This window comes from Acidovorax sp. LjRoot204 (assembly GCF_056175785.1).
In genome coordinates this window covers 1-46,910 of sequence record NZ_JBGFFF010000016.1, presented here as the reverse complement: position 1 = coordinate 46,910, position 46,910 = coordinate 1, and the positions used below count along the sequence as shown (strand labels likewise).

Genomic DNA, 46,910 nt, shown 5'->3' with positions numbered 1-46,910 from the left:
CTCCATGCCTGGTATGACTTTTCCATCCAGCATCGCGCAATCCTGTGGGCACCCTGGGGCGGGCTCGTATTGTTGGCAGTGGCGCTTCGCCGCACGATGAAACAACGCGACAAGGTCGTTGCACTGATTGCAGGAACATATGCCCTGCAGCTGGCCGCCGTTTTCATTTTTTCGATCGCGGGGGAATACCGGTACCTTCTGGCGTTTTTCACTGCACCGCTGGTTTTGCTCCCCATCATTTGCCGGACATCGGAGCAAGAAAATGCCTAACGTCACCATAGCGCTCACACTGCTCTGCGTGCTGTCCATCAGCGTTGGGCAAATCCTGTTCAAGAAAGCGTCCGGAGCGTTCTCAGCGCCGTTGACATGGCAGGCGTTTGTCTTCAATGGCTGGCTCATCGCGTCGCTGGTTCTATACGGCCTCACAACGCTGGGCTGGGTATGGATTCTGCGCAATGTACCCCTGCATCTTGCCTACCCCTTCATGGGCCTTGCATTCCTCATCGTTCCAACGCTGGCCTGGATGTTCCTTGGCGAGCCTCTGCATTGGCGCACGCTGGCTGGCGGTGCGCTGATCATGGCAGGCGTGGCGTTGGCCTCCACCAGCTGAGAAAACGAAAATGCGCATTGCTGTCGCCATTCCCTGCTACAAGGTATTGCAGCATGTCCTCGGGGTCATCTCCGCCATTGGGCCCGAAGTGAACGTCATCTACGCTGTAGACGACGCTTGTCCTGACGGCAGTGGCCGCTTTATTGAAAAGCACAACTCGGACCCTCGCGTCCGCGTACTTTACAACCCCGAGAACCGGGGCGTGGGCGGTGCCGTAGTAACGGCCTACGAAGCCGCTATCGCCGATGGGATAGACATCGTAGTCAAGATTGACGGTGATGGACAAATGAACCCAGCGCTGCTCCCATTGTTCGTACGACCTCTCATACGCAGGCAAGCCGACTACACAAAGGGCAATCGCTTCTATCGGCCCGAATCCCTGCACGGCATGCCTCCAGTGCGGATGTTTGGCAACGCGGTGCTATCTTTGATGACCAAGTTCAGTTGCGGCTATTGGTCTTCAATGGATCCGACCAATGGCTACACCGCTATTCATACAGCGGTTTTACGCCAACTACCGCTTGCGAAACTGGAGCGCCGGTATTTTTTCGAAACAGATATGCTTTACCACTTGAATACCATTCGAGCGGTCGTACACGACGTTCCCATGGATTCAGTCTATGCATCCGAAGAGTCGAATCTAAAGGTCTCCAAAATACTGCCTGAATTTTTGGGCAAGCATATTTCTCGGCTTATCAAGCGCTACGTGTACCTGTATCTCCTGCGGGATTTCAATATCGGTAGCCTATACAGCGTCCTAGGCGCATTGTTGTGCCTAATAGGCATCACCTTCGGTGGCTTTCATTGGCTCCACGGAATGGCCACCGGAGTTCCCGCTTCCAGCGGAACTGTGATGTTCGCCGCGCTGCCACTCATTATCGGCATTCAGTTTTTGATTGCTTTTTTGCACTATGACGTGAGCAACGTGCCGCGCGAGGCTCTCAGTCCCGAGTTATCCGATGAGGACTGATACCGCTGTCAAAACCGACCTGCACTGGATCCAAGCCCTGCGTGGCATTGCTGCGCTGATGGTGCTCTTCTTCCACATGCACCCTCATTGGGATCTGTCGCCGATATTGTCTGCAACCAGCACGATCACACGGTGGGGCTTCTCAGGGGTAGACATTTTTTTCACACTCAGCGGCTTCGTGGTCTACCGCTCGGCCCTGCGCACCATTCCTGGGAGCGGCATCAAGCCTTTCGCGATGAAGCGGTTGCGACGCATCTATTTGGGTTATTGGCCCGTTCTGCTGCTCATCGCACTGACGACAGTCTGGACATACCAGGAGAGCCTGCCACCACTGCAGAAGATAATTTTCAGCACACTTCTGCTGTACCCCAACATTTGGGACAACTGGCTGCCTCCAGCATGGTCGCTGACGATGGAAATCTACTTCTACCTGTGGATCATTCCCATTGCAGTCGTTCCGACGCGATATCGGATCAAAGCCATCGTTTTGATAATGCTGGTACTCGCGGCTTGGGGCATCGCATGGGTCATCATCGACCCGCAAGGTGTGTTTGAAGGCAACCAACCGCTACGGTATGGACTCACCGGACTGGGGCTGGAGTTCCTGGCAGGAGCACTGGTCGCCCACGCCTATGACAGACGCGCTCCAATCTTTCGAACACGTCAAACCACCATCCCGCTGTGCCTCCTGCTGATAGCCTCGGGCTTTGCGGTAGGTTCCATGTCGCCGTTTTTTGATCGTGTCGAAGTCATGCGGGCGGCGAGCTTCGGGGTGGTGGGCGTTGCCACTCTAGTCATTGCCCTGTGCCTCGAGCAAACCAGGTTTTCACCGCCCACCTGGCTGGTAGCGGTGGGCGATGCTTCGTACAGTTTGTATCTGCTTCACACCTTCCTGCTCGATGCCAGCGGTCGAATGCGCATGTCCCTTGGTATTTCGGAACCGCAGTCATTGCTCTTCTTCCTGCTCGGTCTTCCCGTTGCAATTGTTGGCATCAGCATGCTGTGGTTCCGCTGCATCGAGAGGCCCCTCCTGCAAGCTGCGCGCTGATCATCAGGCCAGAACACTTCCTGCATCTGCCACATGCTGCCCCTGCCTCACTGGAATTTGGCCGCTCGCTCCACCATCGCGGGAATATTCACCGACATCGACGACACSCTGACCACCGAGGGCGCCATCACGCCCGACGCACTGCAGGCGCTGGCTGACCTGAAGGCGGCGGGCCTGGTGGTCATTCCCATCACCGGACGGCCGATTGGCTGGTGCGAGCCTTTCATGGCGGGGCCTGCCGGTTCGACCTGGCCTGTCGATGCCATGGTGGCAGAGAACGGTGCCCTGGCATTTACCCGCAGCTCTGGCGCTCAACCAACGCTGGTCAAGCGCTACCAACAAGACGCCGCCACGCGCAATGCCAACCAGGCGCGCATGCGTGAGATCGCCGCCCAGGTCGCTGCGGAAGTGCCAGGTGTCGCCCTCAGCCGCGACAGCGCCGGGCGTGAGACGGACCTGGCCTTTGACTATGCAGAGTTCGACCGGCACGCGCCCGACATCGTGGAGCAGGTGCTGGCTGTGCTGCAGCGCGCTGGCATGCAGACCACGGTGAGCAGCATCCACATCCATGGCTGCTTTGGGGACTTCAATAAATGGCAGGGTGCCAACTGGATCGTGCGCGAGCTGCTGGGCCGCGACCTTGCGCAGGAGCTGGACCGCTGGGTGTTTGTGGGCGACTCGGGCAATGACCAGGCGATGTTCCAGCACTTCACCCACAGCGTGGGCGTGGCCAACATCGCGCGGTTTGCCCCGCAGCTCACACATCTGCCACGTTATGTGACGCAGGGCGAACGGGGCGCGGGGTTTGCCGAAGTGGCGCAGGCGATCCTGGCGGGCCGCTGACTGTCAGCGAAGCAAGCGCAGCACGCAACAGGGCGCAGTCGCCACAGCCCCTGGCTGATCGACGCAACGGGGTCAGCGCTCCCGGGACGGCACAGTGTACGCAAGACCTCCAGGAAGCAGTTTTGACTGAAAACGCCCGCTTGCGCTAGTGGAATAGGCCGTGATAGCTATTGTTTCAATAGCACGACCATCAAGCCTTGAGGAAGATATCGGTATCCGGCGCAAAACACGCATGCAGCGGCAGCAGCGCTCCGCCCAGCGCACGGGCGTCCGAGCCCATGGTGCCCAGCTCCAGCCGGGGGGGCTGGTGCAGGCCTTCCCAGTTGTAGTCGGCCAGCGCGTGGCGGGCACTTTCGCACAGCGCCTGCAGCAGCTCGGGGGCCGCAGCGCCATCGACCACCACGGCATCCAGGTCCAAAAACGCGGTGGCCGAGACGATGCAGTGCGCCAGGCCCGCCGCAGCGCGCGCGATCCAGCCCCGGCTGTGTTCCAGCCACGGGGCCTGCAGCACACGCTTGTCGTAGGCGGCCATGGGGTCGAGTCCGTGTTCGCGAAAGCGCTGCTCCAGCTCCCACAGCGAAGCCTGGCTGATGAGCTGCGCGGGGGCCTGGCCCGGCTGGGCGGGTGACAGCGGCAGCGAGGCCACCGCACCCGCGTTGCCATGCAGACCGCGATGCAGGTGCGARTTGATGACCAGCCCGCCGCCCACRAAGGTGTCCATGAACAGGTACAAAAAGCTCGGGATGTCGCGCCCGCGCCCCTGCAGCAGCTCGGCCACGCAGGCGGCGGAGGTGTCCTTGGCAAAGCTCACGGGCAGCTCGGTCATCTGCTGCACCTGCTCGGCCAGGTCGATGTTGTTCCAGGCTTCGGACTGGGCCTCGGTCAGCCCCAGCATGCGGTGCCAGCCGCCGAGCTGGAACGGCGCTGCCACGCCCACACCCACCACGCGCGAGCGCAGCGGGCCCAGGCCGTCGAGCAGCTGGTTCAGGTGCGTGCGGATAGCGGGCAACAGCACGTCGATGTCGGGGAAGGCGTAGTCGAGCACGATGCGCTCGCGCACATGGCCGGTGAAGTCGAYCAGCAGCCAKTCGGCGCYGCGSCGGCCSAYCTTGATGCCGATGGCAAAGGCSCCGTCGGGGTTCAGGCCAATCGGCACCGAAGGCTGGCCCACGCGGCCACGCACCGGGGCTTCGCGGCGCAGCAGCTGGTCTTCGTCCAGCCGCGCGGTGATGAGGCCAATGGTCTGCGCCGTGAGGCCCGTGACCCGTGCCATCTCGGCCTTGGCCAGGCTGCCGTGGGTGCGCAGCGCCTGCAGCACAACGCGCTCGTTGAACTGACGCAGCCCCACATGGTTGGAGCCACGCTGGCGCAGCAGCGCGGGGCTGGCGGCAGTGTTGTCAACGGCGGGTAGGGATGCGTCGGTGTCCAGCATGGTGATGAAACGGTCAGGCGTTCAGAGTGTCGCCGATGACGCCCTTGCGCAGCAGGAAATTTCCCCAGGGCTGCAGTTCGCCAGTGACGACGATGGCATAGGCCTTTTTGACGCGCTCGTAGAACGCATACCGCTCCACGCCTTCGGCCTGCGCGCTGGCCACGCCCTCGCGCGCCAGCATGGCCATGGTTTCGCGCTGCAGGGCTGATCGGTACGGCGCCTCGGTGCCGCCCACCTGCATATAGGCCACGGGGTGCGGCACATCCTGCGCCAGGGGCAGCACGCTGGCCACGGCCTGCACAGCGCGCGCCATGCCAATGCCGGGCAGGCGCAGCACAGGCTTGCCAGTGCCCAGGCTCATGGCGGTGAAGTTGGCGTCAGCCAGCACGATGGCGTCGTCATGGCCCATCTCGGCCAGCACCTTGAGCAGGTCGGGGGTCAGCAGGGGGTCGATGTTTTTGAGCATGGCAGCGTCTTCAGGCAAGGCATTCAGCGGGCAGGTCAGACGCGGCCATGGCACCGGTCATCACGGCCACGGTATCGCTCATGCTGATCTTCTTGGGGTTGACGACGGCGGCGCGCTTGCCCAGGCGGGCGATGTGGATGCGGTCGGCAATCTCGAACACATGGGGCATGTTGTGGCTGATGAGGATGACGGGCAGGCCCTTGTCGCGCACGCGGCGGATCAGCTCCAGCACCATGTTGCCCTCCTTCACGCCGAGGGCGGCAGTGGGCTCGTCCATGATGACGACATGGCGTGCAAACGCTGCGGCGCGCGCCACAGCCACGCACTGGCGCTGGCCGCCCGAGAGCGTCTCGACCGCCTGCGTCATGGAGCGGATGCCCACCTTCAGCTCAGCCATGCGGGCCACGCTTTCTTCGAGCATCTTTTTCTTGTCGAGCATGCGCAGCGCGCTGCCCAGCAGTCCGGGGCGGCGCAGTTCGCGGCCGAGGAACAGGTTCTCAGCAATCGTCATGGCCGGGGCCACGGCCAGGTCCTGGTACACGGTTTCGATGCCCGCCTTGCGCGCATCGATGGGGCTTTTGAACTGGATGCGCTGGCCGTCGAGCAGGATCTCGCCTTCGTCGGGCACGGTGGCGCCCGACAGCGCCTTGATCAGGCTCGACTTGCCCGCGCCGTTGTCGCCGATTACGGCCAGGATTTCACCGGCGCGCAGCTCAAAGTCGGCGCCGTCGAGTGCAGTAACTTGGCCGTAGCGCTTGACCAGGCCCTTGGCCTGCATGACCAGCGGGGCGTTCGTGGTGTGTGGGGAGGTGGTCATGATCAACGCACTCCTTTGCGCGAGAGTTGGTCGGTGGCCACGGCCAGGATCACGAGGATGCCGGTCACCAGGATCTGGTACACCGACGACACGCCCATGAGCGTGAGCCCATTGCGGAACACGCCCACAATCAGCGCCCCCACCAGCGTGCCCAAAATCATGCCGCGCCCGCCAAACAGGCTGGTGCCGCCCAGCACCACTGCGCTGATGGCGTCGAGGTTCTCGGTCTGGCCCGCGTTCGGGTCGCCCGCGCCGGTGCGGGCCACCGACAGCACCGACGCGATGCCGTAGAACAGGCCCGCCAGCACGTACACGCCCAGCAGCACCTTGTCGGTGGCAATGCCGGTGAGGCGCGTGGCTTCGGGGCTGTTGCCCACGGCGTACACGTGGCGGCCGGGCGCGGTTTCGCGCAGCGCAAACCAGGTGACGAGGTACAGTGCCAGCATGAGCACGGCCCCCCACACGATGGCGGTCTGCCCCAGCTGGAAGGTGTTGCCCAGTGCGGTCATGCCAGCGGGGATGTCGGTGATGGTCTGCGCGCCCGAGTACAGCTGCGTGGCGGCAAACGCGATGTTGAGCGTGCCCAGCGTAACGATGAAGGGCGGCAGCTTGATCTTGGTGACGAGCAGGCCGTTGATCAACCCGAACAGCATGGTCACCGCCATGCCGCAGGCAATCGCCACAGGGGCAGAGAGGCCGTAGTCCGCCGCCATCTTGGTCATCACGATGCCACCCAGTGCCATGACCATGCCACACGACAAATCGATGCCCGCGGTGAGGATCACCAGCGTCTGACCAATGGCGATGACCGCCACCACCATGACCTGCTGCAGGATGAGTGCGAAGTTCTGCGCCGACAGAAAACGTTCGCTCTGCGTGGCAAAGAAGGCGCACGCCAGGATCAGCGCGATGAACGGCCCCAGCGTGGCCAGCGGCGGTAGTTTGGATGCGGTCGAGGACATGGCGGCTCCGTGCGGGTGGACAAAGGGGGCGCTCAGGCAGGCCCGTTGCGGCTTGCCTGGCGCCAGATCAGCAGAGGCCGCTTATTTAGCGCCCCAGCACAGGTCGGTGCCGGTCTTCACATCCTTGCTGTCCACGCCCGCCATGGGCTTGGCAGCGATCAGCGTCACGCCGGTGTCGGTGTAGCCGCTGACCTTCTTGCCGGTCTTGGCGTATTCCACGCCTGCCGCCACGCCCATCGCGGCCATGCGCAGCGGGTACTGCTGGCTGGTGGCAGCGATCACACCCTTGCCCACGTCGGCGATGCCCGCGCAGCCACCGTCCACCGAGACGATGAGCACGTTCTTCTCCTTGCCTGCGGCCTTGAGCGCGTTGTAGGCACCGGCAGCGGCGGGCTCGTTGATGGTGTAGACGATGTTGATGTCGGGGTTCTTCTGCAGGCAGTTTTCCATGCCGGTCTGGCCCTTGGCGCGGTCACCAAAGCTGTCGGCCATGCACACCACTTCGGCGGGGCGCGACAGCTCATTGCTCTTGGCGTCATTCGCCTGCAGGCCAAAACCCTTCAGAAAGCCGTTGTGCCGCTGCGCACCCACGGGGTGTCCGGGGAACAGGTCCAGCGTGGCGATCACGGGCTTCCTGCCTGCAGCCGCGGCCTTGGCGTATTGGCCGATCAGCTCGCCCGCCTTGTAGTTGTCGGTGGCAAACAGCGCATCCGTCGCATCCATGGGCTCGGTGGGGCTGTCCAGCGCAATCACCATCACGCCGCGTGCCTGCGCCTTCTTGATGGCGGGCACGATGGCCTTGGCGTCGCTGGGGGTGATGAGGATGGTCTTGGCGCCTGCGGCGATCAGGTTCTCCATGGCCGTGACCTGGCCCGCGTTGTCGCCGTCGGTCTTGCCTGCCGCCGACACCAGCTTGGCGCCCAGCTTCTTGGCCTCGGCCGTGGCGCCCTCTTTCATCTTCACGAAGAAGGGGTTGGTCTCGGTCTTGGTGATAAGGCCGATGACGGGTTCGGACGTCTGTGCCTGGGCCAGGCCACAGGCCAGGGCGCCGGTGAGGGCAAGGGCAGAAAGCGCGAAAGCGGGGGTGCGTTGCATGGCGTTGTCTCCGGGTTTTGGGATGGCAGATTCCTGTCGGCCCCGTGCTGCGCGGCTGGCAGGTGAACCACTCTTGTCGGGTGGATGGGATCGAACTATAGTGGCCGACAAGTTAATAAATCAAGTGGATTTAATTATGGTTTTCCCTATCCAGTCCGCCGACTCCAGCCCCGCCCACACCGCACCGCCGCTGCGCGTGGCCACGGCGGGCGAGGCATTGTTTGACCTGATCGAAGAGCCCGATGGCCGCCTCAAGCCCTGCGCGGGCGGCGCGGTGTACAACCTCACGCGAGCGCTGGGTTTGCAAGGGGTGGGCACGCTGTACCTCAACCCGCTGTCGGGCGACATGCTGGGGCGACAACTGGCACGCGGCCTGCACGATGCGGGCGTGGCCCTGGCCTCCCCCACGCCGGTGCGTGCGCCCAGCGCGCTGGCGCTGGCCGCACTGGATGCCGAGGGCAAGGCCAGCTACAGCTTCTACCGCGACGGCGTGGCCGACCGCCAGGTGACGGCCGCCGCGCTGACGGCTGCTTGCGCCGCATTGCCAGAGCTGCAAGTAGTGGCCACGGGCTGCCTGGCGCTGGTGGCGCAAGACGCCACCATCTACCTGCCCTGGCTGGCGGCGCAACGCACAGCGGGCCGCATGGTGGTGGTCGATGCCAACCTGCGCCTGTCGGCCATGGACGATGCGGAGGCCTACCGCGCCAATGTGATGGCCGCCCTGCAGCACGCCCACCTCATCAAGGTGAGCGACGATGACCTGGAGGCGCTGGCCGTTCCGGGCGCCAACGCATTGGAACGCGCCCACTATTTGCAGCAGCAAACACAGGCGCAATGGCTCGCCCTGACCCTGGGGCCGGAAGGTGCCTGGCTGCTGCAGCGCGACGGCTTGGCCGTGCATGCGCGCGAAGAAGCGCCGATCACGGTGGTGGACACCGTGGGTGCAGGCGACTGTTTTCTGGCGGGTTTGATCACCGCCTGGCTGGCAGGGCCTGAGCGGGGCGAAGAAGCGCTGACCTTGCGCCCGGGTGGCCTGACGGCGCCCGTTGCGGAGGCCCGGCTGCGCGCCGTGCTGCACCATGCGCTGGCCAGCGCCAGCCACTGCGTGGAGCGGGCGGGCTGCACGCCGCCCCGCTACGAAGAAGTGCAAGAGCGGCTGGCGTTGCGGCGCTCAGCGACCGCAGCCGGCCAATAACACTTACTCGGCGGGTTTGGCGGCCGGCTTGCGGGCCCGGCTGCGTGGACGGGGAGCGGCCGCCTTGGTGGGATCCGCGTCTTGTGCCTCAGCGGCTGGTGCGTCGGCCACAGAAGCCGATGCCTCGGCAGCTGTAGCACCGCCCGCATCCGCCACGGCACGCGCGCCACGCGCTCGGGGCGCAGCAGCAGCCTTGGGGGCGCTGGCAGCTGGCTTGGCACCGCCTCCACTGCGAGCGCGGCTGCGGCGAGGGGCTGCAGGCTCGGCACCATCGTTCTCAGCAGGCATCTGCGCTGCCGGGGCCTCGGAGCCATCCAACGCTTCGGTGCGCGCATCCTGCTCAGGGCTGCTGTCGATCACCCGCTCCAATGGCCCGGCCTCGTGGGCCACCGGCTGGCTGAAATAGCGGCTGGCCGGGCGCTCTGACGGCACATCCGCCTGCTCGGACGCCTGTGGCTCCTGGTTCGAGTCATTGCGCGGCTCGCTGCGCTGCGTGGAGCGGGTGTCGGGGCGGTCTGCGCCCTCACCGCGACGCCCCCGGCTGCGGCCCGGCGCGCCCTGCCCTTCGCCACTGTCAGAACGCAGATCGGGTGCCGTCGCCACCGCATGAAAGTCATGCCGCGTGGCGCCGCCCTGGCTGGCTCGCTCACCGGCTCCTTCAGGCCGCGCGGGCGCGGCGGCGGCAGTCGGCCCACCGTGGCTGCGGAACACATACGCACCCGATTTTTCATCGCGCCCAAACTCCAGCAGCCCACGCGCCTGCGCTTCCTCCAGCAAGTTGCCAAAGGTGCGAAAGCCGTAGCGGCCTTCGCTGAAATCGGGCTTGCGGCGCTTGATGGCCTCCTTGAGCACCGAGGCCCAGATCTTGCCGGTGTCGCCGCGCTCGGACAGCAGGGCTTCAAACGTTTCGGCCGCCAGCTCCACGCCCTGGGTGCGGCGCGCGTCCTGGCTTTCCTTGCGGCTGCGCTCCTCCTCGGGGCTGCGACGGGGTGCTGGTGGCGGGTTGCTGCCAGGGCTCTGGCGGCGGGCCTGGGCGCGCTGGTTTTCACGCACCAGGTCGTCATAAAAGATGAATTCGTCGCAGTTGGCGATCAGCAGGTCCGAGGTGGACTGCTTCACGCCAACGCCGATCACCTGCTTGTTGTTCTCGCGCAGCTTGGACACCAGCGGCGAAAAGTCCGAGTCGCCGCTGATGATGACGAAGGTGTTGACGTGCGACTTGGTGTAGCAGAGGTCCAGCGCGTCCACCACCAGGCGGATGTCGGCCGAATTCTTGCCCGACTGGCGCACATGGGGGATCTCGATCAGCTCGAAATTCGCCTCGTGCATGGTGGCCTTGAAGCCCTTGTAGCGCTCCCAGTCGCAATAGGCCTTCTTGACCACGATGGAGCCCTTGAGCAGCAGGCGCTCCAGGATGGGCTTGATGTCGAACTTTTCGTACTGCGCATCGCGCACGCCCAGGGCGACGTTTTCAAAGTCGCAAAACAGGGCCATGCTGATGCTGTCGGAGGGGGATGCCATATCGTGTGTGAGTTCCGTTCAATGCTGCGGATCATCACACGGAACGCATTGCACCCTCCGAAGGGAGTGGCCTCAGGTGGGTTTGGCCAAGCCCAGTTTCTCTACCAGCGCCTTCTCGCGCGTGAACGTGTCCTGCGCAAACTTCTTGTACGCCGCCGTGCTCATGTACATCGGCACCATGTCATAGCGCGCCAGGGCCGTGCGATAGCTCTCCTGCTCCATGGCCTGCTTGAAGGCATCGTGCAGGCGCTTGACCACCGCATCGGGTGTGCCCTTGGGTGCGCCAATGCCAAAGGGCGAGTTCTGCACCAGGTTCAGGCCCAGCTCCTTGAGCGTGGGCGCATCGGGGAACTTGGCCAGGCGCTCGGCGCCCCAGGTGTTGAGCACGCGCAGCTTGCCAGCCTCGACCTGCGGTGCAAAACCGGTGGAGTCGGCCGCCGCCATGATCTGCCCGCCCAGGATGGATTGCATCAGGTCGGCGCTGCCCTTGTAGGGCACGTGCAGCAGCTCCAGGCCCAGCTGCTGCGCGATCAGCTCCATGGTCAGGTGCGGGCTGGTCATGGTGCCGGTGGAGCCGTAGCTCAGCTTGCCGGGGTTGGCCTTGGCCCAGGCCACGAAGTGCGTCCAGGTCTTGAGCGGGGAGTCGGCAGGCACCACCAGGCCAAACGCGTAGCCGGTGACGTTGAGCACGTAGCTGATGTCCTTGACCGGGTCCCAGTTGATCTTGGTGGTGTAGGGCAGGCGGAACACGCCCAGCGGAATCTGCGCCACCGTGTAGCCATCGGCCGGAGACGTTTGCAGCTGCTGTGCGGGCAAGGTGCCGCCGGCACCGGGCTTGTTCTCCACGATCACGGGCTGTCCCAGGATCTTGCTGGCGTTGTCGGCCAGCGACCGCATGGTGATGTCGGTGGGGCCACCGGCCGGGAAGGCGATGACCAGCTTGATGGGCTTGCTGGGAAAGCTCTGGGCCTGCGCCAGGAATGCGGGGGCAGCGAGGCTGGCGGCTCCCCATTGGATGATCTGGCGACGTTGCATGGCGAGGCTCCTGAAAATGCAAAAACAAAGACTTCGCCATTGGACTGCAGGCCGCGCTGCGGTGGCATGCGGAAACCCCCTAGCCGCTGTCGCTCAGGTGCCAGCGCGCAGCCCTTGCGCTGGTGCACCGCCAGGGCCGCATCACGCCTTGTAGGTGGACAACAAGATACTGGTTTCGGTGTTGCCAATGCCGGGCGTGAGGCGAATGCGGCCCAGGGCCGCGTCAAACGCCTCCAGGCTCTCGGCACGCACCTCGGCCACGATGTCCCAGCGGCCATTGGTGGTGTGCAGCGTCCCCACAGTGGGCTCGCCGCGCAGCGCCCGGATGACGGCGGGGGCGGCATTGCCTTCGACCGCAATGCTCATCCACGCCCGGATGCGCTGCGGCTCGGAATCAGGGCGCAGGCGCACGGTGTAGCCGGTGATGACGCCGCTCTCTTCCATCTTGTGCAGGCGGTTCTGCACTGTGCCGCGCGACACGCGCAGCTTTTGCGCCAACGTGGCCACAGGGGTGCGCGCGTCGGCGCGCAAGATGCTGATGATTTCGCGGTCGGTGTCGTCGAGCTTGGTCATAGTGGGCTTCAGAACTGGCAGAACGGCAATTTATCAGCCATTTTGACCAGTTGTGAGGCTAGAGGATAGCAGGGGCTGCCAAGAAAATTCTGGGACTTCTTCCCGCTTCTTTCACACCCAGCCCCGCCATGCACGCCTCAGTCCAAGCCCCCAGCGCCGTTGTGATGGTGCGCCCGCACAGCTTTCACCCCAACCCCGAAACCGCCGCCGACAACGCCTTTCAAGTGCGCACCGCGCAGCCGGCGGCCCGTGACACCTCGCGCCGCGCGTTTGCCGAGGTCACTGCTGCGGCAGAGCGCCTGGAGGGCGCAGGGGTGCGCGTGCACCTGTTCGACGCCCCCGGCGAGCACGACACGCCCGACGCAGTGTTCCCCAACAACTGGTTCTCTACCCACGCGGGCGGCCATGTGGCGATCTACCCCATGTACGCCAGGAGCCGGCGGCGAGAGCGGCGCAGCGATGTCATCGAGTTGCTCAAGGCCGAGTACCGCGTGCAGGACGTGATCGACTACTCGGGACTGGAGGCCGATGGCATGTTTCTGGAGGGCACCGGTGCGATGGTCCTGGACCACATCGGCCGCATTGCCTACACCGCGCAATCGAACCGCGCCGACCCCGTGGCTCTGGAGCGCTTTTGCACGCACTTCAACTACGAGCCCATGGTCTTTGCCACGGCCGACGACGAGGGCCAGCCCTGCTACCACACCAACGTGATGCTCTGCATTGGCACCGCGTTTGCGCTGGGTGGCTTTCACATGATCACCGATCCTGCGCGCCGTGCAGCCGTGTGCGAGCGCCTGCGCGAGACGGGCCGCGAGGTCATCGCCCTGAGCCCCCACCAGATCAGGGAATTTGCCGGCAACGCGCTGGAGCTCTCGGGCGCCCAGGGCCGGGTGCTGGCGCTGTCGGCGCGCGCCGCTGCCAGCCTCACACCGGCGCAGCGTGCCACCATCGAGCAAAGCGCCCGCTTGCTGCCGTTGGACGTGCCAACCATCGAACTGGCGGGTGGATCGGTGCGCTGCATGCTGGCGGGGGTGCACCTGGCTCGGCGCAGTGCGGGGGGCTGAAATTTCAGTCCAATTCACTGCTTGCGCTAGTCGAATATGCCCGAATAGCTATTGAATTTATAGCAGGCTACTTCAGCTGGTTGCCTGATGGCGGACCCTGCACGTCCAGCCGCGCATCACAACCCACGCCCGATGCGATCCAGCGCCGCGCCAGCGCCGACATGGCGCGCACTGCCCAGGGGTGGGTGAGCCCCGTCACCCCGGCCGGATCGGCCACCATGCCGCACCAGTAGCGCTGGTCCACATCGCTCCAGCGCAGGGCTACGCAGGCGCCACGGCGGCGGCGCGAGACCAGTACACCCAGCGGACATGGTTCCGCCAGGCAACACAGACCACAGCCATTGCAGGGCGCTCCCTCGACCGGCTTAGCAGGTGCTTCGGGGTGCAGCCACACCACGGTGGTTGGTTGAGGGGGTGGTACGGGCATGGACGATGGGTAGCGTGCAGCGCGGCCACAGCGCCGCAAGCACACCGATGCATTGTGCCGCCAGCAAACCGCTGCGCGCACCGGGATCGCAGGTGCACAGGTTCGCCCAGCCCTGTGCCGCAACCCGAGGGAGAGCGGTGTGCACCCGCCCCACGCACGCCCCATAAAAAAAAGCCCCTGCCGCTATCGCAGCTGGGGCTGAACCGGCCGAAGGGACCGGGGAGGGAGACAAGCAATCAGATCTTGAACCGGGTCTCCGAGGCGCAAAACGCGGACTCAACAGCCCGAAGGACGGTTGGGGCGCATGGGTACGATGCCGCTGACGCGCAGCGTGGCGCCAGATCCATCCGACGCCGTCAGCGTCTTGCCGCTGAAGCGCACCTGGTCGCTTTCGCGGACCACGGCAGTGTCGGTGGGTTCGCCGCTGCCGTATTCCTTGCCATCGAACGTCAGGAACACCTGGTGCAGGCTGGTGGCGTCGGGGCGGTAACGGATATCGCCAAAGGCCGTGGCCGATGAGCCCACCTTGTTGGCGCCATCAAACCGGAAGGTGCACAGCTCCGGCACCGAACCGACAGGGTTCTTCTTGTCGACATCGGTGAGGTTGAGAGCGCCATTGCCATACACGCCATTCAGGCCGTCGATGGTGGCGTTGCTGACTGTCAGCACACCGGGCTCGTTGCTGGGAGATGGGTCGTCGTTATTGCCACCGCCGCAGGCCACCAGCAACACGGAGGTGGCCGCCAGAGCGGTACAGGTCTTGAGGAATTTGAATGCGTTCATGGTGATGGGCGTCCTTGAAATGTGGATGGAAGGTGGGGAGCCGATCCCCTGCAATCCATCGTAGGAAGCCCATCCCATGCAGCGCGTGCGCCATGTTCTGCGCAGTGCGTAGGACAGAGGCCGACAGGGCTGTGCGCCAACCACCAGGCTGGCCCAGCCTCCTGCCGTCAGCCCTGCAAGCCTCAGCGGGCCAGCACGGGTGCGAGGGCCTTGCCGGTGTGGGTACCCGCCGCCACCACGTCTTCGGGCGTGGCCGCCGCCACGATGCGACCGCCTGCGCCACCACCCTCGGGCCCCAGGTCCAGAATCCAGTCGGCCTCAGCGATCACGTCGAGGTCGTGTTCGATCACAATCACGCTGTGGCCGCCGTCCACCAGGCGGTGCAGCACGCGGATGAGCTTGTCCACGTCGGCCATGTGCAGGCCCACGGTGGGCTCGTCCAGCACATACAGCGTGTGCGGTGCCTTCTGGCCCCGTCGGCCCACCTCGTCGCGCACCTTGSTGAGTTCGGTCACCAGCTTGATGCGCTGCGCCTCGCCRCCSSWGAGCGTGGGYGACGGCTGGCCCAGCGTGAGGTAGCCCAGGCCCACGTCCTGCAAGAGCTGCAGCGGATGCGCAATGCTGGGCATGGTGGCGAAGAAGCCCACGGCCTCGTCCACYTCCATCTGCAGCACSTCRCCGATGCTCTTGCCGCGCCAGSTCACGGCCAGCGTTTCGGGRTTGAAGCGCGCGCCRTGGCAGRYCTCGCAGGGCACCTTCACRTCGGGCARGAAGCTCATCTCGATGGTGCGCACGCCSGCGCCKTCGCAGCYGGGGCAGCGGCCTTCGCCGGTGTTGAAGCTGAAGCGCCCGGCCGCGTAGCCACGGGCCTTGGCCTCCAGCGTTTCGGCAAACAGCTTGCGGATGGTGTCCCAGAAGCCGATGTAGGTGGCGGGGCACGAACGCGGCGTTTTGCCAATGGGCGTCTGGTCCACYTCGAGCACGCGGTCGATGCTCTCGAAGCCCGACAGGCCCGTGCAACCGACCAGTGGCGGCGCCTTGCCAGCGTCCATGGCATCGCGCCCAGCCTTGGTACTGCGCTGCTGCACCCAGGCCTGCACGTTGGCCAGCAGCACATCGCGCGCCAACGTGGACTTGCCCGAGCCACTCACGCCCGTCACCGCCACCAGGCGGTGCAGCGGCACGGTGGCCGTCACGTTCTGCAGGTTGTGCAACTGCGCGCCATGCACCGTGAGCCAGCGCATGGCAGCGCGCTCCTTGGCTTCATTGAGGGCGTCAGCGGCCAGCGATGCAGCCTGCGCCGCACGCTTCTTGACGGCGGCGCTTTGGCGACCCGTGGGTGCGTCCGCCTCGGCCTGTGCAAAGACCGCCGTGGCCTCGGCACTCACCTCGCTGGGCGCCATGCTACGGCGCAGCTGCAGCGGATGCTTCATGGCGTGCAGCAGGTACCGGCCGGTTTGCGAATCCTCCGCGCCCGTGATGTCGGCCACGCTGCCCTGCGCCACSAGGCGSCCGCCGCGTTTGCCSGCGCTSGGGCCGATGTCGATGATGTGGTCGGCRCGGCGRATGGTGTCYTCGTCRTGCTCCACCACCACCAGCGTGTTGCCCTTGTCGCCSAGCTTGTGCAGMGCGTYSAGCAGGATCTGGTTGTCGCGYGCATGCAGGCCGATGGTSGGCTCGTCGAGCACGTAGCACACGCCCTGCAGGTTGCTGCCCAGCTGCGCCGCCAGGCGGATGCGCTGCGCCTCGCCGCCGCTGAGCGTGGGCGCACCCCGGTCCAGCGTGAGGTAGCCCAGGCCCACTTCTTCCAGAAATTCGAGGCGGCTCTGGATCTCGGGCACCAGGTCGCGGGCAATGTCGGCCTCGCGCTGGGTCATGCCACCTTCAATGCGCAGGGTCTCGACCCAGCGGCGCACGTCCGTGACGGACAGCGCGGCAATGTCGGTGATGCCCACACCGGCAAACTGCACAGCACGCGCGGTGGCGTTCAGGCGTGTGCCGCTGCAGCTCGGGCAGGCCGTGTCGGCCAGGTCTTCCACCTCGGGCTCGGCRAAGGTCTGCTCACGGCCTTTTTCCTTGTCGTCCTGCACCGAATCGTCAAACACCTTGCGCTGGTCCTTGSTGAGCTTGACRCCSGTGCCCACGCAGTCGGGGCACCAGCCGTGYTTGCTGTTGTASSWGAACAGGCGCGGRTCSAGCTCKGCRTARCTGGTGSYGCASACCGGGCAGGCGCGTTTGGTGGAGAACGCCTGCAGCGTGCCAATACCGGCCGTGGGCTGGCCGCCCTCCATGGCTTCGCGCAGGCCTGTGATGCCCGAGAGAACATGCACCACGCCCTTGCCATGCGTGAGCGCATCGGCCAGCGCGGTGCGCAAAGCCGCTTCGTTCTCGGGCGACACATCGAGGCTGGCCACGGGCAGCTCGATGGTGTGTTCCTTGAAGCGGTCGATGCGCGGGAAGTTCGTGGTGGGCAAGAAGTTGCCATCCACGCGCAGGTGCGTGTAGCCGCGCGGACGCGCCCAGTCAGCCAGTTCGGTGTAGACGCCCTTGCGGTTCATGACCAGCGGCGCGAGCAGGCCGATGTGCTGGCCGCGGAACTGCGTGAGCAGCTGCGCGGCGATGCTCTCGGGCGTCTGCGGCTGCACGGCGGCGCCGTCCTTCACGCAGTGCTGCGTGCCGAGCTTGACGTACAGCAGACGCAGGAAGTGCCACACCTCGGTGGTGGTGCCCACGGTGGACTTGCGCCCGCCGCGCGACAGGCGCTGCTCGATGGCGACGGTGGGCGGAATGCCGTACACCGCATCCACCTCGGGCCGGCCTGCAGGCTGCACGATGGAGCGCGCATAGGCATTGAGAGATTCGAGGTAGCGGCGCTGGCCTTCGTTGAACAGGATGTCGAACGCCAGCGTGGACTTGCCCGAGCCGCTCACGCCCGTCACCACATTGAACTTGCCACGCGGGATGTCCACGCTCAGGTTCTTGAGGTTGTGTTCCTTCGCATTGACGATTTCTATGGCGTTTTTGGCCGCAGGCGCTACATCCATATGCGCAAGGCGCTCTGATTTTCGTAGCGCAGCAGCCTTTTCGTGCACAGAGTGGCCGCCCACGCCCAGCGCCAGTTCGTAGTCGCGCAGTGCCTGCCCGGTGTGCGAGGTGGCATGGGCCCGCACATCTTCAGGCGTGCCCTCGGCCACGATGAGGCCACCCGCATAGCCGCCTTCCGGCCCCAGGTCGATCAGCCAGTCGCTCGCACGGATCACGTCCAGGTTGTGCTCGATGACGATGAGCGAGTGCCCCGCGTCAATGAGCTTGCGCAATGCGCGCATCAGCTTGGCGATGTCGTCAAAGTGCAGGCCGGTGGTGGGTTCGTCGAACAGGAACAGGGTGCCCTTGCGCGCCACCGTCTGGCGCGATTTGCTTTGTACGCGTGCAGCCTCGGCCAGAAAACCAGCCAGCTTGAGGCGCTGCGCCTCGCCGCCCGACAGGGTGGGCACCGGCTGGCCCAGCGCCACGTATTCGAGCCCCACGTCCACGATGGGCTGCAGCGCGCGGATCACGTCGCGGTCGTTCGCAAAGACGGCCGCAGCTTCGGCCACGGTCAGCGCCAGTACATCCGCCACGTTCAGCGATTTGCCACTGCGCTCGATGGTGATCTCCAGAATCTCGGGGCGGTAGCGCTTGCCGTCGCAATCGGGGCAGCGCAGGTACACGTCGCTCAAAAACTGCATCTCCACATGCTCAAAGCCCGAGCCGCCGCAGGTGGGGCAGCGCCCGTCGCCGCTGTTGAAGCTGAACTTGGCGGCGGTGTAACTGCGCTGCTTGGACAGCGGTGCCACGGCGAAGAGTTCGCGGATGCTGTCCCACGCGCCCACGTAGCTCACGGGGTTGGAACGTGCGGTCTTGCCGATGGGCGACTGGTCCACGAACACCACGTCCGACAGGTGGTCGGCGCCCAGCATGCGGTCGTGCGCGCCCGGTGCATCGGTGGCCTTGCCGAAGTGGCGCAGCAGTGCGGGGGCCAGCACGTCCTGAATCAGGCTCGACTTGCCCGAGCCGCTCACGCCCGTCACGGTGACCAGGCGCTGCAGCGGGAATTCGACCGTCACATCCTGCAGGTTGTGCTCGCGCGCGCCTTCCAGGATGAGGCGTGGGGTCGATTCCGTCACCATGCGCTTGAAGCCAAAGCCCACATGCTTGCGCCCGCCCAGGTASKSGCCSGTGAGCGTGTCGGCMTYGCGCAGSTSGKCGGTGSTGCCGTCGAACACGATCTGMCCGCCSAGGCGGCCCGGGCCGGGGCCCATGTCGATCATGCGGTCGGCCGCGAGCATCACGGCSGGGTCGTGCTCSACCACCACCAGGGTGTTGCCCGCGTCGCGCAGGCGCAGCATGGCCTCGGTGATGCGRTGCATGTCGCGCGGGTGCAGGCCGATGCTGGGTTCGTCCAGCACAAACAGCGTGTTGACCAGGCTGGTGCCCAGCGCCGTGGTGAGGTTGATGCGCTGCACCTCGCCGCCGCTGAGCGTGCGGCTTTGGCGGTCGAGCGTGAGGTAGCCAATGCCCACATCACACAGGTACTTGAGGCGCGTGGTGATTTCTTCGTGCAGCAGCTTCAGCGCCTGGGCATCGCCGCCTTTGGCGTCGTCACCCACCGGCAACTGCATGCGCGCAAAGAACTGGCGCAGACGGTCGATGGGCAGCAGCATCAGGTCGTGCAGGCACAGGCCGGGCAGCGCTTCGAGTTGCTCGCGCGACCACTGCACCCCCTCAGGCATGAACCGTTTGCCGGGCTCCAGCACCGCGTCGGCATCTTCCTTGCGGCCGATGCGCCAGAGCAGGCTTTCGGTCTTGAGGCGTGCACCCGCGCAGGTGGGGCATGGCGTGTAGCTGCGGTACTTGGACAAGAGCACGCGGATGTGCATCTTGTAGGCCTTGCTTTCCAGGTACTCGAAGAAACGCTTGATGCCATACCACTGCTTGCTCCACTGGCCGTCCTTGTAGCCGGGCGCGCCGCCGATGACCCATTTCTTCTGATCGTCCGTGAGCTTGTTCCAGGGCGTGTCGCGCGGGATGCCTGCCGCCTCTGCGTGGCGCATGAGGTCGTCCTGCGCTTCCTTCCATGCCGGCGTCTGGATGGTCTTGATSGCRCCGGCGCGCAGGGTGAGCTTGTCGTTSGGGATSACSAGGCCSWRGTCSACGCCGATCACGCGGCCRAAGCCSCGGCAGSTGTCGCASGCGCCSACGGCSGAGTTGAACGAGAAGGCCGAGGGGATGGGGTCGCTGTAGCGCAGGTCGCTGTCAGGGCAGTGCAGGCCGGTGGAGAAGCGCCAGAGTTCGGCCTCACCCTCATCCACGAGACGATAGACATTCAGCCGCCCCGTGCCGCGCTTGAGCGCGACCTCGATGGCTTCGATCACACGCGCCTTCTCGGCGTTGCCCAGCCGGAACCGGTCGGCCACCACATCCAGCACCTTGCGCGGGCCGGTGGGCGTGGCCACTTCGCGCTCGGCCTGCACCTTGGTGAAGCCACTGGCAGACAGCCATTGCTCGACCTGCTCGGCGCTGGTGTTGGCAGGCAGCTCCACGGGGAACGTTAAGACGATGCGCGGGTCGCCCGCTGCGGCGCTGCGCTGCTGTAGCTCCGCATAAATGGTCTCGGGCGTGTCATGCCGCACCGGCTGTGCCGTCTGCTTGTCGAACAACTGGCCGGCACGCGCGAACAACAGCTTCAGGTGGTCGTTCAGCTCCGTCATCGTGCCCACGGTGGATCGGCTGGAGCGGACCGGGTTGGTCTGGTCGATGGCAATGGCCGGGGGCACACCCTCGACCTTGTCCACGGCGGGCTTGTCCATGCGGTCGAGGAACTGGCGCGCATAGGCGCTGAAGGTCTCCACATACCGGCGCTGGCCCTCGGCATAGAGCGTGTCGAASACCAGGCTGGACTTGCCCGAGCCACTGGGGCCTGTGACCACCGTGAGTTCTCCGGTACGGATGTCCAGATCCAGGTTCTTGAGGTTGTGCTGGCGTGCGCCGCGGATTCGGATCAGTCCCTGGGTCATGGAAGCGGTCTTTCGGGTGTGAGGCGGGACATTCTAGGGACGCACCTGGCGTTTGCGCCTGCGCGCGCCGATTACCCCCGAGACGCGCTGCGGTGCTTTGACCGTGGACAAAGCACAAGCAATGGAGCAGCGGCGGGCGAAAAGCGGGTGTTCTGGCCCGAAACATCGGTTTAGACTGCGGCCTTTCACACAAAACAAGAGGAGACCGCCATGACAAAACAATGGCAACTGCGAGCGGCCGGCCTGGTCCTGGCGCTTGCGGCCAGTGCAGCCAGCCATGCCCAGATCCTGATCGGCCAGACAGCAGGTTTCAGCGGCCAGGTGGCAGCGGGCGTGAAAGAGACCACCGATGGCGCGCTGCTGTTCATCGACGCCATCAACGCCAAGGGCGGTGTCAATGGCCAGAAGATCGAGCTGATCTCCCTGGACGACAAGTTCGACCCCAAGCTGGCGGCGGAAAACGCCCGCACGCTGATTGAGGACAAGAACGTGTCGGCCCTGTTCCTCAACCGGGGCACACCCCACACCGAGGCCATCCTGCCACTGCTGGATAAACACGGCGTGGTGCTGGTGGCACCGTCCACCGGCGCCATGGTGCTGCACCAGCCGGTGCGCAAATACATCTTCAATGTGCGCGCCACCTACCAGCGCGAGGCCGAAAAGGCAATCACCCACCTGGCCTCCATGGGCATCACCCGCGTGGCGCTGGTGTACGCGGACGACAGCTTTGGCGCCGACGGCATCCAGGGCGCGCAAAAGGGGCTGGCGGCCGCCAAACTGACGGCGGTGGTATCTGAAAAATTCGACCGCGCCAAGCCCGACTTCGCCCCCATTGCCGCCAAGGTGGCCAAGGCCGATGCGCAGGCGGTGCTGATGGTGGCCTCGGGCTCTGCGGTGGTGGATGCCACCACCGCGCTGCGCACTGCGGGCTCGGCCGCGCAGATCGTGACGCTGTCCAACAATGCCTCCAGCGGCTTCATCAAAAGCCTGGGGGCCAACGCGCGCGGCGTGATCGTGACCCAGGTGTTCCCCAACGAACGGGCCGTGACCTACCCGATGGTGAAGGAAGCCCAGGAACTGGCCAAGACCAAGGGGCTCACCGAAATCAGTCCCGCCATGCTGGAAGGCTTTGCCGCCGCCAAGGTGCTGGTGGAAGGTCTCAAGCGCGCGGGCCCCAAGCCCACCCGCGAGAAGATCCAGGTCGCGCTGGAGAGCATCAAGAAGCTGGACCTGGGCGGTCTGGAGGTGAACTTCAGCCCCGAGGACCATACCGGGCTGGACTTTGCCGACCTGGCCATCATCGGCACGGACGGGCGCTTCCGCCGCTGAGCGCTCGCCTACGCGTTTTTACAGTTGTCCCGCGCGGGGGCGTCCCTACACTCGGGCGCTCCACACGCAGGAGACAACCCCATGAAGAAAACTGGCCTGGCCGGCGCGCTCTGCGCCCTGGCTGCCGCCCTGGGCCTCGGTTCGGCCCATGCACAGATCCTCATTGGCCAGACGGTGGGCATCACCGGCTCGGCCGCCGCCACGGTGGCCGAATCCATGCAGGGCGCAGCCCTCTACATCGACCATGTCAATGCCAAGGGTGGCGTGGGCGRGCAGAAGGTGGAGGTGCTGTCGCTGGACGACAAGTTCGACCCCAAGCTGACCCTGGACAACACCCGCACCCTGATTGAACAAAAGGGCGTGATCGGCCTGTTCATGACCCGTGGCACGCCCCACACCCAGGGCATCATCCCGGTGCTGGAGCAGCATGGCGTGCCGCTGGTGGGGCCGTCCACCGGGGCGATTGCGCTGCACCAGCCGGTGAGCAAATACGTGTTCAACGTGCGGGCGCCCTACCAGCGCGAGGTGACCAAGGCCATTTCGCACCTGCATACGCTGGGCATCCAGCGCATTGGCGTGGTGCATGTGGACGATACGTTTGGCGCCGACGGACTGGCTGGCGCACAGGCCGGATTCAAGGCCAACAACATCGAGGCGCTGTTCATCGAAAAGTTTGACCGTGCCAAGCCCGACTACAGCGCCATCGCCCCGCGCGTGGCCGGCAAGCAGCCCCAGGCCGTGATCTTCATCGGCACTGGCGCTGCGGTGGTCGACGGCATCAAGGCCTTGCGCGCCGCGGGCGTTGCCGGACAGATCGTCACCCTGTCCAACAACGCGTCGGGCGGATTTGTGAAGGCCCTGGGCGACCAGGCCCGGGGCGTGGTGGTGACGCAGGTGTTCCCGTCCGAGCGATCTCTCAACTACCCGGTGATCAAGGAGGCCATCGATCTGGCCAAGGCCAAGAACATCGGCGACCTGACGCCCGCCATGCTGGAGGGCTTTGTGAGCGCCAAGGTGCTGGTGGAAGGCCTCAAGCGCGCGGGTGCCAAGCCCGACCGCGCCAAGCTGCATGCGGGGCTGGAGAGCATCCACAAGTGGGACCTGGGTGGGCTGGAGCTGAGCTACAGCCCCACCGACCACAGCGGGCTGGACTTCTCCGACCTGTCCATCATCGGCACGGACGGCCGCTTCAAGCGCTGACGCGGCGCAAGCGCCCGCGCGTGACGACACGACAAAAAAAGGCCCTGCCAGCGATTGCTGGCAGGGCCTTTGTCATGCCGGGCAATGCGCTTATTGCGCGCTGGCAGCCGATGCAGGGGCTGCAGCGGGTGCCGGCGCGGCGGCGGCTGCGGGTGCAGCTGCGCTGGCGGGTGCCTCGGGGGCGTGCACCGCATCGGCACCGTGCTTTTCTCCGCCCATGTCGGCCTTGTCGCCCGCCGTGATGATCACGTACATCGACAAAGCGRCAAACAAGACGAAGCCAACAACAATCTTCCACATATCAATATCTCCTGGGATGGGTTTGTTCAATCAAGGGGCCTGGCTGACGCGCAGGGTTGTGGTTTGTACTGGTGCGCGACACAAGCCCCTTGATGGAACACAGGGCCCGACCCTTGCGGGGCGGGCCCTGTACACCGGTCAGTAACGATCAGTCGTTGGCGTAGATGTCCACGTCCTTGGTTTCCTTGATGAACAGGCCACCGATCACCACCGTGGCACCGGCGATGATGATGGGGTACCACAGGCCGTTGTACATGTTGCCGGTCTGGGCCACGATGGCAAACGCCGTGGTGGGCAGCAGGCCGCCGAACCAGCCGTTACCGATGTGGTACGGCAGGGACATGGACGTGTAGCGGATGCGGGTGGGGAACATTTCCACCAGCATGGCGGCGATGGGGCCGTACACCATGGTCACCAGCAGCACCAGGTAGGTCAGGATGATGGTGACCATCACCTTGTCGATGCGTGCAGGGTCAGCCTTGGTGGGGTAGCCAGCGGCCTTCAGGTCGTCGGCCACGAGCTTCTTGAACTCGGCGTCCTTCTTCTTGGCTTCGTCAGCGCTCAGGCCCTTGCTGGTGTACGAGGGGATTGCGGTTTCGCCAATCTTGATGCTCGCCACCGTACCGGCGGGAGCCACAGCGTTTTCATAGCTCACCGAAGCGCCAGCCAGCACCTGCTTGGCGATGTCGCACGAGCTGGTGAACTTGGTGGTGCCGGTGGGGTTGAACTGGAACGAGCACTCGGCAGGGTCAGCGGTGATCACCACCTTGTTCTTGGCCTGGGCTTCGGCCAGGGCAGGGTTGGCCGCCTTGGTCAGTGCACCGAACACAGGGAAGTACGTCAGCGCGGCCAGCAGGCAGCCKGCCAKGATGATSGGCTTGCGGCCGATCTTGTCCGACAGCGWRCCGAACACSAYGAAGAACGGCGTACCAATCAGCAGCGACACGGCCACGAAGATGTTGGCGGTGGCGCCATCGACCTTCAGCGCTTGCGTCAGGAAGAACAGCGCATAGAACTGGCCCGAATACCACACCACGGCCTGGCCGGCGGTCAGGCCCACCAGTGCCAGGATCACGATCTTCAGGTTCTTCCACTGGCCGAAGGATTCGGTCAACGGTGCCTTGGAGGTCTTGCCCTCGGCCTTCATCTTCTGGAAGGCAGGCGATTCGTTCATCGACAGGCGGATCCAGACCGARAYGSCCAGCAGCAGGATCGACACSAKGAACGGAACACGCCAGCCCCAATCACCAAAGGCTTCTTCGCCCAGCACGGTGCGGGTGCCCAGGATCACCATCAGCGACAGGAACAGGCCCAGCGTGGCGGTGGTCTGGATCCAGGCGGTGTAGGCGCCGCGCTTGCCGTGCGGTGCGTGCTCGGCCACATACGTGGCAGCACCGCCGTATTCACCGCCCAGTGCCAGGCCTTGCAGCAGGCGCAGGGCAATCAGGATGACGGGAGCGGCCACACCGATGGACGCGTAGGTTGGCAAGATGCCCACGATGAAGGTGGACAGGCCCATGATCAGGATGGTGACCAGGAACGTGTACTTGCGGCCGATCATGTCGCCCAGGCGGCCGAAGAAGATGGCGCCGAAGGGACGAACAATGAAGCCCGCCGCAAACGCCAGCAGCGCGAAGATGAASGCCGMRCCGGCATCCAGRCCGCTGAAGAACTGCTTSGCGATGATSGCKGCSAGCGAGCCGTASAGGTARAAGTCGTACCACTCGAAAACGGTGCCGAGCGACGAGGCGAAGATGACCTTCCTCTCTTCGGGCGACATCGGCCGCGGTGCGGGATGAACAGTTGCCATGGTGTGTGTCTCCTATTGGTGTTACAGACCGCACTGCGGCGGGCTGCACGCATTCTTGGAGATGGCACTGACCACCCTCTGACGCGAAACCAACAAGAGCTTTCATCAAACTGACCGCTCTCTGACAACTTAGGGTGAAACCCGCAGCACCCCTTTCAGCATCCGGAAATTGCTCAGGGCTTGCCGGGTAAACCCGATGGGAGCTGGCTGACAGCGTCCCAGGCGGGGCCGTCGAACCAGGCGTCGCCATCGAGGTAGGCACGCAGCATGGGCAGGCCGTCGAGCCCCCAGAACAGCTTGCCGTCCACCCCCAACGCGGGCACGCCAAACACACCGGCTGCTTGCGCGGCTTCGGTGTTGGCGCGCAGCAAGGCCTTGGGGCCGTCGCTGTTCACGTCCTGCCCGGGGCGCACCTGCTCCGCAAGCGCCTCGGCCAGCGTGGCCAGGCGCGCAGGGTCCAGCGCGTCGGCGCCGCCTTGCCACACGTGCCGCAGCACCGTGCCCGCCACGTAGCGGTTGATGCTGCCGTCGTCACTGCAGGCCAGGGCCTGGCGCAGCAGGGGCAGCGGGTTGAACGGGTGGCGCGCAGGCATCTGCAGTGGCGTGCCTTGCGCATGGCCCAGCCAGGTCACATGGCGGTAGGTCCAGTCGCGCTTGGGGGCAATGCCCGCAGGGCCGGGGTTGCCGTGCTGCTGCAGCAGGGCACCCAGCAGCACGGGCTGGTAGGTCACGCTGTAGGTCAGCCCTTCCAGCACCTCGGGCAAGCGCTCAAACGCCAGCCAGGCATAGGGGGAAATGAAGTCCAGGTAGAACGTGATGCGCTTCATGCCTCGGTCTCCGGCACGGGCCAGGCAATGCCGGCGCGTTGCAACAACTGCGCCCAGATGGCGCGCCGCTGCGGAGCGTCGGCACGCGACCAGGCGCGGATTTCATCCAGCGTGCGAAAGCAGCCTTCGCAGTGGCTGCGGTCGGGCGTCATGCGGCACACCGAAATGCAGGGCGAAGGCACTGGCTCGGCACTTTTGGGGTCAAATTGGCCGGTAGCGCTAGTCTCTTTTGCCTTGGCAGCTAGCAAATCAATAGCATTCATGCGACCGCCTGGGGCGCAGACGCGTCCGCCACCGGTGCTTGCACCACGTCCACCACGGGTGCGCCCGTCAGGCGCTGCAGGTCGCTGGGGTGCAAGGGGAACACGCCATGGGGGTGGCCTGCTGCGGCCCACACCACGTCAAAGCGCAGCAGGTCCTGGTCGATGAGCGTGACGGGCGGCGTGGCATGCGCCACGGGCGACACGCCGCCAATCGAGAAGCCGGTGCGCGATTTCACAAACTCGGCATCGGCCCGACCGATCTTGCCGCCCACATGGGCTTCCACCTTTTTCTCGTCCACGCGTCGGTCGCCCGAGGTGACCACCAGCACCGCAGCATCGTCGCTCTTGCGCCGGAAGATGATGCTCTTGGCCACCTGCCCCACCAGGATGCCCAGCGCATCGGCGGCCTGCTGTGCGGTGCGTGCGGCATCGTCCAGCATCTGCGGCAGGTGCGGGTGGCCGCGCCGCTGCAGCTCGGCAGCCACACGCTGTACGCCCTCAGGCAGGTTCTTCAGTTCGGCTCCACACATTCGCGTTGTCTCCAGCAGGTCCACAGGGGGGCGTGATTCGGTCGGGTCTCCCTCCATTTTGCCGCGCGCCATGGCCTCCCTGGCACCCCGGCCCGCATGTCCCTGCACGGCGCTCCGGCACCCGGGCCAAATCCGGCCACTTTACAAACAGGAAATGTGTGCGCCCCACAATGCGCCGAACCTTCCCAACCCAACCGCTCCCACGCCCATGAACGATGCTGCGTTGTCCCCGCTGTGCCCGAGCCTGCCCGCGACCTCCCCTGCCAACACTGTGCCGGGCCGCCCCGCCCTCGGGGCATTGCCATGCCGGGGAACGTTGCTGGGGCTGCTGCTGATCGCGGGCATCTTGTCCGGCTGCAGCAAACCCAACGAGGCCCCCGCACCGGCCAAGGCCGCCCCTGAAGTGGGCGTAGTCACGCTCAAGCAGCAAAGCCAGCAGCTCGAAGCCGCCCTACCCGGCCGCACCCGCGCCTCGCTCACGGCCGAGGTAAGGCCCCAGGTGTCGGGCATCCTGCAAAAGCGCCTGTTCACCGAAGGGATGCTGGTGCGCCAAGGCCAGCCGCTGTACCAGATCGATGACGCCTCGCTGCGGGCCACGGAGGCAAGCGCGAAGGCAGCCCTGGCCAAGGCCGAGGCTACCGCGCGCACCCAGGAGGCCACGGCCAAGCGCAATGCGGAGCTGGTGAAGATCGACGCCATCAGCCAGCAGGCCTTTGAAGAAAGCCAGGCCGCCGCAGCCCAGTCGCGCTCCGACGTGGCCGTGGCCCAGGCCAACCTGGCCACCGCCCGCATCAACCTCAAGTACAGCCGCATCGAGGCACCGATCAGTGGACGCATCAGCCTGTCCAACGTGACGCCGGGAGCGCTGGTCACGGCCAACCAGGCCGATGCGCTGACCTCCATCGTCCAGCTTGACCCGATGTACGTGGACTTCACCCAGTCCACCACCGAGCTGATGCAGTTGCAGCGGGACTGGGACGCTGGCCGCTTCCAGAAGGTCGAGGGCGACAAGATCCCCGTGCGCATCCGCCTGGACGACGGCACCGAGTACGCGCAACGCGGCCAGCTGCAGTTTGCCGGCGTGATCGTGAACGCCACCACCGGCACCGTCACGCTGCGCGCCGTGGTGCCCAACCCCAGGGGCACGCTGATGCCCGGCATGTACGTGCAGGCGCTGCTGCCCACCGGCCTTGCGCCCGAAGCCCTGCTGGTGCCCCAGCAGGCCGTGACCCGCGACCTCACCGGCAAGCCCAGCGTGCTGGTGGTCAAGGAAGGCGATGTGGTGGAAAAACGCCCGATCAGCATCGACCGTGCGGTGGGCAACCAATGGCTGCTGCAAGGCGGGTTGGCTGCCGGCGAGCGCGTGGTGACCGAAGGGTTCCAGCGCGTCAAACCCGGCGACAAGGTGCGCGCGGTGGAAGTGGATCCCAAAGCCCCCGCCAAGGGCCGCAAGGGAGCCCCAGGCGCCGACGTGCCGCCCGCTGCAGGTGCCGCGCCCGCCTCGGCCCCTGCCCCAGCGGCCTCCCGCTGAGCACGAAGGACGCAGCACATGGCTCAGTTCTTCATCAACCGGCCCATTTTTGCCTGGGTCATCGCCATCATCATCATGCTGGGCGGTGCGCTGTCCATCGTCACGCTGCCGCTGGAGCAGTACCCCGACATCGCTCCGCCACGCGTGACCATCGGCTCGCAATACACCGGCGCCTCGGCCGAGACGGTCGAGAACTCGGTGACGCAGATCATCGAGCAGCAGCTCAAGGGCATCGACAACATGCTCTACATGAGCTCGACCTCGGATGCCTCGGGCCGCTCGCGCACCACGCTCACCTTCGCGCCCGGCACCAACATCGACGTGGCGCAGGTGCAGGTGCAAAACAAGCTGCAGGCCGCCACCAACCGCCTGCCCGACGCCGTCAAGAGCCGGGGCGTTTTCGTGAACAAGGGCGGGCAGGACTTCCTGGTCACCTACAGCTTCTTCTCCAAAGACCCCTCCATGAGCGCCGTGGACATCGGCGACTTCCTGACCAGCAGCCTGGTGGACGTGATCGGCCGCATCGACGGTGTCGGTGACGTGACGGTGTTCGGCACCAACTACGCCATGCGCATCTGGATGGACCCGGCCAAGATGGAGAAGTACGCGCTGATGCCGTCGGACCTGGTCAATGCGCTCAACGCCCAGAACGCGCAGGTATCTGCCGGCCAGCTGGGCGCCCTGCCCGCGGTGTCCGACCAGCAGCTCAACGCCACCATCACCGCCCGCACCAAGCTCAAGACGGTGGAGCAGTTCGAGGCCATCGTGCTCAAGTCGGCGCTCGATGGCTCAGTGGTCACCGTCAAGGACGTGGCCCGCGTGGAGCTGGGTGCCGAGAACCTGACTGTGAAGGCCAAGCTCAATGGCATGCCCGGCGCGGGCATGGGCATCGTGCTGGCCGACGGCGCCAACGCCATGCAGGTGGCCGACGCCATCGCCGCCAAGCTGGCTGAACTCAAGCCCTACTTTCCCAACCAGATCGACTACTTCGTGAGTTCGGACTCCACGCCCTTCGTGCGCGCATCCATCAAGGAAGTGGTCAGCGCACTGGGCGAAGCCATGATCCTGGTGGTGATCGTGATGTTCGTGTTTTTGCAGAACTTCCGCGCCACGCTGATCCCCGCCATTGCCGTGCCGGTGGTGCTGCTGGGCACCTTCGGGGTGCTGTCGCTGGCGGGGTATTCGATCAACACGCTGACCATGTTTGCCATGGTGCTGGCCATCGGCCTGCTGGTGGACGATGCGATCGTGGTGGTCGAAAACGTCGAGCGGGTGATGCACGAGACCGGCCAGTCGGCCAAGGAGGCCACCCGCCAGTCCATGCGCGAAATCACGCCCGCCCTGGTGGGCATCGGAGTCACGCTGTCGGCGGTGTTCGTGCCSATGGCGTTCTTTGGCGGCTCCACCGGCGTGATCTACCGGCAGTTCTCCATCACCATCGTGGCGGCCATGGCGCTGTCGGTGTTTGTGGCGCTCACCCTCACSCCGGCGCTGTGCGCCACGCTGCTCAAGCCCGCAGCCGCGTCTGCCGGGCATGACCGGCCCATCCGGCGCGGCCTGCTGGGCCTGAACGACCGGTTCTTCCGCTGGTTCAACCACCATTTCGACGCCACCTCGGCACGCTACCAGGGCACAGTGGCCTACACACTGCGCCGCACCAAGCGCATGGTGCTGATCTTTCTGGCGGTGTGTGGCGTGGTGTGGCTGCTCATGGCGCGCCTGCCCACATCCTTCCTGCCCGACGAAGACCAGGGCTTCCTGTACGTGAACGTGAACCTGCCCTCGGGCGCCGCCGATGCGCGGCTGCAGAGCGTGCTGGACCAGGTGCGCGACTACTTTGCGCAGCAGCCCGATGTGCTGAGCTTCTACCAGGTCTCGGGCATCAACGGAGACCAGGCCTCGGCACGTGGCTTTGTGCGCCTCAAGCCCTGGGAAGACCGCACGCTGCCCAACCAGGCCGCCGCGCAGATCGCCTACAAGGCCACGCGCGACCTGGCCTCCATCCGCGATGCGCGGGTGCTGGTCGTCATGCCGCCGGCCGTGCGGGGCCTGGGCTCCAGCTCGGGCTTCAACTTTGTGATCAAGGACATGAACGGCCTGGGCCACCAGGCGTTGCTGGCAGCCACCAACACCTTCCTGTCCGAAGCGCGCAAACGGCCCGAGCTGACCAACCTGCGCATGACCAACCTGGAAGATGCCAGCGAGCTGCGCCTGGAGATCGACGACCGCAAGGCCGCCGCGCTCGGGCTGTCGTACAACGACATCAACAGCGTGCTCTCCAGCGCCATTGGCGGCACCTACGTGAACGACTTCCTGAACAACGAACGGGTCAAGCGCGTGTACATCCAGGGCGACGCCCCGGCGCGCATGCTGCCGCAGGACGTGGCACGCTGGAGCGTGCGCAACAGCAAGGGCGAGATGGTGCCGTTTGGCGCGTTCTCCACCAGCTACTGGGCCTACGGATCGCCGCAGCTGCTGCGCTACAACGGCAACCCGGCGTACGAGCTGGAAGGCCGCGCCGCACCAGGCGTGAGCTCGGGCGCCGCCATGAAGATCGTGGAAGACATCCTGCGCACGCTACCTCCCGGCATTGGCTACGAGTGGACGGGCGCCTCGCTGCAAGAGCGCCAGTCGGGCGCCCAGGCCCCCATGCTGTACGCGATCTCGATCCTGTTCGTGTTCCTGTGCCTGGCGGCCCTGTATGAGAGCTGGACCGTGCCGCTGTCGGTGATCCTGGCCGTGCCGCTGGGCGTGGTGGGCGCACTCGCCGCCACCTACACCCGGGGCCTCACCAACGATGTGTACTTTCAGGTGGGGCTGCTGACCACGGTGGGGCTGGCGTCCAAAAACGCGATCCTGATCGTGGAGTTTGCTGTGCAGCTGCAGGAGCAGGGCAAGAACCTGTTTGACGCCATCGTCGCGGCCGTGCGCCTGCGCCTGCGGCCCATCCTGATGACCTCGCTGGCGTTCGGCTTCGGGGTGATCCCGCTGGCCATCGGCACCGGCGCGGGTGCAGGCGGTCGGGTGGCCATCGGTACCGCCGTGCTGGGCGGCATGCTGGCTTCCACGGTGCTGGGCATCTTCCTGGTGCCGGTGTTCTTCCTGCTGATCCGCCGCTGGTTCAAGAGCCGGTCGCGCAGCGAGGACAACGCACCGCCACCGCCTGCCACCACCCTACCGCACCCCACTCAGGAGAGCGCAGCATGACGCGCCCACCCTTTTCGCCACGCCGCCAGCGCCGGCCTGCCGCCATCGCTGCAGCCCTGGCCACCACCGCACTGATCGCGGGCTGCAACCTGGCCCCCATGCACCAGACGCCCGCCCTGCCGGTGCCTGACACCGTGGGCACCACCAGTGGGCAGCCGGCCGTGGCCAGCGACGCCAGTCTGCAGGCGGCAGCGGCGCTGGGCTGGGTGCAGGCCCAGCCGCTGCGCGATGTCATTGCCCTCGCGCTGTCGAACAACCGCGACCTGCGCGTGGCCGTCGAGACCATCGAACGGGCCCGCGCCCAGTACGGCATCACCCGCGCCGACCTGTTGCCCAGCGTCACCGCGCAGGCGCAGGCCAGCCGCGCGCGCACCGCCGCCGGCATGAGCAGCGCCACAGCCCCTGCGCAGGTGGCCACGCAGTACACGGCACAACTGGGGTTTGCCAGTTACGAGATCGACTTCTGGGGCCGGGTGCGCAACCTCAACGAGGCAGCGCTGCAGCAGTTTCTGCAGAGCCAGCAGAACCAGCGCAACATCCAGACGGGCCTGATTGCCGATGTGGCCAACGCCTGGCTCACCCTGGCCGCCGACGAAGCCCGGCTGCAACTGGCGCGCGACACCCTGGCCAGCCGCGAAAAGGCCTATGCGCTGACCGAACGCATCCACGCCATCGGCTCCACATCGGGACTGGTGCTGGCCCAGGCGCAGACCACGGTGGACGCGGCACGCGGCGATGTGGCGACCTACCTGGCGCAGGTGGAGCGCGACCGCAACGCACTGCAATTGCTGGTGGGAGGCCCGGTGCCTGCCGCGCTCTGGCCCACCGCCAGCACGCTGCGCGCTGACGCGCAGGCCCCGGCGGCCTTGCAGCCCGTGCCGGTGCCACTGGCGTCCAACGTGCTGCTCGCCCGCCCCGATGTGCAGGCCGCCGAAAACGCCCTGCGCGCCAGCGAAGCGAACATCGGCGCTGCGCGGGCGGCCCTGTTCCCCACCATCAGCCTCACGGCCAATGTAGGCACCGGCAGCCGCGAGCTGGACGGCCTGTTTGGTGCAGGCAGCGGCACCTGGAGCTTTGTGCCGCTGGTCCGCCTGCCCATCTTCGACGCCGGCCGCAACCGCGCCAACGTGCAGGTGGCCGAGGCCAACCAGCGCATCGCGGTGGCCCAGTACGAAAAGGCCGTGCAGACCGCGTTCCGCGAGACCGCCGATGTGCTGGCCGACCGCGCGCAGTGGGACGAGCGCATTGCGGCGCAGACGCGGCTGGTGGCCGCCACCCAGAAAGCGTTCGACCTGTCGGAGGCGCGTTTCAAGGCCGGGGTGGACAACTACCTCACGGTGCTGGATGCGCAGCGCAGCCTGTATGCGGCGCAGCAGACCCTCATCGGCCTGCGCCAGGCCGAGCAGGTCAACCGCGTGACGCTGTGGAAGGTGCTGGGAGGCACCCCGGACGCCGGTTGACGGCGGCCGGGTGCAGATGGATCAATAGTCAGCCCGCGCGCTTGGTCAGCAAGGCATTGGCAGCGCGTGAGTTGGGCTTGCGATCCAGGAAGCTGCTGATGTAGGCCCCGGCATCGATGAGGAGATCCAGGTCGATGCCGGTCTCAATGCCCATGCCCTGCAGCATGTACACCACGTCTTCGGTGGCCACGTTGCCGGTGGCGCCCTTGGCATAAGGGCAGCCGCCCAGACCCGCCACGGACGACTGGAAGTTCCACACGCCCAGTTCCAGCGCGGCCAGCGTGTTGGACAGCGCCTGCCCGTAGGTGTCATGAAAGTGGCCCGACACCTCGTCGATGCCAAAGTGCTGCAACGTGGCCTCCAGCGCCTTCTGCACCTTGCGCGGCGTGCCCACACCAATGGTGTCAGCCACATCCACGCGCTGCACGCCAATGCCCTGGAGCAGGCCAGCCAGGTAGGCCACGCGCTCAGGGGCAATGTCGCCTTCGTACGGGCAGCCCACGGTGCAGCTCATGGCGCCGCGCACACGGATGCCGGCGGCCAATGCGGCCTCCACTACAGGGGCAAAACGCTCGATGCTCTCGGCAATGCTGCAGTTGATGTTGCGTTGGCTGAAGGCCTCGCTGGCGGAACCGAAGACGACGATCTCGTCGGGTTTGTTCAGCAATGCCGCCTCAAAGCCCTTGAGGTTGGGCGTGAGCACCGAATACGCCACGCCTGGCTGGCGGGTGATGCCCGCCATCACCTCGTGGTTGTCGGCCATCTGCGGCACCCACTTGGGGCTGACGTAGCTGGTGACCTCGATCTCTTTCAGGCCGGCCTGCTGCAGGCGGTGCACCAGCTCGATCTTGACGGCGGCGGGCACCGGGGTCTTTTCGTTCTGCAGGCCGTCACGGGGGCCAACGTCGATGAGGCGGACGCGGGAGGGAATGCTCATGGGGCTACCAAGTGGTGGATCAAGGAATGCCGCCATTGTCTCGCCACCGCCTCCACAGGGCCACCCCATATCGTGCCAGACCATTCGCCGGACGCGCCATCAGCCAGCCCGGGTGTGATCACCCTCGACCTCCTGCCGCAGCAAGGCCACCATGGCCTGCGCCGCCAGCGACAGCGGCCGCCCGCGCAGCGTGATCAGCCCGATGGGCCGGTGCAGCACGGGCGCCTTGAGCGGGCGTGTGACCACCTCGGGCCGGCGCACCACCTGGGCGGCCAGCTCGGGCAGCGCGCTCACACCCAGCCCCGCCGCCACCATGGCCGCAATGGTGGCTAGGTGCTCCACCTCGTAGCGGGGTTCAAAGCGGATGCGATGCGTCAGCAGGGCCTCTTGCGCGTACTGCCGCACGCTGGTGCCCGCAGGCATGGAGATGTGGTGCAGCTCGGCCACCTCGGCCCAGGCGATGGCACCCCGCCCACGGGCCAGGGTGTGCGTGCGCTGCATCAGCAGCACAAACCGATCGGACACCAGCGGGGTGTAGTCCAGATCCGCATAGGCGGGGTTGGCGGCGGTGAGGGCAAAGTCCACGCGCCCGGCACGCACCATGTCAAACGCCGGGCCCGCCAGGCTGTCGATCAGCTCCATCTGCACGCCCGGGTGCTGTGTGGCGAACCGGGCAAACGCGCGGGGTACGGCCCCGGCTGCCAGCGACGGCAGCGCCGCCAGCGCAATGCGACCCACCTGCAGCTGCGCCACCTCCTGCACGCGGCGCACGGTCTCCTCCATCTGGTGGCGCAGAAACCGCGCCTGCTCGGCAAACACCTCGCCCGCCAGCGTGAGCTGCACGGTGCGCGTGGTGCGCTCGAACAGGCGCACGTCCAGCATCTCCTCCAGCCGAGCCACCGTGCCCGACACCGCCGACTGCGACAGGTGCATCTGCAAGGCCGTGCGCCGAAAACTCAGCGTCTCGGCCAGGGAGAGGAACACATCCACCTCGCGGGCGGACCAATTGATCTTCATAACCGATCAGTCTATCGAAAAAGACGTCTGGACCGCGCAATGTGGGGCCCCTAGACTGAATTCAACGCAAGCACACCGCTTGAACAGATTGAGAGCATCAAGGAGACACGATGGAGAACAGTTCGCCGCGCAGCGCGCGCACCGTGGTGGTAGGCGGAGGCACCATGGGGGCCGATGTGGCCGTGGTCCTGGCCCGTGGCGGCGCGCAGGTCACGGTGGTGGACCCCCACGCCGCCCGCCGCGAACACTTGCGGCCGCACATTGCGCAGGAGCTGGCCGCCGCAGGCCAAGCTACCCACGCCGGCCCGGTGCAGGTGTGCGCCAGCCTGCAGGATGTGGACTGGAACGGCGTGGTGCTGGTGGTGGAATGCATCACAGAGCAACTGGCAGCCAAACAAAAGCTGTTTGCCGAGCTGGAAACCGTGGCCCCCCCCAACGCCGTGCTGGCCAGCAACAGCTCGGGCTTTCCCATCAGTGCCATCGCCCAGGGACTGGGCACGGCTCAGCGGATGCTGGGCCTGCACTTCTTCATGCCCGCCCACCTGGTGCCGCTGGTGGAGGTGGTGCGGGGCGAGCGCAGCGACCCCGCGCTGGGCACCTGGCTGCACGCCTTCATGCGCGGCTGCGGCAGCGTGCCAGTGCTGGTCAAAAAGGACAAGCCCGGCTTTCTGGCCAACCGCATGCAGCACGCGCTCTCGCGCGAGGCCTTTGCACTCATCGACGAAGGCATTGCCTCGCCGGAGGACGTGGACGCCGCCGTGCGCTTTGGTTTTGGCTTTCGCTTCCTGGCGGCAGGCCCGGTGCTGCAGCGCGACCACGCAGGCATTGAGGTGCACACCGCTGCCGCAGCCACCATGTACCCCACGCTGTCGAACACCGACGTACCCGCCCAGGCCCTACGCGACAAGGTGGCGCAGGGTCAGCTCGGCATGAAGACGGGCAAGGGTTTTTTTGACTGGCCCGAAGACCGCAAGCGGGCCGAACGCGCGCGCTACGACACGCTGCTGCGCCAGGGCCTGGCGCTGCTGGCCGGCGAGTTGCCCACCATCGAGCCTCCCACCGATATGTCACAGACGGACACCCCAACGACCACTGGAGCCCGCGCATGAGTGCATCGCCCGCATCACCCACCATTGCCAGCCAGTGGGTTGACCCACTGATCGTGACCGTGGCGCCCAACGGCGCCTACAAACAGCCCGCCGACCACTCCGCCGTGCCCATCACACCGGCCACGCTGGCCACCACGGCCAAGGCCTGCCTGGACGCGGGAGCGGCCATGCTGCACATGCACATCCGCGACGCGCAAGGCCGCCACAGCCTCGATGTCGAAGGCTACCGCGAGGCGCAGCGCGTGGTGCGCCAGGCCGTGGGTGACGCGATGGTCATCCAGATCACCAGCGAAGCCGCAGGCGTGTACCAGGCCCCCGCGCAGATCGCCATGGTGGAGGCCCTGCAACCCGAGGCCGTGTCCATCGGACTGCGCGAAGTAGACAAGCCCGAGATCGGCGAAGCCGGACTGCAGCGCTTCTTCACCGGCCTCGCCCAGCGCCGCACCATGGTGCAGGTCATCCTGTATGACGTGGCCGACCTGCGCCGCTGGCAGGCACTGCGCGCCAGTGGCGTGGTGCCGGATGCGCCCTGGTTCCTGCTGTTTGTGCTGGGCCGCTACAGCGCGGGCCAGACCTCCAGCCCGCGCGACCTGCTGCCCTTTCTGAACGCCCATGACGGCAACGAGCCCTGGGYCGTGTGCGCCTTCGGGGCGGCAGAAAACGCCTGCGTGGCCGCAGCCGCCGTGTTTGGCGGCCACGCCCGCGTGGGGTTTGAAAACAACCTGCTGTGCAAGGACGGCAGCGTGGCCCCCGACAACACCGCGCTGGTGCGCCAGGCCGTCGAAGCCGCCGCCGCACTGGGCCGCCCGCTGGCCACCGCCGCCGACATCCGGCAGCGCTTTGGCGCAGGCTGAGCGGCACTACTCCATCGCGCTCCCCATCCATTGACATCAACCCGCAGCAGACGGGCTTTATCCATCCCCACAGGAGACAGACATGCACCACCGCCACCTTTACTCGTCCACACATCGCGGCGCCCGGCGCGCCGTGCTGCACGCAGCCCTTGCCGTGCCCCTGGCCCTGGGCATCGCAGGTCACGCTGCGGCGCAGACGGCCGCCACCGCCTTCCCCAGCAAGACCATCCGCTTTGTGGTGCCCTATCCGCCCGGTGGACCCACCGACCTGATGGCCCGCATGCTGCAGCCCGAGCTGCAAAGCCGCCTGGGTGTACCTGTGGTGGTGGACAACAAGGGCGGCGCCGGTGGCAACACCGGCAGCGCCGAGGTGGCCAAACAGGCGCCAGCGGACGGCCACACGCTGCTGCTGGCCGCCAGCGGCCCGATGGCGGTCAACCCCTCGCTGTACGCCAGCATGCCGTTCAACCCGCTGTCCGATCTGGTGCCGGTGATCCAGCTATCGGCATTTCCGCTGGTGCTGGAGGTGCATCCCTCCCTGGGCGTCAAGACACTGGCCGAATTCCTGGCCATGGCCAAGGCCGGCAAGCCAGTGCTGAGCTACGCGTCGGCCGGCAACGGCACACCGCAGCACCTGGCGGGCGAGCTGTTCAACACCACAGCGGGCGTGAAGATGGGGCACATCCCCTACCGTGGCGCTGGCCCCGCGCTCAACGACCTGATCGGCGGACAGGTGAACGTGATGTTCGACATCGTCGGTAGCTCCCTGCCCCACATCCAGGCGGGCAAACTCATTCCGCTGGCCGTCACATCCAGCGAACGCGCCAAGGTGCTGCCCAATGTGCCCACCATGGCGGAGGCTGGCATTGCGGGCTACCAGATCACCGGCTGGCATGGCATTGCGGTGCGCGCAGGCACCCCGCAAGCCACCGTTGACAAACTCAACGCCACGGTGAATGCGATCTTCAAGGAACCCGCGTTCCGCACCAAATGGGAAGCCATTGGCACGCCCGTGGTGGTGGGCACGGCGGCAGACTTTGGGGCGCTCATCAAGGCCGACGCGCAGCGACTGGGCAAGCTGGTGCGCGATGCCGGCGTGACGGTGGACTGAAAAGGCCCCCCCTCTGTGTCCGCGCACAGAGGGCTATGCGACAGACCTGGGGCGCAAGCGCAGCAACAGCCAGCCCACTGCCATACCGATGGCGCTGGAGAGCAGCATCACTGCACCGATCACTATCTTCACGGTGGTGGAACTGCGGATTTCCGCCTGCACCGGGTCCTTGGCGGAGTAGCGCACCGAAACAGTCTCACCCACCTTGTGGATGGCCTGCTGCTGGCGTGCGACCGAATCCGTGAAGCTATAGGTTCGCCCATCGCCCGCCACAAACTCCACAATGCTTTTCTTGGCAAGCCCCCGGCGGTGGGATGGGCCTGTCATGATTTCTTCATGCGCCACCACCCGGCCCTTGGCGGTGTGCGTGTCGCCCAGCATGTTCATGCCAGAGGCCAACAACCACGCCGCGCCCAGCGCGGTCAAGGCGCTGGGCACCAGCAGCATCCAGCCCAAAAGGCCAAAGAAACGACGAAACGTGGAGGTGCTCATGTCCGCCATTCTCTACGCTGGCGAGCGCGTGGACCGACGGCCTCAGTAGCCCCGCGCGGGGTTCACGACGCCCGCCACCGCCTCGCCGCGCTCCAGCGCCACCATCTTGCGTGCGATCTGGGCAATGCTCTCGTCGCGCAGCGTGCGCGCTGACGTGTGGGGCGTGACGGTGATGCGTGGGTGCGTCCAGAACGCATGGCCTGCGGGCAACGGCTCGGTGCGGAACACATCGAGCGTGGCGCCTGCCACATGGCCGCTGTCGATGGCGGCCACCAGGTCTTCGTCCACCAGGTGCGCGCCGCGCGCCACATTGATCACGTAGGCACCCGGCTGCAGGCGAGCGAGCGTGCCCTTGTTGATGACGTTGGTCGTATCGGGCGTGAGCGGCAGCAGGTTGACCAGGACGCGGCTCGCGGCCAGAAAGTCATTGAATTGATCTGCGCCCGCAAAGCCGCGCACGCCGTCGATGGCCTTGGGGCTGCGGCTCCAGCCGTTGATGGGAAATTCAAACTGCGCCAGCGCCTTGGCAACCCGCTCGCCCAGCACGCCCAGGCCCATCACACCGATGGGATAGTCGCTGCGCAGGCGTGGCTTGCGGTAGCCCCAGCGGCCCGCCTGGGTGTCGGCCTCATAGCCATCAAACTCGCGGAAGTGGCGGATGACCGCGTGGCACACATATTCAGCCATCTGCACGGCCATGCCCGCATCATCCAGCCGCACCACCAGGGCCTTGGGAGGCAAGCGCAGCTTGAGGAGGGCATCCACCCCCGCGCCAATGTTGAACAGGGCTTTGAGCACCGGCTGTTCGTCCATGAACTGCTGGGGTGGTGCCCAGACCACGGCGTAGTCGGCCTGCGGGGCGCCGGGCTGCCAAACAGAAATCTCAACGCCGGGCAGCGCGGCGGAAAAGCCCTGGAGCCAGGGCTCGGGCTTGGCATCGGTACAGCAAAAGGTGATTTTCATGGGGCCCAAGCGTAGCCGCATTGGGCCCCCTGCGCTGTCACCTGCAGACGACTCGGGACACTGCGTGGCTCAGGCCTTGTCGGCGGCTACCAGCTTGAGCAGCTCTGCCCCCTCGGTCACCTGGTCGCCTGGCGCGTACAGCAGCTCCTGCACCACGCCGTCGGCTGGGGCGGCAATGGTGTGCTCCATCTTCATGGCCTCCATCACCGCCAGTGGCTGCCCCTTGGCAACCTTGTCGCCCGCCTTCACGGCAAACGACACCACCTTGCCGGGCATGGGGGCTGTGAGGCGTCCGCCTTCAGCCGCTGCCTCGCCCGCGTGGGCCAGCAGGTCGATGGCGGTGATCTGCGTGGCGCCCAGCGGGGTGAACACATGGTCCACCTCGCCCTGCGCGTACACGGCAGCGCGCGTGCGCTGGCCGGCGAACTGCAACTCGATGGCGCCCTGGGGCGCTGCGCCAAAGACCAACGAACCGGACACGGCAGCGTCGCCCTCGCCCACCTTCAAGTGCAAGCCGCCACCGCGCTCGTAAGTCAGCAGCGCCTTGGCGTGTTCACCGCCAAATTCAAATTCAAACCGGCGCTGCACCACGCCATGCGTGTGAAAGCCGTCGCGGCGGCTGAACGGGTCCACGCCCTCGCTCGTACGCTCATTCAGCAGGGCCTGCGCCACGGCCGCCGCAGCGGCCAGGGGCAAGCCCACGGGTTCCTGGTGGAACAACACAGCCTGCTCACGCGGGATCAGCGCCGTGTCCAGCTTGGCGCGGGCAAACGCATCGGTGCGTGCCACGCGGCGCAAAAACTGCACGTTGGTTGCCAGGCCCACGATGTGGGTCTGGGCCAGCGCCTCGTCCAGCCGCGCCAGCGCCTGTTCGCGCGTGTCGCCGTGCACGATGAGCTTAGCCACCATGGAGTCGTAGAACGGGCTGATCGCATCGCCCTGTCGCACGCCGGAATCCACGCGCACCGCGCCTCTTTCAAACGTCACGCAATCGGGCAGCGCATACACATTGAGCGCACCGGTCGCGGGCAGGAAGTTGTTGTCCGGGTTCTCGGCACAGATGCGGGCCTCGATGGCGTGGCCTGTGATGCGCAGGTCTTGCTGCTGGAGCGGCAATGGCTCGCCCGACGCTACACGCAGCTGCCACTCCACCAGATCGAGGCCCGTGATGGCCTCGGTCACAGGGTGCTCCACCTGCAGGCGGGTGTTCATCTCCATGAAGTAGAACTTCATCTGCTCGGGGGCGTCGTAGCCGCCGGGCTGCTCGACGATGAACTCCACCGTGCCCGCGCCCACGTAGTTCACAGCCTTGGCGGCGGCCACAGCGGCCTCGCCCATGCGGGCGCGCAGCTCCGGCGTCATGCCCGGCGCAGGCGCTTCTTCCAGCACCTTCTGGTGGCGGCGCTGCACGGAGCAATCGCGCTCGAACAAGTACACGCAGTTGCCGTGCGTGTCGCCAAACACCTGGATCTCAATGTGGCGCGGGCGCTGCACGTACTTTTCGACCAGCACCGCGTCGTCACCAAAGCTGTTGATGGCCTCGCGCTTGCAGGAGTCGAGCGCCGCCGCAAAGTCCTCGGCCTTGTCCACGGCGCGCATGCCTTTGCCGCCGCCGCCGGCGCTGGCCTTGATGAGCACGGGATACCCAATACGGTCCGCCTCGCGTTGCAGCAGCGCCGGGTCCTGGTCAGCACCGTGGTAGCCGGGCACCAGGGGCACCTGTGCCTGCTCCATGAGGCGCTTGGACTCGGCCTTCAGCCCCATGGCATTGATGGCGCTGGCGGGGGGGCCAATGAAAACCAGGCCCGCGTCGGCACAGGCCTTGGCGAAGTCTTCGTTCTCGCTCAGAAAACCGTAGCCAGGGTGGATGGCCTGCGCGCCCGTGGCCTTGGCGGCCTCGATGATGCGCTCCCAGCGCAGGTAGCTGTCCTTGGGTGCGCTGCCGCCGATGTGCACGGCCTCGTCGCACACGGCCACGTGTTTAGCGTTGGCGTCGGCGTCGGAGTACACGGCGACGGTTTTCACGCCCAGGCGCTTGGCGGTCGCTGCGACACGGCAAGCGATCTCGCCACGGTTTGCAATAAGGATCTTGTTGAACATGTTTAAGCCACCTTGGCAGAACCAGAAAAGAAAGAGGACAAGCGCCGCACGACGGCGCGCAGAAACTTGAACAGCACCACCAGCAGCAGCACCGACACCGCCACCATCACCACCAGCGCGATGCCAAAGGCCACCGGGTGCTGCGTGGCCAGCCAGACCACGACCACGACCAGGCCGTCTTCAAAGAACGACAGCCCCCAGTTGGAAAACGGCTCGGGCGAGGTGTTCACGGCAGCGCGGGTGGTCATCTTGGTGGCCAAGGCCGTGGCAGAGAGCGAGCCGCCCAGCAGTCCCGCCACCACGGCCATGGTCGCGTTGTCGGCACCGAACACGCCGTAGGCCAACGCAGCACCTGCAGGTACGCGGATGAAGGCATGGATGGCATCCCAGGCGCTGTCCACCCAGGGCACCTTGTCGGCAAAAAACTCCACCATCAGCATGAAGCCGCTGACCATCAGCACCAGCGGGTGCTGCAGCATGACCAGGCCTGGCGGCAGGGGCATCCAGCCCAGCACGCCCATCATGCCGACCAGGAACACCACGGCATACAGCCGGAACCCGCTGGCCCAGCCCAGTGCGGCGGCCAGCGCCAGCAGGCTGGGCATGTCGAGCTTCGCAGTTGCTGTGGCTGCCGCGTCGCCCACGGCGCGCGCGGTGCCGCCATCCACATGCAGCCCCAGCGTGTGGAGCCACTGCACGATGTTGAACCAGAGGGTGTCCATGGCCTGCTTGTACTGATCAGCCCAACCAGGCGGGTTTGCGCTTGTTGAGGAAGGACTGCACGCCTTCCTTGCCCTCGTCGCTGGCACGGATGTCGGCAATGCCCTGCACCGTGGTGGCAATCAGCCCGGCATTGATTTCGCGCTCAGCCACATCCATCACCAGCTTCTTGCAGACGCGCACGGCGTTGGGGCTGGCGCTGGTCAGGGCCTTGAGCAGTTCGTCCACTTTGGCGTCGAGCTGGTCAGCCACCACGACCTCGTGCACAAACCCAATGCGCAAGGCTTCGGCCGCGCCAAAACGCTCTGCCGTGAGGAAGTAGCGGTGCGCAGCACGTGCGCCCATGGCACGGATCACATAAGGGCTGATGGTGGCGGGGATGAGCCCCAGCTTCACCTCGCTGAGGCAAAAGCCCGCCGTGTCCACGGCCACGGCCATGTCGCACGCGGCCACCAAGCCCATGCCACCGGCGTACACATCGCCCTGCACACGTGCCACCGTGGGCTTGGGGCACTCGTAGATCACCCGCAGCATCTCGGCCAACTTTCCCGCGTCGGCGACGTTCTCGTCGCGCGTGTAGTCGGCCATGCGGCGCATCCAGTTGAGGTTGGCACCGGCGCAGAAGGCCGGGCCTTCCGCGGCCAGCACCACGGCGCGCACATCGGCACGCCCTCCGACTTCCAGAAAGGCGGCGGTGATCTCGGCAATGACCTCATCGCTGAAGGCGTTGCGAATTTCAGGCTGCGTGAGCGTGATGCGCGCCACGGCGCCGGTCTGAGTGATGGAAAGGTTCTGGCTGCTCATGGCTTGGACGGGTTTTGCAGAAAGTAGACGAAGTCCAGCTCGGGACAGGGCTGGCCCAGCGCGGTTAATGCCGCAGTGATCTGACCCCGGTGGTGCGTTCCGTGGTTGAACACGTGCGCCAGCGTGGCCGCAAACGGCAGCGATGCCGCCGTGCCACGCATGGTGGTGTAGTCGAGCGTGCCGCTCCAGCGATCAGGCGAGAACGACGCAATCAGCGGTGCCCAGCGGGCCGCTCCTTCGCGCAGGCGGGCATCGAGTTGCGCGCGGTCGGGTTCCAGCTCGGCGTCCAGCGCCACCTTGGGCGAAATGCCTTCGGCAAAGCGCACGAACCACAGATGGTGCTCGCCCACCAGCAGGTGGTTGAGCGTGCCGTGGATGCTTTTGAAGAACAGGCCCACATCGCGCCGGTAGTCGTCCCCTGGTACCTCCGCCACTGCGTCGAGCAGCCGAGCAGTGGCCCACTGGTTGTAGCGTGCGAGTTGGGTGAAATGGTCGGTGGCGTTCATGGCGCGGTCGGGGTGCCCAGCACCCGTTTCCAGAAGGATTGCAGCGCGGCCAGCGACTGAACGCGCGCTGTGGGATTTCCGCCCTGGTGCACACCGTGGGCCGACGTGCCATTGGGCACATCGCCGCGCAGGCGCACGGGCGCAGTGCCATCAAAGCCGTGGTAGCTGCCTTCGTACACGTGCACCGTCACGTCGCTGCCAGCGCGGGCCTTCAGCGTGCCGGCCCAATCCACGCAGGGTTGGGCTGGGGTCCAGTCGTCCAGCGCACCCAGCTGCATCAGCAGCGGAACACTTTCTGCCACGGCCTGGTGTTTGAGCAACGGCCCGCAGCCGGGGTAGAAAACCGCCGCACCGGCCAGTGTCGGCTCGCCCTCGCGCGGGTGGGTGAGCCGCTGCACCAGCAAATTCAACGTGGTGGTGCCGCCGTTGGACCAGCCCATCACGCCGATGTGCCGCGCATCCACGCCGGGCTGCGCGGCCAGCCACACCAGGGCCGCGCGCGCGTCTTGCACGCGGTCGTTTACGTTCAGGCTGCGGTCGCTGTAGCGGGTCTGGCACACATCACGCAGCCCGCGCGATCCGAAACTGTCCGGCATCAGCACGGCATAGCCTGCGGCGTGCAGCGTTTCGGCCGTTTCACGGTAGCGGGAAGACAACACGCCCGCCTTGGCAAACAGGCCTCCACAGCCATGCAGCGCCAGAACGGCCGGCTGTACAGACGCATTGGCCTGCGCGGATGATGGCTGGGGCGCTGGCCACCAATGGGCACGCAGCACGGTACCGGAAGGCAAAGGCAACTCCACCTGGTGCAGCGCCGCAGGCTCTCCAGGGGGCGACTGGGCCCATGCGGCGCCAGTGCAGGCGCCAGCAAGCGCCAACGCGGCGAAGGCCTTGCGAGGAGAGAGATAGATGGCGAACGTCATGGCAGACAAGTCAACGCGCAACGGCGGCGGGGAACCCGTTCGCATCCAGAAACTCGGACACGGCGGGCTGCCACACCTGCGGGAAACGCGTGAAGAGGGAATGCCCGTCTTCGCCATGGGGCGGGAACTGCACAAAGCTCGCCTTGCCGCCCGCCTTGGTGAACGCAGCGTGCCACTGGCGCGGCAACTGGGGGCCGAAGTACATGTCATTTTCGGTGTAGATCCACAGCATAGGCACCTTGGCCTGCGCACCGTAGGCCTGAAAAGTGCGCTCCAGCGCAGGCTGCGAGCAGGGATTCTGGGGCCGGCCCTTGGGGTCGCCGCCACTGCCGCCTGCAAAGTTGATGGCCGCAACCACTCCGGGCGGATTCATCGCAGCCAGGGCCACCGTGCTGGCGCCACCGAACGACTGCCCGACCACCAGCACCCTGTCGGGTGCAACGTCCGGCCGCTGGCGCACGGCGTTCAGGGCGGCCAGGATTTGCACGGCTGCGGCGTCGAACCCTGGCGGGTAGTTGCGGTTGTTGCACGCCCCCGTGTCCTCCACGTCCTCGCCACCGCTCACGCCATAGCCCACGCGGGTCGGCACGGCCACCACAAAGCCACGGCGCAGCAGGTAGCGCGACGCATCGGTGTAGCGCGCCCGCCCCAGACTGGCCCGGCCTTGCGCATCCGGTGCGCGACCGTGGTTGATGAGTGCAATCGGCGCGGGCCGGGGGTTGGTGTCGTCGGACCAGACCGTCACGCGGATGTCTTGGGCGATCTGCTTGCCCCAGGGGTTTTTGACCTGCACGGGCACATCGATCTGCTCCTCCACCACCCGTGCATGCGCGACACCGGCCAGCACCGCCAACGCCACGCCCCAAGACAGTCCACAAGACACGCGCATCTCTGCAGCCCCTCACATGCGGAACAGGCCGAACTTGGTGTCTTCAATGGGCGCATTGCGCGTGGCGGCCAGGCCCAGCGCCAGCACACGGCGGGTGTCGGCGGGGTCGATCACACCGTCATCCCACAAGCGCGCAGTGGCGTAGTAGGGGTGGCCCTGGTCTTCGTAYTGMYGGCGGATSGGSGCCTTGAAGGCTTCYTCCTCYTCCWTGCTCCACTGGCCGCCCTTSMMTTCGATGCCGTCGCGCTTCACCGTGGCCAGCACRCYYGCGGCCTGCTCGCCGCCCATCACGCTGATGCGCGCGTTGGGCCACATCCASAGGAAGCGGGGCGAGTACGCGCGGCCGCACATGCCATAGTTGCCTGCGCCAAAGCTGCCGCCGATGATGATGGTGAACTTGGGCACGCTGGCCGTGGCAACGGCCGTCACCATCTTGGCGCCGTTGCGGGCGATGCCTTCGTTCTCGTACTTGCGGCCCACCATGAAGCCGGTGATGTTCTGCAGGAACACCAGCGGGATCTTGCGCTGGCAGCACAGCTCGATGAAGTGYGCRCCCTTSWGCGCCGAYTCGCTGAACAGGATGCCGTTGTTGGCGATGATGCCGACCATCATCCCTTCGATGCGTGCAAAGCCCGTGACCAGTGTGGTGCCGTAGCGCGCCTTGAACTCGTCGAGCTCGCTGCCGTCCACGATGCGCGCAATGATCTCGCGCACATCGAACGGCTTGCGCGTGTCCACGGGAATCACGCCGTACAGCTCGTCTGCTGCGAATTTAGGAGCTACCGGCGCATGATCTGCGGGCGCCTGCGGCTTGTTTTTATTCAAATTGCGCACTGCATTACGTGCCAGTTGCAGCGCGTGCATATCGTTCTGCGCCAGGTGGTCGGCCACACCCGACAGGCGGGTGTGCACGTCGCCGCCGCCCAGGTCTTCGGCCGTCACGACCTCGCCCGTCGCGGCCTTGACCAGCGGCGGGCCRCCCARRAAGATGGTGCCCTGGTTCTTSACGATGATSGACTCGTCRCTCATSGCCGGCACRTASGCRCCRCCTGCCGTGCACGAKCCCATGACCACSGCGATCTGCGMGATGCCCWKGGCGCTCATGTTGGCCTGGTTGWAGAAGATGCG

General features: G+C 66.0%; 41 protein-coding genes and 1 pseudogene. 15 read left to right on the top strand and 27 right to left on the bottom strand.

Annotation, left to right across the window (positions count from 1 at the left end):
- The 5 genes and pseudogenes from AC04MI_RS05430 to AC04MI_RS05410 all read left to right on the top strand — a co-directional run.
- Positions 1-270: pseudogene (locus tag AC04MI_RS05430) on the top strand (hypothetical protein); the annotation flags it as partial.
- A complete protein-coding gene (locus AC04MI_RS05425; protein WP_056057932.1) occupies positions 263-610 on the top strand; it encodes a DMT family transporter in 348 nt (115 codons plus the stop codon). The pseudogene AC04MI_RS05430 and the gene AC04MI_RS05425, both read left to right, overlap by 8 nt.
- A gap of 10 nt (positions 611-620) precedes the next feature.
- Complete coding sequence (locus AC04MI_RS05420) at positions 621-1,580, top strand: glycosyltransferase family 2 protein (RefSeq protein ID WP_436077551.1); 960 nt, start codon at positions 621-623, stop codon at positions 1,578-1,580.
- A complete protein-coding gene (locus tag AC04MI_RS05415) occupies positions 1,570-2,628 on the top strand; it encodes an acyltransferase family protein (protein ID WP_288851778.1) in 1,059 nt (352 codons plus the stop codon). Before AC04MI_RS05420 ends, AC04MI_RS05415 begins: the two co-directional genes overlap by 11 nt.
- Positions 2,629-2,661: 33 nt before the next feature.
- On the top strand, positions 2,662-3,471 hold the full coding sequence (locus tag AC04MI_RS05410; protein WP_436077550.1) for an HAD-IIB family hydrolase: 810 nt from the start codon (positions 2,662-2,664) through the stop codon (positions 3,469-3,471).
- A gap of 190 nt (positions 3,472-3,661) precedes the next feature.
- Here the strand turns inward: AC04MI_RS05410 and AC04MI_RS05405 are convergent, their stop codons facing one another.
- The 5 genes from AC04MI_RS05405 to AC04MI_RS05385 all read right to left on the bottom strand — a co-directional run bounded on the left by AC04MI_RS05405 (position 3,662) and on the right by AC04MI_RS05385 (position 8,243).
- Positions 3,662-4,903 carry an ROK family transcriptional regulator gene (locus tag AC04MI_RS05405; protein ID WP_476497243.1) on the bottom strand — a complete coding sequence of 414 codons (1,242 nt, stop codon included), beginning with the start codon at positions 4,901-4,903 and terminating at the stop codon, positions 3,662-3,664.
- Between the two features lie 13 nt (positions 4,904-4,916).
- Positions 4,917-5,369 (bottom strand): RbsD/FucU family protein, encoded by a 453-nt coding sequence (locus tag AC04MI_RS05400; RefSeq protein ID WP_288851776.1) that lies wholly within the window; start codon positions 5,367-5,369, stop codon positions 4,917-4,919.
- Positions 5,370-5,379: 10 nt separating this feature from the next.
- Positions 5,380-6,186, bottom strand: coding sequence for an ATP-binding cassette domain-containing protein (locus AC04MI_RS05395; RefSeq protein ID WP_288851775.1), 807 nt, complete (start codon positions 6,184-6,186; stop codon positions 5,380-5,382).
- Positions 6,187-6,188: 2 nt separating this feature from the next.
- Complete coding sequence (locus AC04MI_RS05390) at positions 6,189-7,148, bottom strand: ABC transporter permease (protein WP_057270395.1); 960 nt, start codon at positions 7,146-7,148, stop codon at positions 6,189-6,191.
- Between the two features lie 81 nt (positions 7,149-7,229).
- Positions 7,230-8,243 (bottom strand): sugar ABC transporter substrate-binding protein, encoded by a 1,014-nt coding sequence (locus AC04MI_RS05385; protein ID WP_056057916.1) that lies wholly within the window; start codon positions 8,241-8,243, stop codon positions 7,230-7,232.
- A 136-nt stretch (positions 8,244-8,379) separates the two neighbouring features.
- Between AC04MI_RS05385 and AC04MI_RS05380 the strand changes: the two genes are divergently transcribed.
- Positions 8,380-9,438 carry a PfkB family carbohydrate kinase gene (locus AC04MI_RS05380; RefSeq protein ID WP_056057914.1) on the top strand — a complete coding sequence of 353 codons (1,059 nt, stop codon included), beginning with the start codon at positions 8,380-8,382 and terminating at the stop codon, positions 9,436-9,438.
- A 3-nt stretch (positions 9,439-9,441) separates the two neighbouring features.
- Here AC04MI_RS05380 and AC04MI_RS05375 read toward each other — a convergent pair whose 3' ends face one another.
- The 3 genes from AC04MI_RS05375 to AC04MI_RS05365 all read right to left on the bottom strand — a co-directional run bounded on the left by AC04MI_RS05375 (position 9,442) and on the right by AC04MI_RS05365 (position 12,567).
- Positions 9,442-10,959 carry an NYN domain-containing protein gene (locus AC04MI_RS05375; RefSeq protein ID WP_436077549.1) on the bottom strand — a complete coding sequence of 506 codons (1,518 nt, stop codon included), beginning with the start codon at positions 10,957-10,959 and terminating at the stop codon, positions 9,442-9,444.
- A gap of 72 nt (positions 10,960-11,031) precedes the next feature.
- The gene (locus tag AC04MI_RS05370) at positions 11,032-11,994 is read right to left on the bottom strand and encodes a Bug family tripartite tricarboxylate transporter substrate binding protein (RefSeq protein ID WP_395456390.1); all 963 of its coding nucleotides are present in this window, start codon (positions 11,992-11,994) and stop codon (positions 11,032-11,034) included.
- Between the two features lie 141 nt (positions 11,995-12,135).
- The gene (locus tag AC04MI_RS05365) at positions 12,136-12,567 is read right to left on the bottom strand and encodes an Lrp/AsnC family transcriptional regulator (protein WP_056057905.1); all 432 of its coding nucleotides are present in this window, start codon (positions 12,565-12,567) and stop codon (positions 12,136-12,138) included.
- A 128-nt stretch (positions 12,568-12,695) separates the two neighbouring features.
- Between AC04MI_RS05365 and ctlX the strand changes: the two genes are divergently transcribed.
- Complete coding sequence (ctlX, locus tag AC04MI_RS05360) at positions 12,696-13,634, top strand: citrulline utilization hydrolase CtlX (protein ID WP_395456392.1); 939 nt, start codon at positions 12,696-12,698, stop codon at positions 13,632-13,634.
- A 67-nt stretch (positions 13,635-13,701) separates the two neighbouring features.
- Here ctlX and AC04MI_RS05355 read toward each other — a convergent pair whose 3' ends face one another.
- The 3 genes from AC04MI_RS05355 to uvrA form a co-directional block, all read right to left on the bottom strand.
- Positions 13,702-14,061, bottom strand: a complete 360-nt coding sequence (locus AC04MI_RS05355) for a hypothetical protein (RefSeq protein ID WP_436075730.1) — start codon at positions 14,059-14,061, stop codon at positions 13,702-13,704.
- Positions 14,062-14,337: 276 nt separating this feature from the next.
- Positions 14,338-14,844 carry a hypothetical protein gene (locus AC04MI_RS05350; RefSeq protein ID WP_056057896.1) on the bottom strand — a complete coding sequence of 169 codons (507 nt, stop codon included), beginning with the start codon at positions 14,842-14,844 and terminating at the stop codon, positions 14,338-14,340.
- Positions 14,845-15,026: 182 nt separating this feature from the next.
- Positions 15,027-20,900, bottom strand: a complete 5,874-nt coding sequence (uvrA, locus tag AC04MI_RS05345) for an excinuclease ABC subunit UvrA (protein WP_476497240.1) — start codon at positions 20,898-20,900, stop codon at positions 15,027-15,029.
- Positions 20,901-21,110: 210 nt separating this feature from the next.
- On the opposite strand from uvrA, the gene AC04MI_RS05340 reads away from it, so the two are divergent.
- Positions 21,111-22,229, top strand: a complete 1,119-nt coding sequence (locus AC04MI_RS05340) for an ABC transporter substrate-binding protein (protein ID WP_192422265.1) — start codon at positions 21,111-21,113, stop codon at positions 22,227-22,229.
- Positions 22,230-22,310: 81 nt separating this feature from the next.
- Positions 22,311-23,429 (top strand): ABC transporter substrate-binding protein, encoded by a 1,119-nt coding sequence (locus AC04MI_RS05335; protein WP_476497239.1) that lies wholly within the window; start codon positions 22,311-22,313, stop codon positions 23,427-23,429.
- A gap of 90 nt (positions 23,430-23,519) precedes the next feature.
- On the opposite strand, the gene AC04MI_RS05330 is transcribed toward AC04MI_RS05335, so the two are convergent.
- The 5 genes from AC04MI_RS05330 to AC04MI_RS05310 form a co-directional block, all read right to left on the bottom strand.
- Complete coding sequence (locus AC04MI_RS05330; protein WP_476497238.1) at positions 23,520-23,729, bottom strand: hypothetical protein; 210 nt, start codon at positions 23,727-23,729, stop codon at positions 23,520-23,522.
- Positions 23,730-23,877: 148 nt separating this feature from the next.
- Positions 23,878-25,539 carry an MFS transporter gene (locus AC04MI_RS05325; protein ID WP_476497236.1) on the bottom strand — a complete coding sequence of 554 codons (1,662 nt, stop codon included), beginning with the start codon at positions 25,537-25,539 and terminating at the stop codon, positions 23,878-23,880.
- 173 nt (positions 25,540-25,712) lie between these two features.
- The gene (locus tag AC04MI_RS05320; RefSeq protein WP_056057880.1) at positions 25,713-26,366 is read right to left on the bottom strand and encodes a 2-hydroxychromene-2-carboxylate isomerase; all 654 of its coding nucleotides are present in this window, start codon (positions 26,364-26,366) and stop codon (positions 25,713-25,715) included.
- The gene (locus tag AC04MI_RS05315) at positions 26,363-26,629 is read right to left on the bottom strand and encodes a DUF1289 domain-containing protein (RefSeq protein ID WP_015015746.1); all 267 of its coding nucleotides are present in this window, start codon (positions 26,627-26,629) and stop codon (positions 26,363-26,365) included. The genes AC04MI_RS05320 and AC04MI_RS05315 overlap by 4 nt, the downstream gene beginning before the upstream one ends.
- On the bottom strand, positions 26,626-27,159 hold the full coding sequence (locus AC04MI_RS05310; protein WP_056057877.1) for a YbaK/EbsC family protein: 534 nt from the start codon (positions 27,157-27,159) through the stop codon (positions 26,626-26,628). The genes AC04MI_RS05315 and AC04MI_RS05310 overlap by 4 nt, the downstream gene beginning before the upstream one ends.
- Before the next feature lie 208 nt (positions 27,160-27,367).
- On the opposite strand from AC04MI_RS05310, the gene AC04MI_RS05305 reads away from it, so the two are divergent.
- Genes AC04MI_RS05305 through AC04MI_RS05295 form a run of 3 tightly spaced genes read left to right on the top strand, consistent with a single transcriptional unit; the run spans position 27,368 to position 33,357 of the window.
- Positions 27,368-28,690 carry an efflux RND transporter periplasmic adaptor subunit gene (locus tag AC04MI_RS05305; RefSeq protein WP_056057874.1) on the top strand — a complete coding sequence of 441 codons (1,323 nt, stop codon included), beginning with the start codon at positions 27,368-27,370 and terminating at the stop codon, positions 28,688-28,690.
- Positions 28,691-28,708: 18 nt separating this feature from the next.
- The gene (locus AC04MI_RS05300; RefSeq protein ID WP_476497234.1) at positions 28,709-31,897 is read left to right on the top strand and encodes an efflux RND transporter permease subunit; all 3,189 of its coding nucleotides are present in this window, start codon (positions 28,709-28,711) and stop codon (positions 31,895-31,897) included.
- A complete protein-coding gene (locus AC04MI_RS05295) occupies positions 31,894-33,357 on the top strand; it encodes an efflux transporter outer membrane subunit (RefSeq protein WP_476497233.1) in 1,464 nt (487 codons plus the stop codon). The genes AC04MI_RS05300 and AC04MI_RS05295 overlap by 4 nt, the downstream gene beginning before the upstream one ends.
- A 28-nt stretch (positions 33,358-33,385) precedes the next feature.
- Here the strand turns inward: AC04MI_RS05295 and AC04MI_RS05290 are convergent, their stop codons facing one another.
- Together AC04MI_RS05290 and AC04MI_RS05285 are read right to left on the bottom strand one after the other, a co-directional pair.
- Positions 33,386-34,294, bottom strand: a complete 909-nt coding sequence (locus AC04MI_RS05290) for a hydroxymethylglutaryl-CoA lyase (protein ID WP_436077543.1) — start codon at positions 34,292-34,294, stop codon at positions 33,386-33,388.
- A 99-nt stretch (positions 34,295-34,393) separates the two neighbouring features.
- The gene (locus AC04MI_RS05285; RefSeq protein ID WP_099729225.1) at positions 34,394-35,311 is read right to left on the bottom strand and encodes a LysR family transcriptional regulator; all 918 of its coding nucleotides are present in this window, start codon (positions 35,309-35,311) and stop codon (positions 34,394-34,396) included.
- 110 nt (positions 35,312-35,421) lie between these two features.
- Here AC04MI_RS05285 and AC04MI_RS05280 point away from each other — a divergent pair, with 110 nt between their 5' ends.
- The 3 genes from AC04MI_RS05280 (at position 35,422) to AC04MI_RS05270 (ending at position 38,385) form a co-directional block, all read left to right on the top strand.
- Positions 35,422-36,420: a 3-hydroxyacyl-CoA dehydrogenase family protein gene (locus AC04MI_RS05280; protein WP_436077542.1), complete on the top strand. Its 999-nt coding sequence runs from the start codon at positions 35,422-35,424 to the stop codon at positions 36,418-36,420.
- Entirely contained in the window at positions 36,417-37,274 is an 858-nt protein-coding gene (locus tag AC04MI_RS05275) for a beta-keto acid cleavage family enzyme (RefSeq protein WP_476497230.1), read from the top strand. Before AC04MI_RS05280 ends, AC04MI_RS05275 begins: the two co-directional genes overlap by 4 nt.
- 82 nt (positions 37,275-37,356) lie before the next feature.
- Positions 37,357-38,385, top strand: coding sequence for a Bug family tripartite tricarboxylate transporter substrate binding protein (locus AC04MI_RS05270; RefSeq protein ID WP_436077541.1), 1,029 nt, complete (start codon positions 37,357-37,359; stop codon positions 38,383-38,385).
- Between the two features lie 33 nt (positions 38,386-38,418).
- On the opposite strand, the gene AC04MI_RS05265 is transcribed toward AC04MI_RS05270, so the two are convergent.
- From AC04MI_RS05265 to AC04MI_RS05225, 9 genes are all read right to left on the bottom strand, one after another.
- Entirely contained in the window at positions 38,419-38,877 is a 459-nt protein-coding gene (locus AC04MI_RS05265; protein WP_436077540.1) for a DUF3592 domain-containing protein, read from the bottom strand.
- Between the two features lie 42 nt (positions 38,878-38,919).
- Entirely contained in the window at positions 38,920-39,840 is a 921-nt protein-coding gene (locus tag AC04MI_RS05260) for a 2-hydroxyacid dehydrogenase (protein ID WP_436077539.1), read from the bottom strand.
- 69 nt (positions 39,841-39,909) lie between these two features.
- A complete protein-coding gene (locus AC04MI_RS05255; protein WP_146869719.1) occupies positions 39,910-41,940 on the bottom strand; it encodes an acetyl/propionyl/methylcrotonyl-CoA carboxylase subunit alpha in 2,031 nt (676 codons plus the stop codon).
- Between the two features lie 2 nt (positions 41,941-41,942).
- Positions 41,943-42,662 carry a DUF4126 domain-containing protein gene (locus AC04MI_RS05250; RefSeq protein WP_436077538.1) on the bottom strand — a complete coding sequence of 240 codons (720 nt, stop codon included), beginning with the start codon at positions 42,660-42,662 and terminating at the stop codon, positions 41,943-41,945.
- Positions 42,663-42,678: 16 nt separating this feature from the next.
- Positions 42,679-43,464 (bottom strand): enoyl-CoA hydratase/isomerase family protein, encoded by a 786-nt coding sequence (locus AC04MI_RS05245; RefSeq protein WP_436077537.1) that lies wholly within the window; start codon positions 43,462-43,464, stop codon positions 42,679-42,681.
- Positions 43,461-43,970 (bottom strand): DinB family protein, encoded by a 510-nt coding sequence (locus AC04MI_RS05240; protein ID WP_436077536.1) that lies wholly within the window; start codon positions 43,968-43,970, stop codon positions 43,461-43,463. The genes AC04MI_RS05245 and AC04MI_RS05240 overlap by 4 nt, the downstream gene beginning before the upstream one ends.
- The gene (locus AC04MI_RS05235) at positions 43,967-44,893 is read right to left on the bottom strand and encodes a dienelactone hydrolase family protein (RefSeq protein ID WP_436077535.1); all 927 of its coding nucleotides are present in this window, start codon (positions 44,891-44,893) and stop codon (positions 43,967-43,969) included. The genes AC04MI_RS05240 and AC04MI_RS05235 overlap by 4 nt, the downstream gene beginning before the upstream one ends.
- 10 nt (positions 44,894-44,903) lie before the next feature.
- Positions 44,904-45,776 carry an alpha/beta hydrolase family protein gene (locus AC04MI_RS05230; protein WP_395456425.1) on the bottom strand — a complete coding sequence of 291 codons (873 nt, stop codon included), beginning with the start codon at positions 45,774-45,776 and terminating at the stop codon, positions 44,904-44,906.
- A gap of 18 nt (positions 45,777-45,794) precedes the next feature.
- The coding region (locus tag AC04MI_RS05225; RefSeq protein WP_476497229.1) for a carboxyl transferase domain-containing protein at positions 45,795-46,910 on the bottom strand (1,116 nt) is incomplete at its 5' end.

Excerpts from the sequence above, each read along its gene's own strand:
- AC04MI_RS05425 (WP_056057932.1), top strand. The coding sequence starts at position 263 with ATGCCTAACGTCACCATAGCGCTCACACTGCTCTGCGTGCTGTCCATC.
- AC04MI_RS05420 (WP_436077551.1), top strand. The coding sequence starts at position 621 with ATGCGCATTGCTGTCGCCATTCCCTGCTACAAGGTATTGCAGCATGTC.
- AC04MI_RS05415 (WP_288851778.1), top strand. The coding sequence starts at position 1,570 with ATGAGGACTGATACCGCTGTCAAAACCGACCTGCACTGGATCCAAGCC.
- AC04MI_RS05400 (WP_288851776.1), bottom strand. The coding sequence starts at position 5,369 with ATGCTCAAAAACATCGACCCCCTGCTGACCCCCGACCTGCTCAAGGTG.
- AC04MI_RS05395 (WP_288851775.1), bottom strand. The coding sequence starts at position 6,186 with ATGACCACCTCCCCACACACCACGAACGCCCCGCTGGTCATGCAGGCC.
- AC04MI_RS05390 (WP_057270395.1), bottom strand. The coding sequence starts at position 7,148 with ATGTCCTCGACCGCATCCAAACTACCGCCGCTGGCCACGCTGGGGCCG.
- AC04MI_RS05385 (WP_056057916.1), bottom strand. The coding sequence starts at position 8,243 with ATGCAACGCACCCCCGCTTTCGCGCTTTCTGCCCTTGCCCTCACCGGC.
- AC04MI_RS05380 (WP_056057914.1), top strand. The coding sequence starts at position 8,380 with ATGGTTTTCCCTATCCAGTCCGCCGACTCCAGCCCCGCCCACACCGCA.
- AC04MI_RS05375 (WP_436077549.1), bottom strand. The coding sequence starts at position 10,959 with ATGGCATCCCCCTCCGACAGCATCAGCATGGCCCTGTTTTGCGACTTT.
- AC04MI_RS05370 (WP_395456390.1), bottom strand. The coding sequence starts at position 11,994 with ATGCAACGTCGCCAGATCATCCAATGGGGAGCCGCCAGCCTCGCTGCC.
- AC04MI_RS05365 (WP_056057905.1), bottom strand. The coding sequence starts at position 12,567 with ATGACCAAGCTCGACGACACCGACCGCGAAATCATCAGCATCTTGCGC.
- ctlX (WP_395456392.1), top strand. The coding sequence starts at position 12,696 with ATGCACGCCTCAGTCCAAGCCCCCAGCGCCGTTGTGATGGTGCGCCCG.
- AC04MI_RS05355 (WP_436075730.1), bottom strand. The coding sequence starts at position 14,061 with ATGCCCGTACCACCCCCTCAACCAACCACCGTGGTGTGGCTGCACCCC.
- AC04MI_RS05350 (WP_056057896.1), bottom strand. The coding sequence starts at position 14,844 with ATGAACGCATTCAAATTCCTCAAGACCTGTACCGCTCTGGCGGCCACC.
- AC04MI_RS05340 (WP_192422265.1), top strand. The coding sequence starts at position 21,111 with ATGACAAAACAATGGCAACTGCGAGCGGCCGGCCTGGTCCTGGCGCTT.
- AC04MI_RS05320 (WP_056057880.1), bottom strand. The coding sequence starts at position 26,366 with ATGAAGCGCATCACGTTCTACCTGGACTTCATTTCCCCCTATGCCTGG.
- AC04MI_RS05315 (WP_015015746.1), bottom strand. The coding sequence starts at position 26,629 with ATGAATGCTATTGATTTGCTAGCTGCCAAGGCAAAAGAGACTAGCGCT.
- AC04MI_RS05310 (WP_056057877.1), bottom strand. The coding sequence starts at position 27,159 with ATGTGTGGAGCCGAACTGAAGAACCTGCCTGAGGGCGTACAGCGTGTG.
- AC04MI_RS05305 (WP_056057874.1), top strand. The coding sequence starts at position 27,368 with ATGAACGATGCTGCGTTGTCCCCGCTGTGCCCGAGCCTGCCCGCGACC.
- AC04MI_RS05295 (WP_476497233.1), top strand. The coding sequence starts at position 31,894 with ATGACGCGCCCACCCTTTTCGCCACGCCGCCAGCGCCGGCCTGCCGCC.
- AC04MI_RS05290 (WP_436077543.1), bottom strand. The coding sequence starts at position 34,294 with ATGAGCATTCCCTCCCGCGTCCGCCTCATCGACGTTGGCCCCCGTGAC.
- AC04MI_RS05285 (WP_099729225.1), bottom strand. The coding sequence starts at position 35,311 with ATGAAGATCAATTGGTCCGCCCGCGAGGTGGATGTGTTCCTCTCCCTG.
- AC04MI_RS05280 (WP_436077542.1), top strand. The coding sequence starts at position 35,422 with ATGGAGAACAGTTCGCCGCGCAGCGCGCGCACCGTGGTGGTAGGCGGA.
- AC04MI_RS05270 (WP_436077541.1), top strand. The coding sequence starts at position 37,357 with ATGCACCACCGCCACCTTTACTCGTCCACACATCGCGGCGCCCGGCGC.
- AC04MI_RS05265 (WP_436077540.1), bottom strand. The coding sequence starts at position 38,877 with ATGAGCACCTCCACGTTTCGTCGTTTCTTTGGCCTTTTGGGCTGGATG.
- AC04MI_RS05260 (WP_436077539.1), bottom strand. The coding sequence starts at position 39,840 with ATGAAAATCACCTTTTGCTGTACCGATGCCAAGCCCGAGCCCTGGCTC.
- AC04MI_RS05255 (WP_146869719.1), bottom strand. The coding sequence starts at position 41,940 with ATGTTCAACAAGATCCTTATTGCAAACCGTGGCGAGATCGCTTGCCGT.
- AC04MI_RS05250 (WP_436077538.1), bottom strand. The coding sequence starts at position 42,662 with ATGGACACCCTCTGGTTCAACATCGTGCAGTGGCTCCACACGCTGGGG.
- AC04MI_RS05245 (WP_436077537.1), bottom strand. The coding sequence starts at position 43,464 with ATGAGCAGCCAGAACCTTTCCATCACTCAGACCGGCGCCGTGGCGCGC.
- AC04MI_RS05240 (WP_436077536.1), bottom strand. The coding sequence starts at position 43,970 with ATGAACGCCACCGACCATTTCACCCAACTCGCACGCTACAACCAGTGG.
- AC04MI_RS05235 (WP_436077535.1), bottom strand. The coding sequence starts at position 44,893 with ATGACGTTCGCCATCTATCTCTCTCCTCGCAAGGCCTTCGCCGCGTTG.